This window comes from Arachnia propionica (assembly GCF_003932785.1).
GTDB lineage: Bacteria > Actinomycetota > Actinomycetes > Propionibacteriales > Propionibacteriaceae > Arachnia > Arachnia propionica_B.
This window is the reverse complement of sequence record NZ_RQYT01000023.1, coordinates 1-44,798: the sequence shown is the minus strand read 5'-3', so window position 1 is coordinate 44,798 and position 44,798 is coordinate 1. Positions and strand designations below refer to the sequence as shown.

The following is a 44,798-nucleotide window of genomic DNA, read 5'->3' as shown; positions in this document are numbered from 1 at the left end:
GATCTTGCCTTCCACACGGGCAAGCTTCGCGCTCAAACTAGCTGAGGCACCGACCCCACCCACGCGCTCAAACTAGCTGAGGCACGTCGACGATTTGCGCTGCGAACCGACAAGGCTGTAGAGTTCCTTCTCGTGCTCGGGAGAGCGCAAAGGGGTATGGGGTAATTGGCAGCCCGACTGATTCTGGTTCAGTTAGTCTTGGTTCGAGTCCAGGTACCCCTGCGGAGAGGCCTTCATCCGAGGCCGAACCACCACGCTTGGCCCCGTTGTGTAGCGGCCTAGCACGCCGCCCTCTCAAGGCGGTAGCGCGGGTTCGAATCCCGTCGGGGCTACCAAGCAGATCGCCCGGTTCATCAGAACCGGGCGATTTCTCTGTCGTCGGGCGCCTTGTGGTCGGCGGCGGTTCAGCCGTTGCGGCGCAGCACCTCACTCAGGCGCTCGCCGGCCGCCATCACGGCCGGGGCGTGGAGTCGACCCGGTTGGCGGGTGAGGCGCTCGATGGGGCCGGAGACGCTGACCGCGGCGATGATGCGACCGGTGGGGGACAGGACGGGGGCCGACACGGAGGCCACCCCGGGCTCACGTTCCCCGACCGACTGGGCCCAGCCTCGTCGCCTCACCTGCTGGAGCCCGGCGATGGTGAAGGCGGCGCCCTCCAGGAGACGGGGCAGTCGATCCGGTTCCTCCCAGGCCAGCAGGACCTGGGCCGCGGAGCCGGCCGTCATGGACAGCTGCGCACCCAGTGGCACGGTGTCCCGCAGGCCGGACGGCCGTTCGACGGCCGCCGCGCAGATCCTGATGTCGCCCTGGCGGCGGAACAACTGTGCGGACTCGCCCGTGATGTCCCGCAGGCGGGTCAGAATGGGTCCCGCCGTGGTGAGCAGGGGATCCTCCGCGGCGGAGCCCGCAAGCTCCACCAGACGGCTGCCGAGGACGAACCTGCCCTGCAGGTCGCGCCCCACGAAACGATGGTGCTCCAAGGCCACCGCCAGACGATGGGCGGTGGGGCGAGCCAGCCCCGTCGCGGTCACGAGACCGGCCAGGGTCAGAGGGCTCGTCTCCAGGGCCGACAGCACTGCGGCTGCCTTGTCGAGTACGCCGACGCCACTTCCTTCGTCCATATCGCGAGACTATCGTTTCAAATGTTGGACACGCAAGATGGGGTGTCGCCAAACGTGAGAGCTTGGGCGAACCGACGAAGAAGGATGGACAACCATGGGGAAAACCCTCGCGGAGAAGGTGTGGGACGCGCACGTGGTGCGCGCGGTGGAAGGTGAGCCCGACCTGCTCTACATCGATCTGCATCTCGTGCACGAGGTCACCAGCCCGCAGGCCTTCGAGGGGCTGCGCATGAACGGCAGGCAGGTGCGCCGCCCTGACCTCACCCTCGCCACCGAGGACCACAACACCCCCACGCTCAACATCCTCGCGCCCATCGCCGACCCCGTCTCCCGTACCCAGGTCGAGACCCTGCGTCGCAACGCCGCCGAGTTCGGCATCCGCATCCACTCCCTCGGCGACCGTGACCAGGGGGTCGTGCACATCATCGGGCCGCAGCTCGGTGTCACCCAGCCCGGCATGACCATCGTGTGCGGGGATTCCCACACCTCCACCCACGGCGCCTTCGGTGCCCTTGCCTTCGGGATCGGTACCTCGGAGGTCGAGCACGTGCTGGCCACTCAGACGCTGCCCCAGAAGAAGCCCAGGATGATGGCCGTCAACATCAACGGTGACCTTCCCGAGGGGGTGACCGCCAAGGACGTGGTGCTGGCCCTCATCGCCAAGGTTGGCACCGGTGGCGGTCAGGGCTTCATCGTCGAGTACCGGGGCAGCACCATTGAGCAGCTCTCCATGGAGGGCCGGATGACGATCTGCAACATGTCGATCGAATGGGGGGCCAAGGCGGGCATGATCGCCCCCGACGAGACGACGTTCGCCTACCTCAAGGGGCGGCCTCACGCCCCCGAGGGGGAGGAATGGGAACAGGCCTGCGCCTACTGGCGCACCCTGCACTCCGACGAGGACGCCCACTTCGACGTGGAGGTCGACATCGACGCCACCGAGCTCACCCCGTTCGTCACCTGGGGTACCAACCCCGGTCACGGGGTGCCGCTGGGGGGCGTGGTCCCGGCCCCCGAGGACTTCGAGTCCGAGGTGGAGCAGGCCACGGCGCGTCGGGCACTGGACTACATGGGGTTGGAGCCCGGCACCCCCATGCGGGACATCTCCGTCGACACGGTCTTCCTCGGATCCTGCACCAACGGCCGCATCGAGGATCTCCGGCTCGCCGCCTCCGTCGTCGAGGGACGCCGGATCGCCGACGGGGTCCGCATGCTCGTGGTGCCCGGGTCCGCGCGGGTGCGACTCCAGGCCGAGATCGAGGGGCTCGATCGGATCTTCCTTGACTTCGGGGCCGAATGGCGCGCCGCCGGGTGTTCCATGTGTCTCGGCATGAACCCCGACCAGCTGTCGCCCGGGGAGCGCTCCGCCTCCACGTCGAACCGCAACTTCGAGGGCCGTCAGGGCAAGGGCGGGCGCACTCACCTCGTCAGCCCCGCCGTCGCCGCCGCCACCGCCGTGACCGGGCGCCTGTCCGCCCCCGCCGACCTGATTGGAGCCTGAGCCATGGAGGCCTTCACCACCCACACCGGTATTGCTGTTCCGCTGCCCCGCAGCAACGTGGACACCGATCAGATCATCCCCGCCGTCTACCTCAAACGGATCACCCGGACGGGCTTCGAGGACGGTCTGTTCGCCGCATGGCGCAAGGACCCTGCGTTCGTCCTCAACCAGGAGCCTTTCGACAAGGGGACCATCCTCGTTCCCGGGCCGGACTTCGGCACCGGTTCGTCGCGGGAGCATGCCGTGTGGGCACTCCAGAACTACGGGTTCCGAGTCGTCATCGGGACCCGCTTCGGAGACATCTTCCGTTCCAACTCCGGCAAGGCCGGACTGCTCGTCGCCGTCATCGGGGAGGAGGATCGGGATCGGCTGTGGCAGGCGATCGAGGCCGATCCGACGGTCCCGACCACCGTCGACCTGCCGTCGCAGACCATCACCCGAGGTGATCTCAGCATCGGTTTCGAGATCGACGAGTACACCAGACACCGCCTGCTCAACGGTCTCGACGACATCTCCATGACGCTGCAGCACGCAGACGCCATCGCCGCCTACGAGGCCCGTCGTCCCGGTTTCAAACCCCGCACGCTGCCGGCACGCACCGCGGATTGATGGGTGCACCCGTCGATTCGCTCCACGGGGCGCGGTGCGGGAGGATGTCCGGGTGACTCCTGACGCCCAACAGCCGTGGCAGCTTCCCCTCAAGGTGGCGAACCGGGAACCAGCGCCCGGGGCCTACCGGTTCCTGGCGCGTCTCGTCCACGCCGTCATGGGGGCGTTGGTGCGACGCACGTGGCGCGGCCGGGAGAACATCCCGGCGGGGGGATGCCTCATCGTGCCCAACCACATCTCGAACTTCGACGTCCTCGTGGTGGGGGAGTACCTCATCTGGAACGGGCGCTGGCCGCGGTTCCTGGGCAAGGCGGAGATCTGGCGGGTTCCCCTCGTCGGCTGGTTCGCCCGCCAGTGTCGACAGATCCCGGTGCTCCGCAACACCGCCAAGGCGAAGGACTCGTTGGTCCATGCCCGTGCCGCGCTGCGTCAGGGGGACTGCGTGGCGATCTACCCCGAGGGCACGATCACCGCTGACCCCGACGGCTGGCCCATGGTGGGGCGCCTCGGAGCGGCGAGACTCGCCCTGGCGACGGGGGTGCCGGTGATCCCCGTCGGGCAGACCGGTGCCGACGCCATCCTCGGTGGCAAGACCCTGCAACCCTGGAAGCTGTTCTCAGTGCGTCGCCGCCCCGTCAGCGTCCTGGCCGGTGCACCCGTTGACCTCAGCGACCTTCCTGTCTCCGACGAACCCACCCGCGAGGACCTCGAGGAGGCGACCGCACGGATCATGGACGCCGTCGTCGCCCTCGTCGCGGAGCTCCGTGGGGAGCCCGCCCCCGTCGACCGTTGGGACATGAGGGTGGGGGCCCGGGTCCCCGCCCGTCGCCCGTGACTACCATGATCTGCAGCCCACCCCAGGAGGTCCCGTGACCAGCAAGACCAGCATCGCACTCGTGTTCGGAGGACAGTCCCCCGAGCACGGCATCTCCTGCCTCACGGCGGCGAGCGTGCTGAGGGCCGTCGACCGGAACCGGTTCGACGTCGTCGGGATCGGGATCGCGCCATCGGGACGCTGGACCCAGGTCCCCCTCGAGACCATCGCCGGCTACGACATCGTCGACGGCCTCGCCCCGCAGGTCGCGGAACCCGAGCACGACGCCGCCTGGCTGGTCGGCGCGAACGGCTGCGAGGTCGCCACCCGGGTCGGTGACGACCTCACCGACCTGAGCGCCGTGGATGTGGCCTTTGCCCTCCTGCACGGCCCGTTCGGCGAGGACGGGACCATCCAGGGGCTGTTCGAGATGATGGGGATCCGCTACGTCGGCTCCGGCGTGATGGCCTCCGCCGTCGGCATGGACAAGGAGTTCATGAAACTCGCCTTCCGGGCCGCCGGGCTGCCCGTCGGTCCCTTCGTCGCGGCATCGGCGCGGAGGCTTCGGTACGAGCGCGACGAGGTGCTGGCGGAGGTGGCGCGCCTCGAGTACCCCATCTTCGTCAAGCCGGCCCGCGGCGGCTCCTCCATCGGCATCTCCCGCGTGACGGCGCCGGAGCAGCTCGAGGCCGCCATCGCCGAGGCCCAGCGCTACGACCCGAAGGTCGTCTTCGAGCAGGGCTTCGTGGGCGCGAGGGAACTGGAGGTCGCCGTGCTCGGGGATCCCGGGACCTCCGAGGGATGCCGGGCCTCCGTGATCGGCGAGATCCGTGTCAACGCCGATGACGGCTTCTACGACTACGAGGCGAAGTACTTCGACGAGAACGGGGCCGCGCTCGACGCCCCGGCCGACACCACCCCGGAGCTGGCCGCCGAGTTGCAGTCCCTGGCGCGTCGCGCCTTCAACGCCATCGACGCGGAGGGCCTCGTGAGGGCCGACTTCTTCGTCACCGAGGACGGGGCCTGGATCAACGAGGTGAACACCATGCCGGGATTCACGGAGATCTCCATGTACCCGACCCTGTGGCAGGAGAGCGGCATGACCTACGAGGAACTCGTCAGCCGTCTCATCGAGCTGGCGCTGGCGCGTCCCGTGGGTCTGCGCTGATGGCCGGCGAGTTCGAGCTGATCGCCAGGATCACCGCGGACCTCGACGCCGGCCCCGACGTCCTCCTGGGCCCGGGCGACGACGCGGCGGTGCTGCGTCCGGACGGGGACATCGTCGTGACCACCGACGTGCTCATCGAGAACGTCCATTTCAAACGCAGCTGGTCCAACGCGCGCCAGATCGGTCGGAAGGCCGTCGCCGTCAACGTCTCCGACGTCGAATCGATGGGGGCGTCCCCCGGCAGCATCGTCGTGGGTCTCGCCGTTCCCCGTGAGCTCGACCAGACATGGGTCGAGGAGTTCCAGCAGGGGGTGGTCGAGGAGTGCGGCCGGGCCGGGGTGAGCCTCGTCGGCGGGGATCTGTCCTCCTCCGCCCACATCGCCATCGCCGTCACCGCCCTCGGGAACCTCCAGGGGCGTTCCCCCGTGACCCGTGGCGGCGCGCGGGTGGGCGACCAAGTGGCGGTCCGCGGTCGACTCGGCTGGGCCTCCGGCGGGCTGCTGGTCCTCCAGCGCGGATTCGGCTCCCCCAAGGAACTCGTCGCGGAGCAGCAGTGCCCGAGCGTGCCCTACGGGGCGGGTCGGGTGGCGGCCGCTGTGGGCGCCACCGCCATGATCGACGTCTCGGACGGGCTCCTGCAGGATCTCGGCCACATCGCCGAGCGCAGCGGGGTCGGGATCGACGTCGATCCGTCCCTCCTCGAGGTGCCGGACGGCCTCGCGAGACTCGCCGCGGCCACCGGCAAGAACCCCATGATCTTCATGCTCGCCGGCGGCGAGGACCATGCCCTGGCCGCGACATTCCCGCCCGATGCCGACCTTCCCGACGGCTGGGTCCGGGTCGGAGCGGTCGTGGCCGGGGATGCCGTCACCGTCGCAGGGGAACCGTGGGAGACCAGCGCCGGGTGGGATCACTTCGGCGCGCTCCCTGGGGGATGACGCCCTCCTCGGCTAGGTTGGCAACATGGCGACACGCGGCTCTTCCCCATCGCGCAGGTCCACCCGACGCCCCTCCACCCAGGGAACCGGCAAGTCGGGTGGTTCGACCACGCCCAAGCAGAGCAGGGCGGCAGCCCCGCCCCGGCCCAAGGGGCCCAACCCGTTCCTGCGTGGTCTCGTCGCCGTGTGGCGGGGGATCGCGCACGGACTCGGTGCCGTTGCCCGCAGCTTCGGAGGGGTTGACCCGGACGTCGACCCTGCTCTGCGGCGCGACGGTGTGGGCCTGTTCATGCTGGTGCTCGCGATCATCCTGGCCGCCCGGGCCTGGTTCATGCTCCCCGGCCCCGTCGGCTCGGCGATCGAGGTGGCGACGACGACGGTGTTCGGCCTCGCCGCCACCTTCGTCCCCGCCGTGCTGCTCTACGGGACGTGGCGGGTGCTGCGTCACCCCCGCGAGGTGGACGCCGCCCCCCGCACGGGGCTCGGCTGGTTCCTCATCACGATGGGCGGGCTCGGGATCATCAACGTCGTGCGTGGACTGCCCCGCCCGGATCAGATGCTGGAACTCCGACGGGCCGGGGGCATCCTCGGCTTCCTCTCCAGCAGTCTCTTCGCCGATCTGCTGACCGTCTGGGCGGCCGTGCCGATCCTCGTCCTCGTGACCCTGACCGGCGTCCTGCTCACGATCGGGCGCCCCCTGCGGGAGGTCGTCGCCTCGGTCCGGGAGGGCTTGTCCGCCCTCGTCGAACAGGGGGAGGACGAGCCGCCCCGCAAGCTCAAGCTGGGGGTCGACAAGCCCTACGACACCCCCCTCATCCTTGACGACGAACCGCAGCCGTTGGACTCGATCGACGACTGGGAACTCGACGAGGAACCGACCCCGCCCCCCGTGAGGAAACCGGAGCCCCGGAAGGCCCCGGCCACGGAGAAGGCGGACCTCCCGCCCCCGGAGCACACCCCCATGCTGGGCCGGGCGGAACAGCTTCAGCTCAGTGGCGAGGTCATGTACCAGCTCCCCGATGAGTCGTTGCTCGTCCCCGGCACCAAGCCCAAGGCCCGCACCGAGTCCTCCGACCGGGTCGTCCGACAGCTCGCCGCGACCCTGGAGGAGTTCGAGATCGACGCGCGCGTCACGGGCTACACGCGCGGACCGACGGTCACCCGGTACGAGGTGGAGCTCGGCAATGCCATCAAGGTCTCGAAGGTGACGGGGCTCGCCGACAACATCGCCTACGCCGTGGGGAGCAACGAGATCCGCATCCTCACCCCCATCCCCGGCAAGTCGGCCATCGGCATCGAGATCCCCAATCTCGACAAGGAGGTCGTCAGCCTCGGCGACGTGTTGCGCTCCCCGAAGGCGCTGAGCGACCACCATCCGCTCACGGTCGGGCTCGGGAAGGACGTCGAGGGCGGGTTCGTGCTGGCCAACATGGCGAAGATGCCCCACCTCCTGGTGGCCGGTGCGACCGGCTCCGGCAAGTCGAGCTTCATCAACTCCCTCATCACCTCCATCATGATGCGGGCCACCCCCGATGAGGTGCGCCTGCTGCTCGTTGACCCGAAGCGGGTGGAGTTGAACCAGTACGAGGGCATCCCGCACCTCGTGACCCCCATCATCACGAACCCCAAGAAGGCGGCGGAGGCCCTCGCCTGGGTGGTGCGGGAGATGGACATGCGCTACGACGACCTGGCGAACTTCGGCTTCAGGCACGTCGACGACTTCAACAAGGCCGTGCGGGCCGGGCAGGTGAAGGTACCCGAGGGCTCCGAACGGGTCCTCGCGCCCTACCCCTACCTGCTCGTGGTGGTCGACGAGCTGGCCGACCTCATGATGGTGGCGCCACGTGACGTGGAGGAGTCGGTGGTGCGCATCACCCAGCTCGCCCGGGCCGCGGGGATCCATCTCGTGCTGGCGACCCAGCGACCGTCGACGGATGTCGTGACGGGGCTCATCAAGGCCAACGTGCCGTCCCGGCTGGCCTTCGCCACCTCGTCCATGACGGATTCCCGGGTCATCCTCGACCAACCCGGCGCGGAGAAACTCGTCGGCAAGGGCGACGGTCTGTTCCTGCCCATGGGGGCCGGCAAACCGATCCGGGTCCAGGGCGCCTGGGTCAACGAGTCGGAGATCCGCGAGGTGGTGGCCCACATCTCCGGTCAGCTCCAGCCCACCTACCGGGAGGACGTCACCGCGGGAGCGGCGGAGAAGAAGGTCGTCGACGACATCGGCGACGACCTGGAGCTGGTCATCGACGCGGCCCGCCTCGTCGTGGAGCTGCAACTCGGTTCCACGTCGATGCTGCAACGCAAGCTGCGGGTCGGCTTCGCCAAGGCCGGACGACTCATGGACATCCTCGAATCCCGTGGGGTGGTGGGTCCCTCCGAGGGTTCCAAGGCCCGCGAGGTGCTCATCAAGCCCGACGACCTCGATGAGCTGTTGGCCTCCCTCGCCGCCGGGTGAGCGATACTGGGGACGATGATGAACAAGGTCCACATCCTGACGTTGGGGTGCGCCCGCAACGACGTCGACTCGGAGGAACTCGCGGGACGCCTGGAGGCCGGAGGATTCCAGCTGGTCGACGACCCCGCCGACGCCCAGACCGTCGTGGTCAACACCTGTGGTTTCGTGGAGCAGGCGAAGAAGGACTCGATCGACACCCTCCTCGCCGCAGCCGACCTCAAGGATTCCGCCAACGTGGAGGCCGTCGTCGCCGTCGGCTGCATGGCCGAGCGTTACGGTGTCGAACTGGCACGCGAGCTTCCCGAGGCGGACGCCGTGCTCGGGTTCGACGACTACACCTCCATCGCGGACCGACTGCGGCACATCCTGGCCGGTGGGACCCACGAGTCGCACGTGCCGAGGGATCGTCGGACGCTGCTGCCGCTGGCCCCCGCCGCGCGTCCCGCCGCGGCGCCGACGGTGAGCACCCCCGGCCACGCCCCGCTCCCGGAGGGCATGGCCCCAGCGACTGGTCCGAGGGTGCAGCGGCGTCGGATCAGCGGCGGCCCCGCCGCCTCCCTCAAGATCGCCTCGGGCTGCGACCGGCGCTGCGCCTTCTGCGCCATCCCCGCGTTCCGGGGGTCCTATCTGTCCCGTCCCGTCGACGAGATCGTGACGGAGGCGCGCTGGCTGGCGTCGGAGGGGGTCAAGGAGATCCTTCTCGTCTCCGAGAACACGTCCAGCTACGGCAAGGACCTGCCCGATGCGAGCCTGGAACGATTGCTTCCCGAACTCGCCGACGTGGAGGGGCTGGAGTGGATCCGGGTGTCCTATCTCCAACCGGCCGAGATCCGACCGTCGTTGTTGGAGGCCATGTTCGCCACCCCCAAGGTGCTGCCGTACTTCGACCTCTCGTTCCAGCACGCCAGCCCGGCCGTGCTGAGACGGATGCGCAGGTTCGGCGACCCGGACAGCTTCCTCTCGCTCATCGGCAGGATCCGTGCGGAGGCGCCGGAGGCGGGGATCCGCAGCAACGTCATCGCCGGGTTCCCGGGGGAGACCGAGGCCGATGTCGAGGTGCTGCGGCAGTTCATCATCGACGCGGGTCTGGATGTCCTCGGCGTCTTCGGCTATTCCGACGAGGAGGGGACCGAGGGGGCCCACCTCGACGGTCACCTCGACCCGGATGAGATCGAGGCGCGTCGTGAGGCGCTCGCGGACATCGCGACCCAGGTGTGTGAGGCCCGTGCAGCCGACCGGGTGGGTGAACAGGCGACGGTGCTGATCGAGGAGATCGGGGAGAGGGCCGTCGGGCGTGCCGAGCATCAGGGGCCGGAGACCGACGGCACCGTCGAGGTGACCGACGCGGCGGAGCTCAGGCTCGGGGATCTCGTGGCGGTGGAGTTCGTGGACTCCGAGGGAATCGATCTCACAGGGAGGATCCGATGACGGGGAAACCCAGCAACTGGAACGTGCCGAATGCCCTGACGGTGCTGCGCATCATCATGGTGCCCGTCTTCCTCGTGGTGCTGTTCCGCCACCCTCACGACGAGGGATGGCGGCTGGCGGCGACGATCGTGTTCGCGGCGGCGATCCTGACGGATCTGCTGGACGGTTGGATCGCCCGTCGGTGGAATCTCATCACTGATTTCGGAAAGCTCTGGGATCCGTTCGCGGACAAGGCGCTCACGGGAGCGGCATTCATCTCACTCAGCATTCTGGGGGAACTGCCGTGGTTCTTCACCGTGCTGATCCTCGTGCGGGAATGGGGCATCACCTGGCTGCGGGCCGCCATGGCGAAGCACGCCGTCATGCCCGCCAAGGGGGGCGGGAAGCTGAAGACGGTGCTCCAGTCCGTCGCCCTGATCCTGTTCCTGCTCTCGCTTTCCGTCCTGCCCCCGTGGCTTCAGCTGGTGGCCTGGGCCCTCATGTGGGCGGCGCTCATCCTCACCCTCGTCACCGGGGTGGACTACGTCCGGGAGGCGATCCGGCTGCGTCGCGCCTCCGCCACCCCACGTCGGGCTCGGTAGGTCCACGACGAAAACGGCCGGTGGGGTCGGTCAGTGTGTCCGGGACTCGGTCGGGGCGGGGACGATGACCACCTCGACGCCGGCCTCCCGGATGCGGGCCAGCTCATCGGCCGGCGCGTTCGAGTCGGTGACGAGGACATCGATCTCGTTGAGATCCGCCATCTTGGCCAACGTGACGTGGCCGATCTTCGTGGCGTCAGCGACCGCGATCACCCGTTGGGCGCGTTCGATCATGGTGTGATTGGTGCGGGCCTCGATGTCGTCGTGCGTTGTCAGGCCGCCGGTGGAACTCACTCCGTCGGCCCCGACGAGGGCGGTGCCCACGTTGACGAGCCGAAGAGTGGCCTCGGCCAACGACCCGACGAGCTCGAGGGAGTTGGAACGCAGCACACCACCGGCGATGAGAACCCTGCTCTGTCCCTGCTCCGCCGCCTCCAGGCCGATGCTGAGGGAGTTGGTGATGATGGTCAGGTCGGTGCGATGCTGAAGCGCACGGAGCACCTCCGCAGCCGTGGTTCCGCCGCTCAGCCCGATGGCGTGCTTGCCCTCAGGGACCAGCTGGGCCGCGGCGGACGCGATCCGCGACTTGGCCGCCTGGTTGCGGCCGTCGCGCAACCTCACGGGCAGTTCCTTGCTGCCCTGGACCGGACGCGCCCCGCCGTGGGTCCGATCCAGCAGCCCCTGGGCCGCCAGCACGGCGACATCGCGGCGGATGGTGGCCTCGGAGGTTCCCAATTGGGTGGCAAGTTGTGAAAGCGCCATCTGGCCGTTCTCCTGCAACAGGGCCAGCATTGCCAGCATTCGGTCCGAGCGCTTGTGGGAATGTGTTCCTGTTGAGTTCATCTCGTCCCCTTGTGCGGATGTTGAGCGATTGTTGCACGGTATTGCTCGACATTGTAGGTGGCTGATCACTTCCTACGCGAGCTTTTTTCGGGATACTTGATTCCTGTGCGAGAAGCAGAGCTGAGATCACGACTCGATGCGGTTCTCGGGGAGGACTATGCCCCGAGCTGGGCGGCCACGGTCGCTCTCCAGGGCCTCGACAGCCGCACCCTCGATGAGGCGTTGCGGGACCGGGTCCCCTGCAAGACGATCTGGCGGGCCGTGTGGGAGGAGCTCGGTCTACCGGATCGGATGCGCTGACGGGCACGCCGACCGCGGGCGACACGCCGAGGATGACGGCAATCGAACAGGTGTTCGTCTAAGCTGTGTCCCGCTGCTGGTTGTCCACACCCGCAGTGCTCGGGCGCAGAAATGTCAGTCCTGCTCCCTACAGTGAAGGTGTAAGGACGTGGACTCGCGCCGCGGGTTCGTCGAGTGAAAGGAACCAACATGTCGGTCGCGGATCGCGCCAAGGCTCTGGAGGCGGCACTCGCCCAGATCGAGAAGGCGCACGGCAAGGGCTCTGTCATGCGCCTCGGGGAGGACAGCCGGCTCCCCATCGACGTGATCCCCACGGGCAGCGTCGCCCTCGACGTGGCGCTGGGGATCGGGGGTCTGCCGCGGGGCCGGATCATCGAGATCTACGGCCCGGAGTCCTCCGGCAAGACCACCGTCGCCCTCCACGCCATCGCGAACGCACAGGCGGAGGGCGGGATCTGCGCCTTCATCGACGCCGAGCACGCCCTCGACCCGGACTACGCGGCCAAGCTGGGCGTCAAGACGGACGAGCTGCTGGTCTCCCAGCCGGACAACGGTGAGCAGGCGCTGGAGATCGCCGACACCCTCGTGCGCTCCGGCGCACTGGCGCTCATCGTCATCGACTCGGTTGCCGCGCTGACCCCGAGGGCGGAGATCGAGGGGGAGATGGGTGACTCCCACGTGGGCCTCCAGGCCAGGCTCATGAGCCAGGCCCTGCGGAAGATGACGGGAGCCCTCAAGTCCGCAGGGACCACGGCGATCTTCATCAACCAGCTGCGCGAGAAGATCGGGGTCATGTTCGGCTCCCCCGAGACCACCACCGGCGGTCGGGCACTGAAGTTCTACTCCTCGGTGCGCCTGGACGTGCGGCGCATCGAGACGCTCAAGGACGGTTCCGAGATGGTGGGCAACCGCACCCGGGTCAAGGTCGTCAAGAACAAGGTGGCCCCGCCGTTCAAGCAGGCGGAGTTCGACATCATCTACGGGGAGGGTATCTCCCGCGAGGGCAGCCTCATTGACATGGGTGTGGCCAACGGCGTCATCCGCAAGGCCGGCGCCTGGTTCACCTACGGTTCCGACCAGCTCGGCCAGGGCAAGGAGAACGCCAGGAACTTCCTGAGGAACAATCCCGAGGTCGCCAACGAGATCGACCAGAAGATCCGGGTGGCGCTGGGGCTCGGCGACTCCCCGGAGGGGGAGGAGCGGATCAACCCCGAGACCGGCGAGGTGGAGGTTGACTTCTGACCTGGAGTTTGCCCGGCGGATCGCGCTGCGCCTGCTCGAGACGCGTAGCCGATCCGAGGCCGAACTGCGGGCCAGACTCGCGGCCAAGGCGGTGCCCGAGGAGCTGATCGACCAGCTCGTGGAGCGCTTCACCGAGGTGGGGCTCATCGACGATGCGGCCTTCGCGCGGGCCCTGGTGCGCACACGCAGCGAGATCGACCGGCAGGGAAGGGTCCGTATCCGGATGGAGCTCCGGCGTCGGGGGGTGGCCGACGAGATCGCCGAGGCGGCTCTGGTGGACCTGGAACGCGACGATGAGCTGTCCACCGCCCTCGCCTTCGCGGAGCGACGTCTTCGTGGCATGGGAGGGTTGGCTCCCGTCGTGGTGCGCCGGCGCCTGCACGCCGCCCTGGCCCGTCGAGGCTTCAGCCAGGGGATCTGTCTCACGGTGCTGGCCTCCGTGCTGGGGGAGTCCGAGGAAGGGGAGGGTGCCTCCGACGGGGTGTCGTGCGGGTATAGGCTTCCAGATCAGGATTCCTGAGGAAGGAGCGGCCGTGGAGTGGATCGGTTGGCTGGTGCCAGGCGTTCTCGCGGTCTTCCTGGCGGTGGTCGTCGTGAGGAACAACCGCACCACGAAACGCTTCCTCGAGGAGCACCTCCGTGCGGAGGGACGGTCCCGCAACGTCGCCGACGATGTGCGTCAGCAGGCCAGCGAGGCCGCGGAACGGGTGCGGGCGGATGCCAAGCGGGTGCTGGAACAGGCCGAGGAACACGTCAACCAGACCGTGGCGGAGCTGGATCGGCGACGCGACGAACTCGAGGCCTCCATCGCGGCGCAGCGGGCCGAGCTGCGCGAGCAGCGCGCCACGCAGGAGCGGCAGGAGGAGCGCCTCCACGAGCGCGAGGACCGGCTGGCCGCCGAGGTGGAGGGGCTGGCCACCCGCGCCGAGCTGCTGGAACAGCAACGACGTGAGCTCAAGCAGCGTCGCGAGGAACTGGCGGCCGAGCAGGACCGCCTCACCTCCGAGCTCGAACGCATCGCGGGACTGACCGTCGCCCAGGCCCATGCCGAGGTCGTGGCCCAGGCCGAGCATCAGGCCCGCATCGAGGCCGCCACCCTGGCCCGGGACATCGAGGAGGAGGCCCGACGGCAGGCGGAGGAGCGGGCCCGATCCATCGTGGTGAGTGCCATCCAGCGATGCGCTGCGGAGCAGACCTCCGAATCCGTCGTCACCAGCGTCGATCTCCCCGGCGACGAGATGAAGGGGCGGATCATCGGGCGGGAGGGCCGCAACATCCGCGCCTTCGAGCAGATCACCGGGGTCAACGTCATGGTGGACGACACCCCGGAGATGGTGCTGCTCAGCTGCTTCGACCCGGTGCGCCGGGAAGCGGCCCGGATGACCCTGGCCGACCTCGTCGCCGACGGCCGCATCCATCCCGCTCGGATCGAGGAGGTGCACGAACGGAGCCAGCGCCTGCTCGGGGAGCGCATCCTCAGCACGGGCGAGCAGGCGTTGCTGGAGGTCGGCATCACGGATCTGCACCCCGATCTCGTCCCGGTGGTGGGTTCCCTCGCGTTCCGCACCAGCTACGGGCAGAACGTCCTCGCCCACCTCAAGGAGTGCGCCCACCTGGCGGGAGTCATGGCGGCGGAACTCGGCCTGGACGTGGCGCAGTGCAAGCGGGCGGCCTTCCTGCACGACATCGGCAAGGCCCTCACCCATGAGACGGAGGGGCCGCACGCCCTCATCGGAGCCGATCTGCTGCGTCGGCACGGTGAGGACGAGGACATCGTCCATGCGGTGGAGGCGCACCACAACGAGGTGCAGCCCCGCACCGTGGAGGCGGTCCTCACCCAGGCGGCGGACGCCATCTCCGGGTCCCGCCCCGGTGCCCGAAGGGAGTCACTCGAGGCCTACGTCGAACGGATGCAGCACCTCGAGGCGATCGCCATGGGGCAGCCGGGGGTCACCCGGGCCTATGCCATGCAGGCCGGACGTGAGGTGAGGGTCATGGTGGCGCCCGAGGAGGTCGATGACCAGGGAAGTCAGGTCCTGGCCAAGGAGATCGCCGCGGAGGTGCAGCGCAATCTCACCTACCCGGGGCAGATCCGGATCACCGTGGTGAGGGAGTCGCGGGCCACCGAACTGGCCCACTGAACGGGGCGACGGCGTCACCCGACCGGCAACCGCACTCCCCAACGGGCCCGGGCGGACTCGCCCGCCCGCAGCAGGATCCGGTCCCGGTGGGTCGGGCCCTCGTTGAAGGCGTTGGGCCCGCAGGTCATCGGCTCGACCGCGATGCTGGCCCGCGTCGGTGGGGTGAACACCTGGACCCACTGCGTCGTCGCGTCACCCCAGACCTCGATGGAACGCCCGTCGCCGGACAACGTCACGGCCCATTCCCTGGTCAGGGGGTCCGTGAAGGCGGTGTCGAGTTCCGTCGAACCGATGCGTCGCGGAGCGGTGAAGTCGTGCTCGGCGCTGATCGGCCCGAGATGGATCGGCAGCAGCCGCTCCGGATCCACGGTGAGCTCCGCGTCGAAGGGGATGGTGAGTTCAACCCGGCTCAGGTCGTCGAACCGGAAGTAGGGGTGGACGCCGTAGCCCCAGGGGAACGGCTCCACACCGATGTTGGTGGCGAGGACCTCCACCGACAGCCCGTCCTCCGTCAGTTCATGCAGGATCTCGACGGCGAGGATCCCCGGCCAACCCCGCCGCGGCCAGAAGACCGTGCGTTGCCGCACCGCGGAGGTCATGTGGGAGAGCACCTCCCACTGCTGGCCGACGTTGAACCCGTGGTTCGCGTTCGCCCGCGCCACCTCGTTGATGGGGAGCTGGTGGCTGGTCTCCCCGATGGAGTAACGGCCATCGCGCAGCCGGTTCGGCCACGGCATCAGGTGGGCCCCCTGCCAGCGCCGCGGCTGTTCGTCCGCCTCGTAGGTGTCCAGGAGCTCGACGCCGTCCAGCCTCAGGCTGCGCAACCCCGCGCCGACCTGGGTGGTGACGGCACTCCAGCGATGGCTGCGGATCTCGTACTGTTCACCGGTGGGATGGATCATGACCCCACATTAGAGGGTGAAGCAGCGGCGGAACGTCACCATGAGTCAACTGGTGACGTTCCGGCAGGGGTGCCACGAGGAGAACGGTCGTCACCTGTTGGGACCCCATCGCGTCGGGGCGGCGCGTCACGGGCACACGTCGACGCACCGTCATCCTCGTCCGATCTCCTATAGTTGGGCCACCATGAGCGCGCGCACCTACCACGTCATCACCTACGGCTGCCAGATGAACGTCCACGACTCCGAACGGATCTCCGGACTCCTGGAGGAGGCCGGACTGCAACGCGCCGAGGGCGACGACCAGGTCCTCGGTGCCGGCGCCGACGTCGTCGTCTTCAACACCTGCGCGGTGCGGGAGAACGCCGACAACCGTCTCTACGGGAACCTCGGGCACATGGCCGCGGTGAAGGCCCAGCACCCCGGCATGCAGATCGCCGTCGGTGGCTGCATGGCGCAGAAGGACCGGGAGATCATTCAGCGTCGGGCGCCGTGGGTGGATGTCGTTTTCGGGACCCACAACGTCGGCAGCCTGCCGACGCTGCTGGAGCGGGCCCGGGTGGAGGAGGCCGCCCAGATCGAGATCGTCGAGGCGCTGCAGACCTTTCCGAGCAATCTCCCGAGCCGGCGGGAGTCGCCCTACTCGGCGTGGGTTTCGGTGAGTGTGGGGTGCAACAACACGTGCACCTTCTGCATCGTGCCGCAGCTGCGCGGCAAGGAGACCGATCGCCGCCCGGGCGACATCCTCGCCGAGATCCGCATGCTCGTCGAGCAGGGAGTTCAGGAGATCACGCTGCTCGGCCAGAACGTCAACGCCTATGGTGTCGAGTTCGGGGATCGCCAGGCCTTCGCGAAGCTGCTGCGGGCCTGCGGGGAGATCGACGGGCTGGAGCGGGTCAGGTTCACCTCCCCGCACCCGAGGGACTTCACCGACGACGTCATCGCCGCCATGGCCGAGACCCGCAACGTCATGCCGCAGCTCCACATGCCGCTCCAGTCCGGCTCGGACGCGGTGCTCAAGGCGATGCGGCGCTCCTACCGCAGCGAGCGGTTCCTCGGGATCCTCGAGCGGGTGCGGCAGGCGATGCCCCACGCCGCGATCACCACGGACATCATCGTCGGCTTCCCCGGGGAGACCGAGGAGGACTTCGAGGCGACGATGGAGGTGGTGCGGCAGGCGCGGTTCTCCGCGGCCTTCACGTTCCAGTACTCGAAGCGTCCGGGCACCCCCGCGGCCGAGATGCCGAACCAGGTGGCCAAGGAAGCGGTCCAGGCGCGCTATGAGTGTCTCGTCGAGCTGGTCGGTGAGATCGCGTGGGAGGAGAACCGGCGCTTCGAGGGGCAGGAGGTCGAGGTCATGTTCGCCCTCGGGGAGGGCCGCAAGGATGCCGAGACCAACCGGATGAGTGGGCGGGCGCGGGACAACCGACTCGTCCACGTCAGGGTGAGCGACGACATGGCCGAACGTCCCCGGCCCGGGGACATCGCGATGGCGACCATCACCCACGCCGCCCCGCACCACCTCAACTCGGACCTGCCGATCCGGGGGCTTCGCAGGACCCGCGGTGGCGACGCGTGGGAGGCCACCACGAGGGAGCCCGCGCCGAGCGGGGTCCCCCTGGGGATGCCAGGCCTCGGCCGACCCGCCTGACGGGAGGGACAGCGAGGCCCCGTCGCGTCTCCGCGACGGGGCCCACGGACAGGGACCTCACTCAGCGGCGGGCTTGTTCTTTCCCGCCAGGTCCTCGACCTTCTCCTTGAGGAACTCGGCGCCCGAGTCGATCTTGTCGCCGAACTTGTTCCCGGTGGCCTTGTCGAGCATCTCGGCCCCCTTGTCGATGGCGCCGTCGATCTTCTCCTCGTGCGCGGCGACCTGATCCCCGATGCCGTCGAAGATACCCATGTTGCTCCTCACTGTTCATGGCGTGCCAGATGCATCACCTGCCACCATGATGCCCCCTGACACGCAGGACTGTCACTGGCAGGATGGGGGCATGCAGCCTCCCATGATCGTTCTCGTCGGCCCCACGGCCACGGGCAAGTCCGCCCTCGCGATCGAGTGCTGCCATCGGATGGCCCGCGATGGCGGCGTCGGGGAGATCGTCAACGGTGACTCCATGCTCGTCTACCGCGGCATGGACATCGGCACGGCCAAGCCCGCTCCGGAGGAACGCGGCGGCATCGTCCACCATCTGGTGGACGTCATGGACGTCACCGAGACGGCCAGCGTCGCCTGGTTCCAGCGGCGGGCCCGCGAGGTGATCGAGGGGATCAGGGCTCGCGGGGCGGTGCCCGTCCTCGTCGGCGGCTCGGCGCTCTACACCCGTGCCATCACCGACCATTTCGACTTCCCCGGCTCGGACCCCGAGCTGCGGGCCCGGCTCGAGGGGGAACTGGAACGGCTGGGGGCGGCGGCGCTGCACCGTCGGCTGAGCGAGGTGGCCCCGGCATCGGCGGCCTGGATCGAGCCGGGGAACGGTCGCCGGATCGTGCGGGCCCTCGAGGTGCATGAGCTGACGGGAGGGCATCAGGCCGTGCTGCCCGAGTGGACCTACGAGCTGGACGGCGTCCACCAGTTCGGGTTGACCCTGGAGCGGACGGAACTGGATCGACGCATCGACGCCCGGGTCGACGCGATGTTCGAGGCGGGGCTCGTGGCGGAGGTGCACTCACTTCTCGACCGGGGGCTCGCGGAGGGGCGGACCGCCAGCATGGCGATTGGATACCGGCAGGTCATCGAACACCTCCACGGGCTGCGCACGGAGGCCGAGGCCCGGGACGAGGTGAAGCGGGCCACGCGACGGTTCTTCCGCAAGCAACTCGGGTGGTACCGCCGTGATCCGCGCATCACGTGGCTCACGGCGGGGGATCCCGACAACGTCGAGCGCATACTGAGAGCTGTGGGGTTGTGACGAGGACGACAGAGAGGGACAAATGATGCTGTTCACGAAGGGCCATGCCACGGGCAACGATTTCGTCATCATCGACGACCATCACGGGGCCTTGGATCTCAGGGCCGAGCAGGTGGTGTGGCTCTGTGATCGGCGGCGCGGCATCGGGGGTGACGGGGTGCTCCGGGTGGTGCGTGCCGGGAACGTCCCCGACAGTGATGCCGACGACCCGGCGGTGTGGTTCATGGACTACCGGAACGCCGATGGCTCCGTCGCGGAGATGTGCGGCAACGGTCTGCGGTTGTTCTCCCGGCACCTGCTCGAGCAGGGCCTGGTCGGTGAGGCCGAGTTCGTCGTCGCGACGAGGGCGGGCCTGCGGAGGGTGAGGGAACTCCCGGACTCCACTCTGGCCACCGATCTCGGCGAGGTGAAGGTGGGCCGGGCTCCGGTGACGATCCGGCACCAGGGCCGGGAGCTGGAGGGCCATCCCGCCGATGTCGGCAACCCTCACGCGGTGTGCTTCGTCGACGGGGAGGAACTCGACGCCCTGGACCTGACCATCGCCCCGACCTGGGAGCCCGCCGAGGCCTTCCCGAACGGGGTGAACGTCGAGTTCATCCACGTGGTCGAGCCGGGACGGTTGCGGATGCGGGTCCATGAACGGGGCTGCGGGGAGACACTGAGTTGCGGGACGGGGGTCGTCGCGGCCGCGACGGTGCATCGGCTGCGCAGCGGGGTCGAGGGTCCGGTCCGGGTGTCGGTGCCCGGAGGTGACCTCACGGTGACCTTCGAGGACGGGGGCACGTGGCTGACGGGGCCCGCGCTGGTCGTGGCGGAGGGGGAGTTCCGACACTGAACCGACGGTGTGAGGGGATTTTGTCGGGGCCGCCTGCCAGAATGGTGCAACGATGAGCTCCCCCTTTGACACCCAGAACCATGACGTCCTCGATCCCGAGGCGAACCACGACGGTGACCAGCAGGACCTCGCCGAGCGCCACTCGCTGCGGCGGGTGGCCGGCATGCGCACCGAACTCGAGGACATCTCGGAGGTCGAGTACCGCCAGCTCCGGCTGGAGCGGGTGGTACTGGTCTCGGTGTGGACCTCCGGCACCCAGCAGGACGCCGACAATGCGATGGCCGAGCTGAAGCTCCTCGCGGAGACGGCCGGCTCCGAGGTGCTGGAGGCGCTCGTGCAGCGTCGCTCCCATCCGGATCCCGCCACCTACATCGGGCGGGGCAAGGTGGAGGAGGTCGCCGAGGTGGTGCGCGCGACGGGCGCGGACACCGTCATCTGCGACGGCGAACTGCAACCGGCCCAGCTGCGGAACCTCGAGGACCGGGTCAAGGTGAAGGTGGTGGACCGCACCGCGCTCATCCTCGACATCTTCGCCTCCCACGCCAAGTCCGCCGAGGGCAAGGCCCAGGTCGAGCTGGCCCAGCTCCAGTACCTCAAGCAGCGGCTTCGTGGCTGGGGTGGGAACCTGTCCCGGCAGGCGGGCGGACGTGCCGCGGCGGGGGCCGGTATCGGCGGTCGCGGTCCCGGCGAGACGAAGCTGGAGACGGATCGTCGCCGCATCCACCATCGCATCGCCCAGCTCAGGCGCAAGCTCCGCGACATGGAGGCCACCCGGGAGGGGAAGCGGGCGGAGCGTCGCAGGAACCAGGTCCCGAGCGTCGCCATCGTCGGCTACACCAATGCGGGCAAGTCCTCCCTGCTCAACCGGCTGACCGGGGCGGGGGTGCTCGTGGAGGATGCGCTCTTCGCCACCCTGGACCCGACGACCCGCAGGACCGAGACCCGGGACGGTCGTGTCTTCACCCTGACCGACACCGTCGGCTTCGTCCGGCATCTCCCGCACGACCTCGTCGAGGCCTTCCGCTCCACGCTGGAGGAGTCGGCCACCGCGGACCTGCTCCTCCACGTCGTGGACGCCTCCGATCCGGACCCGGAGGGGCAGATCACGGCCGTCCGCGAGGTGCTGGCGGAGATCGGGGCCATCGGGGTGCCGGAGCTGTTGGTCTGCAACAAGGCGGATCGGGCCGACGCGATGACCCTCATGGCGTTGCGCGCCAACCATCCCGACAGCGTGGTGGTCTCGGCACGCACCGGGCAGGGGTTGGCCGAACTGGCCGAGGCCGTCGAGGCGAGGTTACCGAACCCGGAGGTCCCGGTCGACGTCCTCGTGCCGTACACCCGCGGTGACCTCATGGATCGGATCCATCGGACCGGGACCATCGAGGAGCTCGAGCACACCGCCGAGGGGACGCGGGTGCGGGCCCGGGTGCGGCCAGCGCTCGCGGACGAGTTGAAGGACTTCGGTGTCTGACCTTGCCGGACGCATCCTCCACCAGGCGGTCTCCAGGATCGGGGGAGGGGAGCGGCCGGGTCAGGTGGCCATGGTGGCCGCCATCGCGGATGCCATGGCGGAGGGCACCCACCTGCTGGTGCAGGCCGGGACGGGCACCGGGAAGTCGCTCGGCTATCTCGCCCCGGCGCTGGCGAGGATCGTGGAGCGTGACGAGACGGTGGTCATCGCCACGGCCACCCTGGCCCTCCAGGCGCAACTCGCCAGCACCGACATCCCGGCCGTGCTGGAGGCGGTCGAGACGGTGACCGGGAGGCGCCCCCAAGCCGCGGTGCTCAAGGGGCGCACCAACTACGCCTGCCTGTACAAGGTGCGCGACGGCGTCGCCGAGGCCGGGCAGGGCAGCCTCATCGGGGCGGCTGACCTCGGGGAGGTGCGCAAGGGGGAATCCCCCTCGAAGCTCGGGGTGGAGGTGCTCGCCCTCAGGGAATGGGTCGAGGAGGAACTCCTCGCCGGGGGCAACGGGGATCGGGACGACGCACCCACCCACACCGCCCAGGCGTGGCAGCAGGTCTCGATCCCGACCCGGGAATGCCTCGGCGCCACGAAGTGCCCGTTCGGGGCCGAGTGTTTCGTGGAGCGGTCCCGGGGCCAGGCGCAGGACGCCGACCTGATCGTGACGAACCACGCCCTGGTCGCCATCGACGCGATGCACGGGCACACGGTCCTCCCGGAGCACTCCGTGCTGATGATCGACGAGGCCCACGAGCTGACCAGTCGTCTCACCACCGCAGCGACGGGGGAGCTCGGCGAGGCGCAGGCGGAGCGGATCGCCAAGCGTTGTCTCCCCTGGCTGGAGGACGACACCGGGACGGATCTGCTCGAGGCCGTCGAGCGTCTCGGGGATGCGCTCGTCGACGCGCCGACCGCCCGGGTGGAGGGGGAGGGGAGCTTCACGCTGGCCTGTGCGGGGGTGCGCGACGCGGCCCGCAAGGCCGTCTCGGAGCTGGGCCGGAAGAAGGACGACCCGGAGTGCTCCCAGGCCCTCGGGGCGTTGGGGGAGATCTTCGACGTCGCCGAACGCATGGCCAAGCTGTCGGAGCACGATGTGGTGTGGATCTCGCGCGGGGTGAGCGAGACGCCGACGGCCTACGTCGCCCCCCTGTCGGTGGCCGGGCTGCTCCGGGAGGAGATCTTCGGATCCGCCACGACGATCCTGACCTCGGCCACGCTCACGTTGGGCGGCGACTTCCGTGCCTTCGCGGCGAGCATCGGGCTCAGGGCCGCGGATGAACTCGCCGAGGGGCGTGAGGCGGGCGAGGAAGGGGGCTGGCGGGCCCTCGACGTCGGTTCCCCCTTCGACTACGGCAGACAGGGAATCCTCTACGCCGCGTCCTCACTGCCCAGCCCGGGCCGGGACGGCCTGACCGAAGAGGTCCTGGCCGAGATCGCCCAGCTGGTCTGGGCGGCGGGGGGCCGTACCCTGGGCCTCTTCGCCTCCCGCCGCAATGCGGAGCAGGCCGCAGCCCACTGCCGGGAGGCCCTGCCGGAGCTGAGGATCCTGTGCCAGGGTGACGCGCAGCTCTCGGAGTTGCAGCGTGTCTTCAAGGAGGAACCGGAGACCAGCCTGTTCGGCACGATGTCCCTGTGGCAGGGCGTCGATGTCCCCGGTGAGACCTGCCAGCTGGTCATCATCGACAAGATCCCGTTCCCGAGACCCGACGACCCGTTGATGCAGGCCAGGAAGAAGGCCGTCGACGACGCGGGGGGCAACGGGTTCATGGCGGTGGCGGCGACCCATGCCGCGCTCCTGCTCGCCCAGGGAGCCGGGCGGCTGATCCGGAGGGAGAGCGACCGTGGCGTGGTCGCGATCCTGGATCCACGCCTGGTCACCGCTCGGTACGGCAGTTTCCTCGCCCGCTCCCTGCCCGCGTTCTGGCGGACCACCGACCAGGACATCGCCGGCCGTGCCCTGTTGAGGTTGCGCGGCGCCGAGTGACCCGTCCCGGGCGGGATGCTGCTTTTGTCGGCGGCGGCGCGTATAGTTTCCCTTCTCGAACGTGCGTTCGATTCGTGAGTCTGAGGAGGGGACATGAAACGTCGCCACGACCCGATCGCCGTCAGGATGGGGCAGGGGCCCATGCAGTTCGTCTGGCATGGCCGTCTGTACCGGGTCACCGAGATCCAGGGACGGTGGAGCCGCTCGGCCCAGTGGTGGATGACGCCGGAGCTCGTCGGGGACCTGCTCGATGAGCAGGAGGTCTGGCGGGTGGAGGCCGGGACCTCCGCGGCACGTCGGGGAATCTATGAGCTGACCCATGCGGTCGGGGACGAGGAATGGTTCCTCACGGGGGTCCACGACTGATGACGGCCTTCACCCATCTGCGCGTCGCCTCCGGCTACTCCTTCCGATACGGCGCATCCCATCCCGAACAACTGGTGGAACGGGCGCTGGAACTGGGGATGGACACGCTCGCCATCACCGACCGGGACGGCCTCCAGGGGGCGGTCCGTTTCGCCAAGCACTGTCTGCGCACCGGTCTGTGGCCGGTGGTGGGGGTGGATCTCGCCCTGGGGGACGGAGCCCCACCCGAGCGGACTCCCACGCCGGTCAAGGGCGGAAGGGTGCGGGATGACAGGAGGCCCCGGGTGGTCGTCCTGGCCACCTCCCGGGCGGGGTGGGCCACACTGTGTCGGCTGGTCAGCGCCGCCCACGCCCACGGGGCACGGGGGGAGGCCGTCGTGACGATGGACCTGTTGGCGGCCCACTGCGCGGGGGGCGACGTCGTGGTGATGCCGGGGGCCGACTCGGACATCGGAGCCCTGCTGGCCGCATCCCACCACGACCTCGCGCTGTGTCGTGCCCGCCGGTGGCGGGAACTGCTGGGGTCGCAACTGGTGATCGCGGCCACCAATCAGCGGGTGGAGGGCAGGGGGGTCGGGTCGGCCCATCAGGCGGCGGGTCTGATGCGGGTGGCCGACGAACTGGGCGTGGACTGCGTGATGACGAACATGGTCCGGATGGCGCAGCGGACCCAGGGCCCCGTCGTCGACATCCTCGACGCGGCACGCAGACTGGTGCCCCTGTCCGGACGCAACCTCGACCGAAGGAACGCGGAGGGGCATCTCAAGGATGCCGAGGCCATGTCCGTCGTGACCCACGAGGCGGCCCGGCTGGCCGGTCTGGACGGGGACCAGATCCTGCGGAACACCGTCGAGCTGGGGGAACGCTCCCGACTGCACCCGGTGACCGACATCGGGCTCGGGGAGGTCAGGCTGCCCGAGTTCGAGACCCTCGGAACCACGGCCGACCAGGCGGGTGCCGTGCTGCGACAGCGATGCATCGTCGGGGCCAACGAGCGATACGGGGCTCCCGGCGAACAGGTGCTGGAACGGCTCGACGAGGAACTCGAGGTCATCCAAGGACTCGGTTTCGAATCGTATTTCCTCACCGTGGCCGACATCGTCGACATGGTGAGGGCCAAGGGCATCCGGTGCGCGGCACGCGGGTCCGGGGCGGGCAGTCTGGTGAACCACGTGCTCGGCATCTCCGGGGTGGATCCGCTGGCCCACGACCTGCTCATGGCCAGGTTCCTGTCCCCGTTGCGTCGCTCGCTGCCGGACATCGATCTCGACGTCGAGTCGGAGCGTCGCGCCGAGGTGTACGACCTGATCCTCGAGGCCTTCGGTGAGTCCCGGGTGAGCTGTGTGGCCATGCTGGAGACCTACCGGGTCCGGCACGCGATCCGCGACGTCGGAGCCGCTCTCAGCCTGCCGCCGGCCGAGATCGACGCCATGGCCAAGGCCTTCCCTCACATCAGGGCCCGCGACGCCCGGGCGGCTCTGCGGGAACTGCCCGAGCTGCGCGCGGCAGGGCTGGGGGAGGAACGACTCGACGGGCTGTTCCGGCTGGTCGAGGCGCTGGACGGTCTGCCGCGACACATCGCACTGCACCCCTGCGGTGTCCTCCTGAGCGACTCCGCGCTTCGGGACCGCACCCCCGTCGAGCCCAGCACCCAGGGCTATCCGGTCAGCCAGTTCGACAAGGACGACGTCGAGGACCTCGGATTCCTCAAGCTGGACGTCCTGGGGGTCCGGATGCAGTCCGCGATGGCCCATGCGCTGAAGGAGGTGGAACGCACGGAGGGCGCCGCCCCCGACATCGACGCCCTGGCCCCCTTCGACGACGCCGACGTCTACGAGATGATCGCGCACCGTCAAACCCTGGGCTGTTTCCAGATCGAGTCCCCCGGGCAGCGTGAACTCGTCGGCAGGTTCGGGCCCAGCACCTTCCTCGATCTCATCATCGACATCTCCCTGTTCCGTCCCGGCCCCGTCAGGACCGACATGATCACCCCGTTCCTCGAGGCCCGTCAGGGCTGGACGGAGCCGCAGTACCTCCATGACAGGTTCCAGGGCGTCCTCGAGGGAACCTGCGGGGTGGTGGTCTTCCACGAGCAGATCATCCAGCTCATCTCGCTCGCCACCGGATGCTCGCTCGCCGAGGGGGATGAGGCCCGACGCGCGCTCGGGGACACCGAGGGGCAGGGCCGGATCCGGGAGTGGTTCCTCCCGAGGGCCCGCGCCAGTGGCCTGCCCGAGCATGTGGTGACGGAACTCTGGGGGATCCTCGTCGGTTTCGCCTCCTTCGGCTTCTGCAAGGCCCATGCGGCGGCTTTCGCACTTCCCACCTATCAGTCCGCCTGGCTCAAGCGTCACCATCCGGCGGCCTTCCTGGCCGGGGTGCTGACCCATGACCCCGGCATGTATCCCAAGCGGCTGCTGTTGGAGGAGGCGCGACGGATGGGGCTCGCCGTTCTCGGGCTCGACGTCAACGTCAGCGATCACGCCTACCGGGCGGAGCGCACCGATCAGGGGTGGGGGATCCGGTTGTCGTTGGCCGACGTGAAGGGCATCTCCGCCAACGAGGTCGCCGCCATCGAGGCCGGACGCCCCTTCCAGGGGATCACGGACTTCGTCGATCGTGCCGGGGTGAGGCGTGACGTCGTGGAGAACCTGGTGCTCACCGGGGCCTTCGACTCCCTCTACCGGATCGGTGACGGCGAGGGGGTGTCGCGTCGCGCCCAGGTGACCCGCCGGGACCTGCTGCTCAGGCTCGCTGATCTCACCCGGCTCGCGCGGGGGCGTCCCGGGGTGGCGCAGCAGGCCCTCGTGCTCGGGGAGGGGGAGGACGTGACAGCGAGTGGGCTCCCCGAGTTGGGGGAGCAGGAGCGGCTCCGGGCCGAGTTGGAGATCCTGGGGCTGGATGCCTCGTCGCACATCGTCTCCCGTTACCTGCCGTTGTTCCGGGCGATCGGGGTGGTGCCCTCGACGGCGTTGCTGCAACAGCGCAACGGTGGAGAGGTGCTGGTGGCCGGGGTCAAGGTCGCCACCCAGACCCCGCCGGTGAGATCGGGGAGGCGCGTGGTCTTCCTCACCCTGGACGACTCGACCGGGCCGGTGGACGCGACCTTCTTCGAGGATGTCCAGGGCCCCTGCGCCGCAACGGTCTTCAACAGCTGGCTGCTGCTGGTCCGGGGGCGAGTGCGACGGACGGGGCCGCGCGGGATCTCCATCCGTGCCACCGGTGCGTGGGATCTGTCCCGGGTCCTCGAGCTGTGGGAGCGGGTGCGGTTCGCCGAGGGGGACGACGAGGCGAGGCGGGCGGTGTGGGCGTGGCTCGCGGAGTTGCCCGAGGCGTTCACCCCTCCGGAGGTGCCGGAGACGGATCCCCTGCCCCCCGACGGGGACGAGCCGCCACCTGATCCGCGGCGTCGTGGCCGGGGCGGCGGCATGGGAAGGCGACGTGTGCTGGTGACCTCGGCCTCCCCGTGGGTTGATGTGAGGCCTGCCGGCACCGGTGCGGCGGAGGCGCCACGCAAGTTGTGGCACACCAGTCCGGGGAGTTCGGGATGATGAGCAGGATCGTCGCCCATGTCGATGTGGCTGCTCTCGAGGTTGCCGCGGAGTTGGTTCGCCGCCCTGAACTGGCTGGGGTGCCGATGGTCGTCGGCGGTGGTGACCGCGGGGCGGTGCTGTCGGCCAATCATCACGCGCGCACGTTCGGGATCGAGGGCGGGATGTCCTCGGCGCGGGCGCGACGCCTGTGCCCCCACCTCGTCGTGGTTCCGCCGGATCCCGACCATTACCGGAAGGTCGCGGAGGCGATCGTCGCGGTGTGCGAGCGGTACAGCGATCGGGTCGAGCCCGCGGGGGAGGGCGAGGTCTTCGTCGAGTTGTCCGGGGGAGTGAGGAGGGCGGGGGACGCCGGGCTGGTGGGGGAGCGGCTGCGGGCCGTGGTGTTCGCCGAGCAGGGGGTGTGGTGTTCGGTGGGGATCGCACCGAACAAGTTCGTCGCGAAACTGGCCTCTGCCGCAGCGGGGCCGACCGGGGTGCGGGTCGTGCGGTCCAGCGAGGTGATCGACTTCCTGCACCCGATGCCCGTGGAGGTCGTCCGGGGGGTGGGGCGGGCGACCGCGGACACGTTGCACAGGCTCGGTCTGGCCACGGTGCGGGAGGTCGCCGAACTCTCCCCGGAGGTGTTGTGCCGTGTGCTGGGGGAACGTCAGGGCAGGGTGCTGGCCGAGCTGGTCTGGGGACGTGATGAGCGTCTCGTGATCCCTCGCTCCCCTCGGGGGCACAGCGTGGGGAGCCAGCATGAGTTCGGGCGGGACACCGACGATGTCGGCCTCGTCGAGCGGGTGATCCTCGGCCTGTGTGAGCGTGTCGCTGCCTCGGTCAGGGCGCAGGGGATGGTCGGCCGTGTGGCGGTGCTCACTCTCCGGTTCGCCGATCTCACCTCGATCAGCCGCTCCGCCACGCTGACGGCCCCGTCGGACCTGACCGGAGTGATCCATGCGGAGGTGCTGCGGGTGTTTCGCCGGCTGCACCTGCAGCGGGCCCGGGTGCGGCGGGTCGGGATCCGGTTGGAGGGGTTGACGGTCAGGGCGGCGACCTGGCAGCAGGTGACCCTGGATGCGCCGGAGCGGGGGTGGGCGGAGGTCGAGGCCGCAGTGGATCGGGCGGTGCTCCGTTTCGGTCCCAGCGCGCTCTGCAGGGCATCACTGACCGCGGTGAGGGAATAGCTTCAAAAAGTATTGTATTCTTCTTGGGTTGTTGGTGCGGTTCGGTGGGAGATGGGATGAGCGGTTTCGTTGGGCGGGTGCAGGAACTGGCCGAACTCGGTTCCCTGTTCGAGACCGTCGCGCGGGGAGGTCGGGCGGACGCCGGGCTGGCGGTCATGCTGCGTGGCAGGCGACGGGTCGGCAAGTCGCGGCTCGTCACGGAACTCATCGCCAGGCTCGGCGCCCCGGCGGTGTACTTCCAGGCTGCCCGATCGGCTCCCCAACGTGAGGAACTGGGTCTGTTCGCCCAGGCCATCGCCCACTCGGATCTGCCGGGAGCCTTCCTCGCCGAGGGGAACACACCCGCTTCCCTCACCGCGGTGCTCCGGCTCCTGACGGCCGCCCTGCCCGCGGACGCCCCCTCCATCGTCGTCATCGACGAATTGCCCTGGCTGCTCGAGGGATTCCCCGGCGGGGCGGGCGAACTACAACGGGTCTGGGACCGGGAACTCTCCCGCCGCCCCGTCCTCCTCCTGCTGCTGGGCAGTGACCTCGGCATGATGGAGGCCCTCATGCGTCACGACCAGCCCTTCCATGGAAGGGCGACGGAGATGCTGCTCCGGGCGCTCTCGCCGCGGGATGTCGCGACCATGACCGGCTTGACCGGGGCCGCCGCCCTCGACGCATTCCTCATCACGGGCGGGGCCCCGCTCATCGCCCAGGAATGGACTGATGGGGAGACGCCGGAGAACTTCGTCCGCTCCTCCTTCGAACGGTCGACGAGTGCCCTGATCGTCTCCGGTGGCAGGGCGCTGGAGTCGGAGTTCCCTCCCGATTCCCACGCCCGAGCGGTCCTCACCGCCATCGGGGGCAAGGGGGAGCGGGTCCGCTCCGGCATCCTCAACTCGCTGCACGGGACGCTCTCGCCGACCTCCTTCGACCGTGCCCTGGACCTGCTCGTCGACAAACGCATGGTTGCTGCCGACGACCCCCTGTCCACCCGTTCCGCGCTCAAGGATCGCCGCTGGCGGGTGGCGGATCCGTCCCTGCGATTCTGGCTCGCCTTCGTCGCCCCTGCGATCGCGGACGTGGACCGGGGACGCCCCGATCTGGCCTTCTCCCGGTTCGAGGCGGGCTACTCCTCGTGGCGGGGACGAGCGGTCGAACCGCTCGTGCGGGAGGCGCTGTCACGACTGCTGCCCGACGAACGATGGCCCGAGGCCCATCGGATCGGTGGCTGGTGGCCCAGGAGCAACAACCCGGAGATCGACCTCGTCGCCACGGACGCCCGCCCGGGGCGGCGGGTGAGTTTCGTCGGCACCATCAAATGGCGGGAGCACGAACCACTCGGGCAGGCTGATGTACGGGCACTCCAGCAGGGAGCGGCACGGGTCCCGGGCGTGGATGACACCACCCCGCTCGTCGGTGTGTGCCCGGCTGGGGGAAGGGCGCCGGAACTGGCCCAGGTCTGGGACGCCGATCAGATCCTCGCCGCCTGGGGGTGAGTGGTCAGCGGAAGCTGATGAGGATGTCGCCCTCCATCGCCCGCAGGGGCTCACCGTCCTCGGTGAGTTCCTGCCACACCGACGGGTCGTCGGAGTCCATGTCGTCGAACAGCCGGATCTCCGAGTACAGCCCCGGGCTCACCGGCCCCGGGAGGGTCACGACGGTGGGGTGTCCGAGCCGGGGCCGGCCCCCTTCCGACTCGGCCGCCAGGTGGGTGCACAACTGCACCAACATCTTGAGCTGTTGGACGTACTCCCGATCCGGTGCCTGGAGGACGTACTCCTCGCGGAGTTGTTCCTTGACCAGCTCTGTGATGACCTCGATGCCCACGAGGTGGGAGTGTAGCCCCATGCCTCGGGGCGTTGAGCGTCGGCCCGGCACAATGGACCGACGAGCATGCCCGTCAACCAGATCCCCGGTGTGGAGGTGCCACCGATGTTCGACTCGATCTCGTCGGACCCCGTCCTCGTGCACGAGGGGACCCAGCTCCAGGTGAAGCTGTCGGGCCCCACCGCTGAACTCAACGTCTGCCTCGACGCCGACGACGTGGCCCGTCTCGAGGGTCAGGACGCACCTCTGGTGATCCCGGTCACCGCGGGGACGAGCGCCGGGACCAAGGCGCACTGGACCGCTACGGAGGGCGACCTCTACATCCTCGTGGGAGAGGACGCCGAGACTTGGGACATCGCCTTCGTGTGCGAGCCCGAACTGTTCAGGACCCTGGTGGAGCAGTTGCGTCAACCGCGGTGACCGCGGCGACCGTCACCTCCATCCGGGCGGGCGGCAGTCCCTTGTCCCGGCAGAGGTCTGCCAGGGTGCGGGCGACCTCGCGCACCACATCCCCGGCCCTGTGATCGGCGCTCACCGCACAGGAGACCTGGATCGTGCACGACTCGTCGCCGATGTTCACCGCGACCGCATTGGCCCCGGAGCCCACCCCGAGGGCGCGGGCGCCCTCGGCCAGGACGGCCTTCACCGACGATCCTGCCAGGTACAGCTGCTGCACCCCGGCCACCTGCAGGGCGGCCGCCTCCAGCTCAGTCGCGAGCTCGGCGTTGTCCGTCACTCAGGCACCTCCGTCGTGTCGTTCCGTGCTCACATCAGTGACCACGATATCGACTGCTGAAACGTTCAGATCCGTGTGCGTGGCCACGTCCTCCAGGATGCGGGCCCGCAACTGATCCGCGAGTTCGGGGATGGGCGGGCCGAACGGCATGCACACCTCGACGACGATCCGCGTGGGGGCATCAGGCGTCTCGACATCCCCCTCCAGACGGCAGCGTCCGATCACGACTCCCGGAAGGCTTTCCTCCGCGTGACGGACCAGGCCGCGCACCGCACCCTCTGTGACACCGAGGTCGTGGGGGTCGGCATCCCGGTAGGGGATGCGTCGTCCGGCGTGGGCGTCGAGAGCGATGCCGCTCAGGATCCAGTTCACCCAGGAGTCGTCCGTCGCCGCATCCTCCTCGTCCTCGCGCACCATGTCGGCGGTCAGACGACGCAGACGTTCGAGGGATTCGAGGGCGAGTTGGCATCCGGGGGACCGCTCGATGGATTCGTTCCGAGGGCTGCGCCCTGCCTCGAGGTAGGCCTCGAGTTCATCCAGTGTGTGGCCGTCCAGGTCCGTGGCGGGGACGTCCGGAAGGGCATCAGGGTCAATCATTGCCACTCCTCCATCCTCGTCATGATGGTCCTGCGGGCTCGGGCGAGGAGCCCACGGACGGTGGACTCCGGTAGGTCGAGGGCCTCGGCGATCTCGCGGTAGCTCATGTGGTCCACCTCGCGCAGGATCCAACAGCTGCGTTGGGCGTCGGGTAGTTGTGCCAGAACCTCGCGGAGGGCCGATGCGGTCGCCTTCGTCTGGGTCATCCGTGACGGGGAGTGCGCCTCCGCGGCCGGGAGTTCGAGATCCTCGGGGTCATCCATGGGGCGACGGGACCGCACCCGGTCGATCGCCCGGTGGCTCGTGATGCGCATCAACCAGGCCTTGACGCGACGTGGGTCGTCGAGTTGCTCGAGTTTGTTCCACGCAGTGATGAAGGCCTCCTGGACCACATCGTCGACCTCGGAGTTGGATCCGAGGATGCGACGGGCCGCAGCCCGCATCATCGGACCGTAGCGACGCACCAGCACGCCGAAGGCCGTGACGTCGCCGTCCGCGGCACGTCCGGCGATGATGCGATCGTCCGCGGATGCCAGCAGGACATCGTGAGGGCTGCGGCCTCCCTCGTCGAGGAGACCGCAGCCCGGTTCAAGTACGCCGTGGGACAAGTCACGCCTTGTTACGTCCGACGACGAAGCCGTAGATCGCCAGCACGATCAGGGAGCCGCCGATGGCGAGCGCCCAGCTGGAGAGCGAGAAGAACTCATCGATCTTCTGGTTGAACAGCAGGCTGCCGAGCCAACCGCCGACGATGGCGCCGACGACGCCGAGGATCAGGGTCGCAACCCATCCGCCGCCCTGCTGGCCGGGCATCAGGAACTTTGCGATCGCTCCGGCGATGAGGCCAAGCAGCAAGAAGGCCAAGAATCCCATGAAGGTCACCTTTCGTGTCGTGCCACCGATTGCGGGGGCGTTACATCCATGAGACGGGTCCAGGTCAGGATTCGTCACACGGTTTCTGAAATTTATTTCGGAGGCCCGCTGTCAGGGAGCGAGCACCTCCGCGAACACCGGCAGGGAGATGCCGAGTGCCTTGTCAAGTGAGGTCACGGTGTCAGTGACGGCGCGGCGGGTGGCCTGCGGAGTCGAGGTTGGGTGCGGGGTGACCGACACCCGGAGCACGGTGCGGCCCCGGATGGTGAACGTTCTCACCCGAGCTGAGCCGAGCCTCGGATCCGCCTCCAACCCCTCCGTGAGAAGTTCCTGGACGACAGGGGCAGCCACGGTGATCCGGCCGACCGATGATTGATCCACCAGGGCATCGCGGCTGCGGCCACCAGCCTGGCTCACGACCAGTGCGACCAGCAGGGTCACGATCAACGCCGCCGTTGCCAGCAGGACGATGTCACCCCAGGAGACTCCCGGCAGGGCTTGTCCTGCCCACCATGTCGGGATGTGGTCCTCCAGGCCGGTCCAGAACTCCGTGGCCCACTGCCATGAGGTGTGGGGGATGGCGCCCCAGGCGATGCCGAGCACGCCGGCCAACGTGAGAGTGGTACCGAGGGCGAGGAGCCAGGCGCGATTGACCAGTCGAGGGGTTGAATGCATCAGCGGGGCCTCCTCGCGGGGTTCAGCCGCACCACGACCTCAAGGGGTGGGGTGATGTCGGCCTCGGTGATGAAGCGCTGAAGGTGTTCGTTGACATGGGGCACATCCACCCGGTGCCCGGGTGGTGGGGTGAGGGTCACGACCCCCCGACGTCGATGCAACACAACGTGGACATCGCTGGTGGGAAGCGCCGCTGTGGACGAGGCCTCCTTGGTGAGGAGACCGGCGATCGCCGCGTCGTCGATCACGGCCGAGACCCGTTCCCCCTCGAGGACGCGCCTTGGGCGTCGTCCCGGAGCCAGGGCCAGGGCCACGAGGGCGAGACCCGCGAGGAGCGTCACGACCCCGATGAGCAGCTGCCATGCCGGGGCCAGGCCTGCCAGGCCACGGACCAGGGAGGCAGGGGCGATCAGGAGCGGTGAACCTCCTACCAGCCGTGCCACCGCCTCGGCGATGACCCAGAGGACCAGGAGGATGACCGCCCCCGCGGTGATCACCGTCGGCACGGCGCGTGACCGGTGCAGTTCCCTGCGCACCATACGGGAGGTGGGTACGGCACTCATTTGACCCTCGCCTTCGGCGTGATGACCGCACCCGTGAGGCGCATGTCGACGGCTCCGACGACGCGGCCGGTCAGTGTCGCCACGCGATGGCGGATGACCTCACTCGCAGTCCGAACCCGCTCAAGCAGGGGGGCCTCGGTCTCGCCACCGGAGGAGCGGTGAGCGGGGAGAGGATCCACGCGGACGGGCGAGGCGACCTCCAGGCCCAGGTCTCCTGAGGCATTGGCAAGGTTCACCTGGACCCGGCGCGCATCCACCCCGAGTGCGTCCCCGGCAACTGCGCTGGCCAACCGTGTCAGTGCCCGTGGGGCGATCAGGGTGTGTCCCCTCATCAGACGGACCGCCGCCCACGCAGTGCGCTCACCAGCCCGGCCACGTCGAGTCGACCCTCGAGGTAGCGTCCGATGAGGATCCCCACGGCCACGCCGAGTCCCACGAGGACGAACTGCCAGAAGCCCAGGACAAGCCACGTGAGGGTGAGGACGGCTCCGAGAAGGGCACCGATGTGGCTGCTGTTCACTGGACCCGGGCCTCGGACTCGTCGTTCTGGTCATCGGAGGGAAGGTGGACGTCGTTGACGGTGACGTTGACCTCGGTGACCTCCATGCCCACGATGTTCTCGATGGCGTCGATGATGTTGCTGCGGACCCCGTCGGCGACCTCCTGCAGCGGGGAGGGGTACTCAGCCACGATGACGACGTCCACGGCGACCTGGCGTTCGCCGACCTCGACGGAGATGCCCTGGGTCTGGTCGGCGCTGGCCACGGCTTCACGGATGGCGCCCAGCGCCCGGGCGACGCCGCCGCCCAGCGCGTGCACGCCCCGGGTCTCGCGAGCCGCGATACCCGCCACCTTGGCCACGACGCTGTTCTCGATGGTGGTCTTGCCCTGGTCCTTGATGGGGGCGGGGGTCTTGGCGGAAGTCATGTGTTCTCCTAGAGTTCTGTTGGGCCCGGATGTCTCCGGGTTCATCAATGGGACGGGTTCGGGTTGCGGTTCGTCACACACGAATCTCCACGCATCCATGGAACCAGTTCGTCGAGGATGCTCCGCGCGGTCCACGGGCAATCTGCCCTTTCCCTGGTGGGACAAGGAGCGATGATGTGAAGGGTGCGGCATGGTGCCGTTCCCGGAAGGAGCCAGCATGACCTATGTCAACATCACTGCACTGACCTACCCCAAGGGAGCCGAGGCCGAGATCGAGCAGCGGTTCTCCGCGCGACGGAGGTCGGTTGACCAGTCCCCGGGCTTCCAGTCCTTCGAACTGCTGCGCCCGGTGATGGGGGAGACCCGCTACTTCGTGGTCACCCGCTGGGATTCCCAGGAGGATTACCAGCGCTGGTCGGAGAATCGAGTGGCCGGATCCCATGCCGAGGATGAGCGTCGGGGCATGAGCATCGAGGTCCTCGGATTCGATGTGGTGCAGCACGAGGAGGGGAATCGGTCCTAGGGCAGGACGGCTCCGGCCCAGATGAGAGCTCCCGTCAGGGCGACCAGCGCTGCCACGTCGAACCAGCCGGGGCGTCGTGCAGTGTGTGTGGTCCTCCCTCGGCGGGAGGCGAAACCACGTGACTCCATCGCCATGGCGGTGAGGTCGGCCAGCCTGAATGAGGCCACGAGCATGGGCACCACGACCTTCGGCAATGACCGCAGCCACCTGAGGAAGTGACCTCGTGCATCGATACGCAGTCGTGTGGCCATCTCTCGCATCTCTCGTTTCATGAGTGCCGTGAACCTCCGCCCCATGCCCATGACATCGACGAGGGGGTATGGCACCCGGGCATGCGTGATGAGGGTGTCCGCGAAGCTCTGCCAGTCCAGGGTTGAGTAGGTGGCCACGATGAGTGCGGTCAGGGTGGCCATACGCAGCCCGAGCAGGATGGCGTGGTGACCTCCGAGCCATGGGAGGAAACTGAGTGCGACGAAACCGAGGACCACGGAGGTGACGATGATGGTTCGACGCATCACCGGCCATCCGGCGGCAACGGAGAGGAGCAGACACCCGATGAGGAGCGCCAGTAGCAGGCCCCAGCTGCCGATGACGAGCACGAAGGGTGAGGCGATCAGAGGGGTCAGGAAACCCACGAATGGATGGAGGGTGCAGCGGTGACGGCTCATCACAACGATGACACCCCCACCACTGCATGGTTCGACACGTGGATGACGTGAGTGGCCAACGCGTCGATGAGGGCATGGTCATGGGTGGCCATGAGGGTCACCCTGTCCTCAGCCCCGGTGAGGATCATCCGTGCGACACGTTGCGTTCCTGAGAGGTCCTGGGAGTAGGAGGGCTCATCGAGGAGGGCCAGTCTCGCAGGCCCTGCACCCAGGGCCTTCGCGATGGCCAAGCGTTGCCGCTGACCGCCGGAGAGGCTGAGTGGATGGCGTTCGGCCAGGTCGCTGAGCCCCGCGGCCTCCAGGTCGTGTCCGGGGGAACAGGAGGAGAGTTCGTCGCGGACGGTTGGGGAGAAGAGGTGGTTGAGTCCTCGCTGTGGCACCCAGGTCACCCCGCGGAGCAAGAGGTCCTTGCTGCGGGTCAAGGAGTTGAGCAGGGTCGACTTGCCGGCGCCGTTGGCGCCGGTCACGGCCGCCCGGGCGCCCCGGGGCAGTCGTGCGAAGCCGAGATCGAGTTCCTGCCAGTCCCGGCCTGTGCACCCGGTCGCCTCGCCGAGGTCCCCCAGGCGACCTCCGGGTACTCGGATCCCCAGCCGCTCGGCGCTGTCCGGCAGGGACGGGCCATCGGCGATCACCCTGCCCCTCTCGCCGAGGACGATGATCCGATCCGCCCGCTCCAGGTGTGGCGCCGGATCATGATCCACGACGAGGATCGTCAGTTCCCCGGCCAGCTCGTCGAGGACGCGGAGGAAGTCCCGTCGACCCTCGGCATCGAGCTGGGACGTGACCTCATCGAGCACCAGAACCGGTGCGCCCTGGGCGAGGGCGGCAGCCAGGGCCAGGCGTTGCTGTTCCCCACCGGAGAGCAGCATCGGATCTCGATTCTCGGGCAGGTGCGACAGACCGACCGCGCCGATGAGGTCCCTGGCGCGTGCGGTGGCCACGTCAGCGGGAATGCACCGGTAATCCATGGGGAGCCGCACCTCGTCGAGGACGTTGTGTCCAGACATCTGCGCCCCGGGGTCCTGCCAGACCGCCGCGACGGGGCCGCCCGACACCTGGCCCTGCACCTCGCCCCGGTGACAGCCGGCCAGCACCATGGCGAGCGTTGACTTGCCGGATCCGGTGGGGCCGCAGACGAGGGTGTAGCTGCCGGTGGCCAGGCAGAGATCGAGACCGTTGAAGAGGGTCTCCCCCGAGGTCGGGGAGACCTGAAGACCGCTGACCTTCACCCTTCCTGTCGCTCCCCGATCCCGGCGCGGTTGAGTGAACGCACGAGGAGCCACGCCAACCAGCCGTAACCGATGCCCGTGACGACACGAACCCCCAGGGCCAAGGCCTTGAGGCCCGGTGAGATCGCGTTGAACTCGGGAATGATGAACATGAAGCCGAAGGTCATGAAACCGATCAGGACGCCGGCGGTGACCGCCCAGGGCAGCTGGAGACGCCTTCCCTGACGGAACGGTAGGACGGAGGCCTCGACGACGAGAGCCGCCAAGAAGGCCATCCCGCCGCCACCCACTGCCCCGATCAGGCCGGTGATGGCTGCGGCCCCAGAACGTCGCACGAGGAGCGGGGCCATGATGACAGGCAGGAACCACGGGGTCGGGGAGGGGTAGGCCAGCCAGGGGATGCTGGCTCCGATGGCGAGACTGAGGAGTCGGGTCAGGGCGACGATGAGCGCGGTGAAGGCACCGAGCACGACGCACATCATGAGGGGGCGTGCCGTGAGCAGGTGGGGACGGCGCGATGAGGTCACAGCTCTTCCTCCATGCGGCGCTCGAGGTCGCTCTGGTCGCCCCCGTGTGCGATGACGTCACGGAGCAGTCGCAGTCGATCGATGTCGATCTGGGTGTTTGACGTGCCTCGCCGCCAATAGCCGTAGACCTGAGTGGCCTCCTTGCCAAGGTTCAGGACGCGACGGCAGTGCTGTCGGATGGGGCGGACCTCCGAGGACTCCGCTGCGGCCCACACGGAGTCGACCATGCTGAGGTCCAGGGCCAGGAAGGCGTCGATGAGGGTGCCGTCAACACGTTGGACCTCCACGCCGGGCAGGTCGGGGACCTGGTCCTCGGGAACCTGTGTCAGGAGTCGTACCCGCCCCGGCAGATCCAGCCCCCGGATGACGCTGATGGCGGCGGGGAGCCCGGTCGGGTCGGCGATGAGGACGTGGTCTGAGGCGATGTGGGGAAGCCGATGCTGGCTGGGCTCCCAGACCTCGACGCTGTCCCCGATCTGCGCCTGCCGGAGCCAGAGCATGGCGGGTGAATCGCCCTCGTGGACGACGAAGTCGACGCTGATGGTTCGGGATGCCGGGTCGGCGTCGGCGACGGTGTAGACACGGGAGGCTGTGGTGGGGGCACCCGCGATGCCATGGAGCTCCGGGGGCTGGAAGGGGAGTTCTAGTCGGATGGCGGTGTTGGGCAGCAGCCATTCCTCGAAGTGTGGGTCGTCGAGCGTGCCCGTGACCCGGGTGAGCTGGGCTGCGCGCGGTGTGATCCCCGTCACGCTCCAGTGGTGACGCGTGTGGTGGTCGTGGGAGTGGTCCTGCTCGTGATCATGGGGCTCGTCGAGCAGGGCCAGCAGCCCACGAAGTTCCTGAGCGTCGAGTGGAGTAGGTTGGGACACGAAGGGACACCTCCAATTCTGTTGGTCAGGCTAACCTTATCTTGTTTGTGTGGCCTCGGAAAGGAGACGTGATGGAGGCCCGACGAGGTCGTGGTCGCCCTGCACTGGTCACTGCTGAACGCATCACCGATGCGGCGGTGGCGATGGGGCTCGACCGGCTGAGCATCAAGGGGGTCGCCCAGGCTCTGGGGGTGTCGGAGATGTCCATCTATCGCCACGTCGGGAATCTCTCAGGACTGCAGACGGTGGTGGCAGAAGGGCTCTACCAGCGGCTCGAGCTCACCCCGCCTTGTCACGACGCGCCGCGCGAGGCACTTCTCGATCACGCCCTGATGATTCGCGATTTCGTGAGGAGTCATCCGGGAGCGGTGCCGTTGCTGATGGCTCTGGGACCCGAGCACGGCCAGGCCCTGACCCGGGTGGCGGCGCATCATGTCGAGTGGGCACGCCGCTATGGCTGGCCCCCCGGAGTGGCAGCCGTCGTGTTGGCCAGCGTGACCACCCATGCACTCGCCGTCGGAGACCTGATGGTCAGTGAGGGTGTCCCGCGGAGCGACGGGGAGGAGCTTCCTTCCATCGCTGAGGGGCAGGCGCTCGCCCGTAACCTGGGAGATCCCTTCGAGTGGTCCATGGGGTGCCTCATCGATGGTGTGCTGACCCAAGTCGAGCGTTGGTGTCATAGAGGCGAAGCCAAGCCCTGAACGGGGTACGGTGAATCCCATGGGCAGGGTGAGCAACAGGCGGCAGTTGCTGGAGGCGGCCATCAGGGTCGCCGAGAACCACGGCCTCCAGGCGGTGACCCTGGACTCCCTGGCGGCCGAGGCCGGACTCACCAAGGCTGGCCTGCTCTATCACTTCCCCGGACGGAGGGAGCTGCTCGTCGCCGTCTACGCGCACCTCGCTGCCGAGTGGGAGGCGGACATGGTGGCGGAGTTGGGGGGCGGGGACCCGGAGACGGCATCGCCCCGGGACCGGCTCTGCGCCTACATCAAGGTTTCCTCGCGTCCGATGAGCAAGGCGGAGCTGGTCTACCTCGCCGACGCCCGAGACGACCGGGAACTGATCGAGCCTTGGCGGGAGGTGGCGGATCGTTGGATCCCACCGTTCGATGAGATGGCCTCGCGGCCCGAGGTGATGGTGGCCTGTCTGGCGGCGGACGGGTTGTGGATCCATGACGTCCTGTCCGGTCGAATCCTTCCCGAGGGGATGCGTGAGGTGCTCGTGGACTGGCTCCTCGGTCTCGTGGATCAGTGATCGTTGGTCTCCCACCGGCTGGCCCGGCTGCCGATGCCGTAGTGACGCAGGGTCACCGTCGTGACGAGGGTCGCGATGGTCAGGACGACGGTGATGATGCCGAGCACGGTGGCGTAGGCGCCGTCAAAGGCCGTGGCGGCGATGGCGATGATCGTGGGGTCCCCGGTGGCATGCGCCGCCGTGATGCTCTCCCGAACTGCGCTCGGAGCTGTCGGTGGTGGCTGGATGGTTGCGGAGTAGATCGCGGAGAGGAGACTCCCCAGCACGGCGATGGCGAAGAGTCCGCCGAACTCGTAGGACACCTCCTCCACCGAGGAGGCCATGCCCGCACGATTCGGTGGAGCGTTGCCGATGATGGCCGTGGAGGCCACCGACATCGTGGCCCCGAGCCCGGCACCCGCTACAACGAGGCCCGTGACCAGGAGCCACGTGGCACGATGGTGGGCTCCGGCCAGAGCGCATGCCATGCCGATCGTGCCGACAGCGAAACCGCTTCCGACGATGATGCGCAGTCCGAGGATGTGGAGCAGGGCGCCGCTGAGAAGGCTCGTCGGGAGGGATCCGAGGGCGACGGCAGTGACCACCAGTCCGGCCTGGAGGGGGCTGTATCCAGCCACGAGCTGGAAACGCTGCGTCGTGGCCATCTCCAGCCCACCGACGGCGAACATGGACAGCGCCGCGGTCGCCACCCCCGTCGAGAAGGCGGCATTGCCGAAGAGGGAGAAGTCCAGCAGTGGATGTGTGAGGCGACGTTGACGTCGGACGAACAGGAAGCCGAAGAGCAGGGTCATCGCGAGGCTGGCGGTGAGCATGGGCCAGCTTGGCGGTAGGTGCGCCAGCTCCTTGACGGCCAGGACGGCGCCGGTGAGGGTCAGCAGTGCCCAGACCGAGGAGGTCCAGTCCCAGCGTCGGGATCGATCGACTGGGCTGGGGGAGGCGACCATGGGGATGGCGATGAGGGCGGCGATCACGACGGGGACGTTGATGAGGAACACCGATCCCCACCAGAAGTGCTCGAGAAGTATCCCGCCGACGATGGGGCCGCCCGCCATCCCGATGACGGCCACGCTGCCCCACACGCCGATGGCGAGGTTGCGTTCGCGGACGTCGTCGAAGGAGAGGCGGATGAGGGCCAGGGTGGCGGGCATCATGCAGGCGGCGCCGACCGCGAGCACCGCACGGGCCGCGATGAGCGTGGCGGGGTTGGGGGAGAAAGCGGCCAGGAGAGAGGCAGCGCCGAAGATCACCAGGCCCACGAGGAACAGCCGTCGATGGCCGAACCGGTCGCCCAGCGTGCCTGAGCCGAGCAGCAGCCCCGCCATGACCAACGGATAGGCGTTGATGATCCACAGTCCCTGTGTCGTCGATGCTCCGAGATCGCTGGTGAGGGTCGGTAGGGCTGTGTAGAGGATGGAGTTGTCCATCGTGATCATGAGCAGCCCGACGCTGACGGTCGCGAGGAGGAGCCAGCGTTGACGGGGCGTGTGCAGTGGCGACATGGCTAAAACTATACCAGTTGGTAAAGTTTGGTGCTGATGGCCGAAGGCTTGCCCGGATGAGTGTTGAGTGGTTCTCTGAGAGATGAAGCCGACGACGGGAGGAAGACGTGGGTCTGGACAGCGAGGGGGTGGCGGCTCAGCTGCGGTGCCCGGAGGGAGAGATCGGGAGACAGTTCGGGCGGGCAATGAATCTGCGGAATCTGACGATGATCGTCGGAGCCCTGGCTGAGCTGGGGATCCGTGAGGGGGATCGCATCCTGGAACCCGGGTGTGGGGATGGGGGACTCCTGGGCTACGTGCTGTCCATGGCTCGACGGCTGCACTACACGGGGCTGGAGCTGTCCGCAGAGATGGTGGCCGCCGCGCGGGAGTTCAATGCCCCGTTCCTCGCAGCGGGAATGGCGGACTACGTCCTGCTCAAGGGGAAGGGGGAGGGGCTGCCTTTCGATGACTCCTCATTCGAACGGATCCTGAGCGTCAACACGATCTACTTCCAGGAGGATCTGGGGTCGTGGCTGGGGGAACTGCGTCGCGTGATGGCCCCGGAGGGCAGACTGTGCCTGAGCTTCGCAGAACGGGACTTCATGGAGTCGCTGCCGTTCACCCGCCACGGATTCCACCTGGTCGATGGCGACGAGGTGGTAGAGCGGGCCGAGAATCGGGGGCTGCGGCTCCTCCGCAGGGTGGAGCAGCGGGACGTGGCGGTGTCCAAGGACGGGGAGCTGGTGGAGCGTCCGTTCGTCCACTTGGTCCTTGGTGGTTCGTGATTCTGGGACCATGTCGTCTCCTGGTCGCCGAATCGTGAACCGCAGCACCCCATGCCGCAACTCTGCGCGACGAGGTTCACCGTCACTGAACTCATGGGAGTGCACCGTACCCACATGGGAGGAGCGGAGCGTCGAGGGAACCTCACCCTCAGGAGCCTGGAGCGCCTGGCAGCGCGACTGGGCGTGGAGGTGGGGGATGTGATGGGGTGAGGCCCTGTGCGGGTCGAGCCTCCAGCTGCTTGACCCGCACACGACCTTCAGCTCAAGCTCCGGTGTTCGGCAATCCTGGCCGTGGCCTGGTCGGGTCAGGCGGCACAGGCTGTGACGGAACCGGCACCCCTGGCGGCTCCGAGATCGTCGGCTGTGGCGCCGTTGGCTCCGGTGCACTGGTTGGCGATGGCAATACCGGTGGGGCTGACGTCGGTGAGACCGTTGGCACCGGAATGTCCGTCGGCTCCGGACTCATCGTGGGCGGCTCGGTCACTGTCGGTGTGGCAGTGGCGCTTGGTGAATGCCCTGTTGGTGCAGCACTCGGTGTCACCGTTGACAACGGCGACACGCTCTCCGAAGGCGAGACCGTAGGCTCGGCCGTCACGCTGGGGCTCTCCGACGGGGATGGACTTGGCGAGGGCGTCTTGGAGGGCTTCGGCGACGGAGTCTTCGTCGGGGATGTGCTCGGCGACGGAGTGGCCGTGGCAGAAGGTGGTGCTGTGGGTAACGGGTCTGGGGTTGGCGAAGGTGATGGAATCGGTGGTGTTGTCGGTGGTTCGCCCTCCCCAACACCAGGACGATCCTCGTTCGGGTACCCCGGGGTTGGATCGCACTCGTCCCCGATGCCATCCCCATCCTCGTCGGTCTGGCCGTGGTTGTTGACCTCGGGGCAGTTGTCTTTGGCGTAGGGGCCTTGAATCCAAGCCAGCATTGGCTTCGGAGCCCGTGCGTTCGGTTCAGCGTTAGGCGAAGCATTTGGCGGGAGCGCCTCCCTTGCAACTCGAGGAATGCCTATCTCCTTGAGCAGGACTTCCCCAATCTGCTTCTGCCCAGTAAGGTTTGGGTGATACCATTCCATCTTGTCAAGCGACAGGGTTGGGTCAGTATTTCCATCTGGTTGCTCTAGACCCTTGGTTTCAAAGAACTCATTGATCCAGCGCTTGCTGTTTCTGTGCTCTGAACTGGGGTCGGGTTCGTGCCCACGGAAATGCTCAGGGATTGAGGCGATATATCTCGCCTTTGGAGCAACTTGGGGATAGGGCGGCAGGGATCGATTCCATTCGACGACGGCATCTCTCTGGACCTCTTCCAGCACCTTTGCAGCCCTGAGGAGTTCTGACCCTGCGCGATAGGTGTAATATTCCGAGCAAGGAAAATCGACAGGGTCTTTGCAGCTGTGAATGAAGTAACTCGACCCACTGTCAGGCAGAACCAGATTTGGGTAGCCGACCAAGATGATATCGACATCGTATCGATCCATTGATGTAAGCTGTTCCGCGATTTCGCTAAAAACATGCATTATGCGAGCTTTCAGGCCATCCCTGCCAGGGTCTTGCATCATGCGACGAGCAGCATTGACAGCCTTTTGGCACTCTTGTGCATAACGACGCCCCTTGGCAAAACACTGTTCGATGACGCTATCGAAATTCATGTCATTCCCGCCGATGGTGAGTAGTACCGTGTCAGCATCGTCAGGAATACTCTTAACCTGTTGGTTGGCAACCTGCTCAGTGGTATAGCCTGAGTGGGCAATGTTTGTCAGGTGCGTAGACACCCCTCGTTCGACGAGCTTCCTCCGATAGTATTGGGCCCAGTTATTTAGGCTGCGGTACGCCCCGGGTGCTGCGGTGTCATATGACCCCGCCCCGTTTCCGGCTGAATAGGAATCGCCCATCAAAACCATGCTCAGGACTTTCTCAGGACGTTAATTCAGACTTGGTATCGCATCCTCATCTGCTTTCGCAGTCGGCAACACGCTAGCGACTATGAGCGCCAAAGCCAAGGCGAATGCCACTACGGGAAATCTGCTCTTCATTGATTGCCTCTTTACGGATAGAGCATTGTGATACGAAAAACAGTCTCAGGAAACTCTTCGCACCCTCCTGTATGGGTGGTTAATATGACGCCAGCACTATACCCACTGATCATTTTCTTGAGGGTTGCATCCTGAGCAGTCCGTCGTTTCTTTTCTTCCCACCCCTGTTCTAGGGCAGATGCAGTAACAACATCGAACGCCTGGCTGACAGGAACTAACAATTTATAACATCGGGTAAAAATGGGTGGCTCAGGCTTGTGTCCTTCGTTCACCGTCTGGTTGGTGCCCAGCAGCTCCAACCCCTCCCAGCTCACCGAGGCCATCGGGTCAGCCTTCAACGCCTGCATCCCCCGGTCCCACTCCGACACGCACCCAGCCGCCAGCAGGCACACCGCGACCACTACGGTCGTCACTGCCCGCCAGCAGCGCAACATCGTCACCTCCAACGTTGGGGTACGAAGTCACCCTAAGGCGGCCCCACGCGCTGCGTCCAGAGACAGGCAGGAGGTGCACTGTCAGTCAGATGGCTGACCTTCCCATGTTCTAACGGCCAAACCTGGGCCTGCCGCCCTATTGAGCAAGCATCGCTTCACTCATAACTGGAAAATACTTGCCAACGGCTATCAAGGGCGCCTCAACGAACTCCCAGCCACATCCGGATCGTTGCCCAACTCGGACTCGTTTGAACCCAATTGAAAGCCCCGATGGATGACGCCCTAAGTCTCGCCCCCCTTGTCAATCGAGTCATTGTTACGCGGCAACGATTTTCTGATGTCGTGCCCAGCGACAAGGGTGAGGTTACTATTATAGGCATCGTCCATCTTGGCGAACTCGGCAGTGTCAAGTGGTGGAAGCAACGAGGAGTCGTTGGAAGGCTTCGCGTGGGGTGAGGTAGCCCAGTGTTGCTCGGGGGCGTTCATTG

The 44,798-nt window shown here is 67.9% G+C and carries 49 protein-coding genes, 2 tRNA genes and 1 pseudogene; 29 read left to right on the top strand and 23 right to left on the bottom strand.

The window, feature by feature from the left end; translation table 11 throughout:
* Window positions 1–150: 150 nt before the first annotated feature.
* Window positions 151–222, top strand: a tRNA-Gln gene (locus EII35_RS09975).
* A gap of 37 nt (window positions 223–259) precedes the next feature.
* Window positions 260–335 (top strand) — tRNA-Glu (locus EII35_RS09970).
* Between the two features lie 69 nt (window positions 336–404).
* Here the strand turns inward: EII35_RS09970 and EII35_RS09965 are convergent.
* Window positions 405–1,121: an IclR family transcriptional regulator gene (locus EII35_RS09965; RefSeq protein WP_125228318.1), complete on the bottom strand. Its 717-nt coding sequence runs from the start codon at window positions 1,119–1,121 to the stop codon at window positions 405–407.
* A 94-nt stretch (window positions 1,122–1,215) separates the two neighbouring features.
* Between EII35_RS09965 and leuC the strand changes: the two genes are divergently transcribed.
* The 8 genes from leuC (at window position 1,216) to pgsA (ending at window position 10,621) form a co-directional block, all read left to right on the top strand.
* On the top strand, window positions 1,216–2,622 hold the full coding sequence (gene leuC / locus EII35_RS09960) for a 3-isopropylmalate dehydratase large subunit (RefSeq protein ID WP_125228317.1): 1,407 nt from the start codon (window positions 1,216–1,218) through the stop codon (window positions 2,620–2,622).
* Between the two features lie 3 nt (window positions 2,623–2,625).
* On the top strand, window positions 2,626–3,231 hold the full coding sequence (gene leuD / locus EII35_RS09955) for a 3-isopropylmalate dehydratase small subunit (protein ID WP_125228316.1): 606 nt from the start codon (window positions 2,626–2,628) through the stop codon (window positions 3,229–3,231).
* A gap of 157 nt (window positions 3,232–3,388) precedes the next feature.
* Window positions 3,389–4,066: a lysophospholipid acyltransferase family protein gene (locus EII35_RS09950; protein ID WP_125228324.1), complete on the top strand. Its 678-nt coding sequence runs from the start codon at window positions 3,389–3,391 to the stop codon at window positions 4,064–4,066.
* 34 nt (window positions 4,067–4,100) lie between these two features.
* Window positions 4,101–5,213 carry a D-alanine--D-alanine ligase family protein gene (locus EII35_RS09945; protein ID WP_125228315.1) on the top strand — a complete coding sequence of 371 codons (1,113 nt, stop codon included), beginning with the start codon at window positions 4,101–4,103 and terminating at the stop codon, window positions 5,211–5,213.
* A complete protein-coding gene (locus EII35_RS09940; RefSeq protein WP_125228314.1) occupies window positions 5,213–6,151 on the top strand; it encodes a thiamine-phosphate kinase in 939 nt (312 codons plus the stop codon). The genes EII35_RS09945 and EII35_RS09940 overlap by 1 nt, the downstream gene beginning before the upstream one ends.
* Window positions 6,152–6,176: 25 nt before the next feature.
* The gene (locus tag EII35_RS09935; protein ID WP_125228313.1) at window positions 6,177–8,612 is read left to right on the top strand and encodes an FtsK/SpoIIIE family DNA translocase; all 2,436 of its coding nucleotides are present in this window, start codon (window positions 6,177–6,179) and stop codon (window positions 8,610–8,612) included.
* Window positions 8,613–8,627: 15 nt separating this feature from the next.
* The gene (gene rimO, locus EII35_RS09930; protein ID WP_185744265.1) at window positions 8,628–10,040 is read left to right on the top strand and encodes a 30S ribosomal protein S12 methylthiotransferase RimO; all 1,413 of its coding nucleotides are present in this window, start codon (window positions 8,628–8,630) and stop codon (window positions 10,038–10,040) included.
* A complete protein-coding gene (pgsA, locus tag EII35_RS09925) occupies window positions 10,037–10,621 on the top strand; it encodes a CDP-diacylglycerol--glycerol-3-phosphate 3-phosphatidyltransferase (protein ID WP_125228312.1) in 585 nt (194 codons plus the stop codon). The genes rimO and pgsA overlap by 4 nt, the downstream gene beginning before the upstream one ends.
* Window positions 10,622–10,651: 30 nt before the next feature.
* On the opposite strand, the gene EII35_RS09920 is transcribed toward pgsA, so the two are convergent.
* Window positions 10,652–11,422, bottom strand: coding sequence for a DeoR/GlpR family DNA-binding transcription regulator (locus EII35_RS09920; protein WP_125228322.1), 771 nt, complete (start codon window positions 11,420–11,422; stop codon window positions 10,652–10,654).
* A gap of 147 nt (window positions 11,423–11,569) precedes the next feature.
* On the opposite strand from EII35_RS09920, the gene EII35_RS09915 reads away from it, so the two are divergent.
* The 4 genes from EII35_RS09915 (at window position 11,570) to rny (ending at window position 15,147) form a co-directional block, all read left to right on the top strand.
* Window positions 11,570–11,764 carry a DUF3046 domain-containing protein gene (locus EII35_RS09915; RefSeq protein ID WP_125228311.1) on the top strand — a complete coding sequence of 65 codons (195 nt, stop codon included), beginning with the start codon at window positions 11,570–11,572 and terminating at the stop codon, window positions 11,762–11,764.
* Between the two features lie 189 nt (window positions 11,765–11,953).
* Window positions 11,954–13,006: a recombinase RecA gene (recA, locus tag EII35_RS09910; RefSeq protein WP_125228310.1), complete on the top strand. Its 1,053-nt coding sequence runs from the start codon at window positions 11,954–11,956 to the stop codon at window positions 13,004–13,006.
* The gene (locus EII35_RS09905; RefSeq protein ID WP_185744264.1) at window positions 12,996–13,526 is read left to right on the top strand and encodes a regulatory protein RecX; all 531 of its coding nucleotides are present in this window, start codon (window positions 12,996–12,998) and stop codon (window positions 13,524–13,526) included. Before recA ends, EII35_RS09905 begins: the two co-directional genes overlap by 11 nt.
* Window positions 13,527–13,539: 13 nt before the next feature.
* Entirely contained in the window at window positions 13,540–15,147 is a 1,608-nt protein-coding gene (rny, locus tag EII35_RS09900) for a ribonuclease Y (protein WP_125228308.1), read from the top strand.
* Window positions 15,148–15,161: 14 nt separating this feature from the next.
* Here rny and EII35_RS09895 read toward each other — a convergent pair whose 3' ends face one another.
* On the bottom strand, window positions 15,162–16,049 hold the full coding sequence (locus EII35_RS09895) for an aldose epimerase family protein (protein WP_125228307.1): 888 nt from the start codon (window positions 16,047–16,049) through the stop codon (window positions 15,162–15,164).
* Window positions 16,050–16,233: 184 nt separating this feature from the next.
* Between EII35_RS09895 and miaB the strand changes: the two genes are divergently transcribed.
* Entirely contained in the window at window positions 16,234–17,697 is a 1,464-nt protein-coding gene (gene miaB / locus EII35_RS09890; protein ID WP_125228306.1) for a tRNA (N6-isopentenyl adenosine(37)-C2)-methylthiotransferase MiaB, read from the top strand.
* A 57-nt stretch (window positions 17,698–17,754) separates the two neighbouring features.
* Here miaB and EII35_RS09885 read toward each other — a convergent pair whose 3' ends face one another.
* A complete protein-coding gene (locus EII35_RS09885; RefSeq protein WP_125228305.1) occupies window positions 17,755–17,949 on the bottom strand; it encodes an antitoxin in 195 nt (64 codons plus the stop codon).
* A gap of 91 nt (window positions 17,950–18,040) precedes the next feature.
* On the opposite strand from EII35_RS09885, the gene miaA reads away from it, so the two are divergent.
* The 8 genes from miaA to EII35_RS09845 all read left to right on the top strand — a co-directional run bounded on the left by miaA (window position 18,041) and on the right by EII35_RS09845 (window position 29,812).
* Window positions 18,041–18,958, top strand: a complete 918-nt coding sequence (gene miaA / locus EII35_RS09880) for a tRNA (adenosine(37)-N6)-dimethylallyltransferase MiaA (protein WP_125228304.1) — start codon at window positions 18,041–18,043, stop codon at window positions 18,956–18,958.
* Between the two features lie 22 nt (window positions 18,959–18,980).
* Window positions 18,981–19,793 (top strand): diaminopimelate epimerase, encoded by an 813-nt coding sequence (dapF, locus tag EII35_RS09875; protein WP_125228303.1) that lies wholly within the window; start codon window positions 18,981–18,983, stop codon window positions 19,791–19,793.
* Window positions 19,794–19,845: 52 nt separating this feature from the next.
* A complete protein-coding gene (gene hflX, locus EII35_RS09870; protein ID WP_125228302.1) occupies window positions 19,846–21,264 on the top strand; it encodes a GTPase HflX in 1,419 nt (472 codons plus the stop codon).
* A complete protein-coding gene (locus EII35_RS09865) occupies window positions 21,257–23,242 on the top strand; it encodes an ATP-dependent DNA helicase (RefSeq protein ID WP_395858239.1) in 1,986 nt (661 codons plus the stop codon). Before hflX ends, EII35_RS09865 begins: the two co-directional genes overlap by 8 nt.
* Before the next feature lie 93 nt (window positions 23,243–23,335).
* Window positions 23,336–23,608: a DUF6504 family protein gene (locus EII35_RS09860; protein ID WP_125228301.1), complete on the top strand. Its 273-nt coding sequence runs from the start codon at window positions 23,336–23,338 to the stop codon at window positions 23,606–23,608.
* A complete protein-coding gene (locus tag EII35_RS09855) occupies window positions 23,608–27,159 on the top strand; it encodes a DNA polymerase III subunit alpha (RefSeq protein WP_125228300.1) in 3,552 nt (1,183 codons plus the stop codon). The genes EII35_RS09860 and EII35_RS09855 overlap by 1 nt, the downstream gene beginning before the upstream one ends.
* Window positions 27,156–28,328, top strand: a complete 1,173-nt coding sequence (locus tag EII35_RS09850; protein WP_125228299.1) for a DNA polymerase Y family protein — start codon at window positions 27,156–27,158, stop codon at window positions 28,326–28,328. The genes EII35_RS09855 and EII35_RS09850 overlap by 4 nt, the downstream gene beginning before the upstream one ends.
* 56 nt (window positions 28,329–28,384) lie before the next feature.
* A complete protein-coding gene (locus EII35_RS09845; RefSeq protein WP_125228298.1) occupies window positions 28,385–29,812 on the top strand; it encodes an ATP-binding protein in 1,428 nt (475 codons plus the stop codon).
* Window positions 29,813–29,816: 4 nt separating this feature from the next.
* On the opposite strand, the gene EII35_RS09840 is transcribed toward EII35_RS09845, so the two are convergent.
* Window positions 29,817–30,143, bottom strand: a complete 327-nt coding sequence (locus EII35_RS09840; RefSeq protein ID WP_125228297.1) for a hypothetical protein — start codon at window positions 30,141–30,143, stop codon at window positions 29,817–29,819.
* A gap of 66 nt (window positions 30,144–30,209) precedes the next feature.
* On the opposite strand from EII35_RS09840, the gene EII35_RS09835 reads away from it, so the two are divergent.
* On the top strand, window positions 30,210–30,563 hold the full coding sequence (locus EII35_RS09835; protein WP_125228296.1) for a hypothetical protein: 354 nt from the start codon (window positions 30,210–30,212) through the stop codon (window positions 30,561–30,563).
* Here the strand turns inward: EII35_RS09835 and EII35_RS09830 are convergent.
* The 9 genes from EII35_RS09830 to EII35_RS09790 form a co-directional block, all read right to left on the bottom strand.
* Entirely contained in the window at window positions 30,526–30,879 is a 354-nt protein-coding gene (locus tag EII35_RS09830; RefSeq protein ID WP_125228295.1) for a hypothetical protein, read from the bottom strand. The genes EII35_RS09835 and EII35_RS09830 overlap by 38 nt on opposite strands.
* The gene (locus tag EII35_RS09825) at window positions 30,880–31,476 is read right to left on the bottom strand and encodes an Asp23/Gls24 family envelope stress response protein (protein WP_125228294.1); all 597 of its coding nucleotides are present in this window, start codon (window positions 31,474–31,476) and stop codon (window positions 30,880–30,882) included.
* Window positions 31,473–32,084 carry an RNA polymerase sigma factor gene (locus tag EII35_RS09820; protein WP_221739727.1) on the bottom strand — a complete coding sequence of 204 codons (612 nt, stop codon included), beginning with the start codon at window positions 32,082–32,084 and terminating at the stop codon, window positions 31,473–31,475. The genes EII35_RS09825 and EII35_RS09820 overlap by 4 nt, the downstream gene beginning before the upstream one ends.
* A gap of 1 nt (window position 32,085) precedes the next feature.
* Entirely contained in the window at window positions 32,086–32,349 is a 264-nt protein-coding gene (locus EII35_RS09815; RefSeq protein WP_125228293.1) for a GlsB/YeaQ/YmgE family stress response membrane protein, read from the bottom strand.
* A 111-nt stretch (window positions 32,350–32,460) separates the two neighbouring features.
* Window positions 32,461–33,024, bottom strand: coding sequence for a hypothetical protein (locus tag EII35_RS09810; RefSeq protein ID WP_125228292.1), 564 nt, complete (start codon window positions 33,022–33,024; stop codon window positions 32,461–32,463).
* On the bottom strand, window positions 33,024–33,587 hold the full coding sequence (locus EII35_RS09805) for a hypothetical protein (RefSeq protein ID WP_125228291.1): 564 nt from the start codon (window positions 33,585–33,587) through the stop codon (window positions 33,024–33,026). Before EII35_RS09805 ends, EII35_RS09810 begins: the two co-directional genes overlap by 1 nt.
* Window positions 33,584–33,919 (bottom strand): hypothetical protein, encoded by a 336-nt coding sequence (locus tag EII35_RS09800; protein WP_125228290.1) that lies wholly within the window; start codon window positions 33,917–33,919, stop codon window positions 33,584–33,586. Before EII35_RS09800 ends, EII35_RS09805 begins: the two co-directional genes overlap by 4 nt.
* Window positions 33,919–34,107 carry a DUF2273 domain-containing protein gene (locus EII35_RS09795; protein WP_125228289.1) on the bottom strand — a complete coding sequence of 63 codons (189 nt, stop codon included), beginning with the start codon at window positions 34,105–34,107 and terminating at the stop codon, window positions 33,919–33,921. The genes EII35_RS09800 and EII35_RS09795 overlap by 1 nt, the downstream gene beginning before the upstream one ends.
* Window positions 34,104–34,514, bottom strand: a complete 411-nt coding sequence (locus EII35_RS09790; protein ID WP_125228288.1) for an Asp23/Gls24 family envelope stress response protein — start codon at window positions 34,512–34,514, stop codon at window positions 34,104–34,106. Before EII35_RS09790 ends, EII35_RS09795 begins: the two co-directional genes overlap by 4 nt.
* A 217-nt stretch (window positions 34,515–34,731) precedes the next feature.
* Between EII35_RS09790 and EII35_RS09785 the strand changes: the two genes are divergently transcribed.
* Window positions 34,732–35,037 carry an antibiotic biosynthesis monooxygenase family protein gene (locus EII35_RS09785; RefSeq protein ID WP_125228287.1) on the top strand — a complete coding sequence of 102 codons (306 nt, stop codon included), beginning with the start codon at window positions 34,732–34,734 and terminating at the stop codon, window positions 35,035–35,037.
* On the opposite strand, the gene EII35_RS09780 is transcribed toward EII35_RS09785, so the two are convergent.
* Genes EII35_RS09780 through EII35_RS09770 form a run of 4 tightly spaced genes read right to left on the bottom strand, consistent with a single transcriptional unit; the run spans window position 35,034 to window position 38,330 of the window.
* Window positions 35,034–35,705 (bottom strand): energy-coupling factor transporter transmembrane component T family protein, encoded by a 672-nt coding sequence (locus EII35_RS09780; RefSeq protein WP_125228286.1) that lies wholly within the window; start codon window positions 35,703–35,705, stop codon window positions 35,034–35,036. The genes EII35_RS09785 and EII35_RS09780 overlap by 4 nt on opposite strands.
* Entirely contained in the window at window positions 35,705–36,934 is a 1,230-nt protein-coding gene (locus EII35_RS16635) for an ATP-binding cassette domain-containing protein (protein ID WP_185744262.1), read from the bottom strand. Before EII35_RS16635 ends, EII35_RS09780 begins: the two co-directional genes overlap by 1 nt.
* On the bottom strand, window positions 36,931–37,461 hold the full coding sequence (locus EII35_RS15930) for an ABC transporter permease (protein WP_185744261.1): 531 nt from the start codon (window positions 37,459–37,461) through the stop codon (window positions 36,931–36,933). The genes EII35_RS16635 and EII35_RS15930 overlap by 4 nt, the downstream gene beginning before the upstream one ends.
* Complete coding sequence (locus tag EII35_RS09770; RefSeq protein WP_125228284.1) at window positions 37,458–38,330, bottom strand: siderophore-interacting protein; 873 nt, start codon at window positions 38,328–38,330, stop codon at window positions 37,458–37,460. The genes EII35_RS15930 and EII35_RS09770 overlap by 4 nt, the downstream gene beginning before the upstream one ends.
* 71 nt (window positions 38,331–38,401) lie before the next feature.
* Between EII35_RS09770 and EII35_RS09765 the strand changes: the two genes are divergently transcribed.
* The gene (locus EII35_RS09765) at window positions 38,402–39,031 is read left to right on the top strand and encodes a TetR/AcrR family transcriptional regulator (RefSeq protein WP_125228283.1); all 630 of its coding nucleotides are present in this window, start codon (window positions 38,402–38,404) and stop codon (window positions 39,029–39,031) included.
* A 19-nt stretch (window positions 39,032–39,050) separates the two neighbouring features.
* Window positions 39,051–39,584 (top strand): TetR/AcrR family transcriptional regulator, encoded by a 534-nt coding sequence (locus tag EII35_RS09760; RefSeq protein WP_125228282.1) that lies wholly within the window; start codon window positions 39,051–39,053, stop codon window positions 39,582–39,584.
* Here the strand turns inward: EII35_RS09760 and EII35_RS09755 are convergent.
* Window positions 39,578–41,083, bottom strand: a complete 1,506-nt coding sequence (locus EII35_RS09755; protein WP_125228281.1) for an MFS transporter — start codon at window positions 41,081–41,083, stop codon at window positions 39,578–39,580. The genes EII35_RS09760 and EII35_RS09755 overlap by 7 nt on opposite strands.
* A 107-nt stretch (window positions 41,084–41,190) precedes the next feature.
* On the opposite strand from EII35_RS09755, the gene EII35_RS09750 reads away from it, so the two are divergent.
* Both EII35_RS09750 and EII35_RS15925 read left to right on the top strand, forming a co-directional pair.
* On the top strand, window positions 41,191–41,850 hold the full coding sequence (locus tag EII35_RS09750; RefSeq protein ID WP_221739726.1) for a class I SAM-dependent methyltransferase: 660 nt from the start codon (window positions 41,191–41,193) through the stop codon (window positions 41,848–41,850).
* 51 nt (window positions 41,851–41,901) lie between these two features.
* Window positions 41,902–42,060 carry a hypothetical protein gene (locus EII35_RS15925; protein ID WP_185744259.1) on the top strand — a complete coding sequence of 53 codons (159 nt, stop codon included), beginning with the start codon at window positions 41,902–41,904 and terminating at the stop codon, window positions 42,058–42,060.
* Between the two features lie 95 nt (window positions 42,061–42,155).
* Here the strand turns inward: EII35_RS15925 and EII35_RS16520 are convergent, their stop codons facing one another.
* The 4 genes and pseudogenes from EII35_RS16520 to EII35_RS16255 form a co-directional block, all read right to left on the bottom strand.
* Window positions 42,156–42,674, bottom strand: a complete 519-nt coding sequence (locus EII35_RS16520) for a hypothetical protein (RefSeq protein WP_260465085.1) — start codon at window positions 42,672–42,674, stop codon at window positions 42,156–42,158.
* A 212-nt stretch (window positions 42,675–42,886) separates the two neighbouring features.
* Window positions 42,887–43,735: pseudogene (locus EII35_RS16715) on the bottom strand (GDSL-type esterase/lipase family protein); the annotation flags it as partial.
* A gap of 152 nt (window positions 43,736–43,887) precedes the next feature.
* Window positions 43,888–44,223, bottom strand: coding sequence for a hypothetical protein (locus tag EII35_RS09740; protein ID WP_125228279.1), 336 nt, complete (start codon window positions 44,221–44,223; stop codon window positions 43,888–43,890).
* Between the two features lie 369 nt (window positions 44,224–44,592).
* On the bottom strand, window positions 44,593–44,798 hold a 206-nt coding region (locus tag EII35_RS16255; RefSeq protein ID WP_221739725.1), incomplete at its 5' end, for a hypothetical protein.

Coding starts and splice junctions, on each gene's coding strand:
- EII35_RS09965 (WP_125228318.1), bottom strand. CDS start 1,121: ATGGACGAAGGAAGTGGCGTCGGCGTACTCGACAAGGCAGCCGCAGTG.
- leuC (WP_125228317.1), top strand. CDS start 1,216: ATGGGGAAAACCCTCGCGGAGAAGGTGTGGGACGCGCACGTGGTGCGC.
- leuD (WP_125228316.1), top strand. CDS start 2,626: ATGGAGGCCTTCACCACCCACACCGGTATTGCTGTTCCGCTGCCCCGC.
- EII35_RS09950 (WP_125228324.1), top strand. CDS start 3,389: ATGGGGGCGTTGGTGCGACGCACGTGGCGCGGCCGGGAGAACATCCCG.
- EII35_RS09940 (WP_125228314.1), top strand. CDS start 5,213: ATGGCCGGCGAGTTCGAGCTGATCGCCAGGATCACCGCGGACCTCGAC.
- EII35_RS09935 (WP_125228313.1), top strand. CDS start 6,177: ATGGCGACACGCGGCTCTTCCCCATCGCGCAGGTCCACCCGACGCCCC.
- rimO (WP_185744265.1), top strand. CDS start 8,628: ATGATGAACAAGGTCCACATCCTGACGTTGGGGTGCGCCCGCAACGAC.
- pgsA (WP_125228312.1), top strand. CDS start 10,037: ATGACGGGGAAACCCAGCAACTGGAACGTGCCGAATGCCCTGACGGTG.
- EII35_RS09920 (WP_125228322.1), bottom strand. CDS start 11,422: ATGCTGGCAATGCTGGCCCTGTTGCAGGAGAACGGCCAGATGGCGCTT.
- recA (WP_125228310.1), top strand. CDS start 11,954: ATGTCGGTCGCGGATCGCGCCAAGGCTCTGGAGGCGGCACTCGCCCAG.
- EII35_RS09895 (WP_125228307.1), bottom strand. CDS start 16,049: ATGATCCATCCCACCGGTGAACAGTACGAGATCCGCAGCCATCGCTGG.
- miaB (WP_125228306.1), top strand. CDS start 16,234: ATGAGCGCGCGCACCTACCACGTCATCACCTACGGCTGCCAGATGAAC.
- EII35_RS09885 (WP_125228305.1), bottom strand. CDS start 17,949: ATGGGTATCTTCGACGGCATCGGGGATCAGGTCGCCGCGCACGAGGAG.
- miaA (WP_125228304.1), top strand. CDS start 18,041: ATGCAGCCTCCCATGATCGTTCTCGTCGGCCCCACGGCCACGGGCAAG.
- dapF (WP_125228303.1), top strand. CDS start 18,981: ATGATGCTGTTCACGAAGGGCCATGCCACGGGCAACGATTTCGTCATC.
- hflX (WP_125228302.1), top strand. CDS start 19,846: ATGAGCTCCCCCTTTGACACCCAGAACCATGACGTCCTCGATCCCGAG.
- EII35_RS09860 (WP_125228301.1), top strand. CDS start 23,336: ATGAAACGTCGCCACGACCCGATCGCCGTCAGGATGGGGCAGGGGCCC.
- EII35_RS09855 (WP_125228300.1), top strand. CDS start 23,608: ATGACGGCCTTCACCCATCTGCGCGTCGCCTCCGGCTACTCCTTCCGA.
- EII35_RS09850 (WP_125228299.1), top strand. CDS start 27,156: ATGATGAGCAGGATCGTCGCCCATGTCGATGTGGCTGCTCTCGAGGTT.
- EII35_RS09845 (WP_125228298.1), top strand. CDS start 28,385: ATGAGCGGTTTCGTTGGGCGGGTGCAGGAACTGGCCGAACTCGGTTCC.
- EII35_RS09835 (WP_125228296.1), top strand. CDS start 30,210: ATGCCCGTCAACCAGATCCCCGGTGTGGAGGTGCCACCGATGTTCGAC.
- EII35_RS09825 (WP_125228294.1), bottom strand. CDS start 31,476: ATGATTGACCCTGATGCCCTTCCGGACGTCCCCGCCACGGACCTGGAC.
- EII35_RS09815 (WP_125228293.1), bottom strand. CDS start 32,349: ATGGGATTCTTGGCCTTCTTGCTGCTTGGCCTCATCGCCGGAGCGATC.
- EII35_RS09810 (WP_125228292.1), bottom strand. CDS start 33,024: ATGCATTCAACCCCTCGACTGGTCAATCGCGCCTGGCTCCTCGCCCTC.
- EII35_RS09805 (WP_125228291.1), bottom strand. CDS start 33,587: ATGAGTGCCGTACCCACCTCCCGTATGGTGCGCAGGGAACTGCACCGG.
- EII35_RS09800 (WP_125228290.1), bottom strand. CDS start 33,919: ATGAGGGGACACACCCTGATCGCCCCACGGGCACTGACACGGTTGGCC.
- EII35_RS09790 (WP_125228288.1), bottom strand. CDS start 34,514: ATGACTTCCGCCAAGACCCCCGCCCCCATCAAGGACCAGGGCAAGACC.
- EII35_RS09785 (WP_125228287.1), top strand. CDS start 34,732: ATGACCTATGTCAACATCACTGCACTGACCTACCCCAAGGGAGCCGAG.
- EII35_RS09780 (WP_125228286.1), bottom strand. CDS start 35,705: ATGAGCCGTCACCGCTGCACCCTCCATCCATTCGTGGGTTTCCTGACC.
- EII35_RS09765 (WP_125228283.1), top strand. CDS start 38,402: ATGGAGGCCCGACGAGGTCGTGGTCGCCCTGCACTGGTCACTGCTGAA.
- EII35_RS09760 (WP_125228282.1), top strand. CDS start 39,051: ATGGGCAGGGTGAGCAACAGGCGGCAGTTGCTGGAGGCGGCCATCAGG.
- EII35_RS09755 (WP_125228281.1), bottom strand. CDS start 41,083: ATGTCGCCACTGCACACGCCCCGTCAACGCTGGCTCCTCCTCGCGACC.
- EII35_RS15925 (WP_185744259.1), top strand. CDS start 41,902: ATGCCGCAACTCTGCGCGACGAGGTTCACCGTCACTGAACTCATGGGA.
- EII35_RS09740 (WP_125228279.1), bottom strand. CDS start 44,223: ATGCAGGCGTTGAAGGCTGACCCGATGGCCTCGGTGAGCTGGGAGGGG.